Consider the following 57,671-nt stretch of genomic DNA (forward strand, 5'->3'; position numbering starts at 1 on the left):
CTTCATAGGTACGATCATTGAGCAGCCCTCTCCATTCCCCGTTTGGCTATTTTACCCCGGACCACCGCAGAGGTCTGCTGGTCGCCCAGGTACACCTGTATTTTCTTGATATTTCCCTTGGTCTCGGGGATCTTTATCTTTTCAAAAAGATTTACCCGCTGGGTGGTAATCCGCAGCTCGTGGTCCAGACGTTTCCGCTGTTCCTCCAGGGTCTGGGCTTCCAGATCGAGGAGAAGAACCTGCTTCATCCGGTCAATGGCGGTATCAACCCAGAGGGGAATCCGGGCAAGATCATAGGAAGCGAGCTCGAAGTCAGCGCCTTCGAATACGGGAATTTCCACACCGGCGATATTTCCCCTGCCGGCCCTGAGTTCGGTGATCCGGAGCATGTCCGGCGTAAACACACCGGTTTCCCCGAAAACCCCGATCCAGGATTTAAACCCTTCATCAACCCGGTCTTTTTCCTGCATAAGCTCCTTGATCCGGAGCTCAATGGTACGGATTTCGGCCTGGAGCTGCTGCTTTTTAAGCATCAGGGTGGGAAGATAACGCTGATACATTTTGAGCTCATCTTTCTGTTTTTTGAGCTCGTTTTTGGTCAGCTTGATCTTAGCCATGGTTTCTCCGAATTAATCCTTCTTGGGCCAGAACTGATCGATAAGCTCCGTACGCAGTCCCGTTTCCTCAGGGCTGAAGCAATCCGACAGGATTTCCCAGCCCAGATCCAGCGCCTGTTCCAGGGGAATATTCACCGACAGATCCATCATCTGTTTTTCGAACATCTCGCCGTATTTAAGGAGTTTTTCGTCCCAGGCAGTCATAATAAAGCCCATGGATTTCTTTTCCAGGGTATCCTTGTAGGCGGAATACAGCTTGATCATTCCGTCCATGAGCGCCCGGTGGTCCGCCCGGGTTTTTCCGTTAACCTGCTGCTTAAGCCGGGACAAAGAACCAAAGGGTTCGATACGGCCGTTCTTGAGGTAGTACTGGCCTTCGGTGATGTACCCGGTATTGTCCGGAACCGGATGGGTAACATCGTCACCGGGCATGGTGGTTACCCCGAGGATGGTAATCGAGCCGGCGGTATCAAAGTCTACGGCCTTTTCGTACCGGGACGCGAGCTGACTGTAAAGATCCCCGGGATACCCGCGGTTCGACGGAACCTGTTCCTGGGTAATGGAGATTTCCTTCATGGAGTCGGCGAAGTTGGTCATATCCGTGAGCAGGACCAGTACGTCCTTTCCCTGGAGGGCGAAGTTTTCCGCCACCGCCAGGGACAGATCCGGGATCATGATACATTCAACCGTCGGGTCCGCGGAGGTATGGACAAACATAACCGTCCGTGACAGGGCGCCGCCGTCCTCAAGGGTTTCCTTGAAGGAAAGGTAGTCATCGTATTTGAGTCCCATACCGCCGAGGATGATGATATCAACTTCGGCCTGCATGGCGATCCGGGCAAGGAGTTCGTTATAGGGTTCCCCGGAAACGGAGAAGATCGGCAGCTTCTGGGAAACCACCAGGGTGTTGAACAGGTCGATCATGGGAATACCGGTCCGGATCATGCGCCGGGGAATGATCCGCTGGGCGGGGTTTACCGAAGGTCCGCCGATGGTAATCATGTTTTCGTGGAGTTCAGGGCCCTTATCCCGGGGACTTCCGGAGCCGTTAAACACCCGGCCGAGGAGATTCTCGGAAAAGGAAACTTCCATGGGGTGTCCCAGGAAGCGTACCGTATCACCGGTGGAAATACCCCGGCCTCCGGCGAATACCTGGAGGGATACGATCTCATTTTCGATTCGGTTGACCTCCGCCAGGGAGGTGCCGAAGGATGTATCCACTTCCGCGAGGTCGCCGTAGCGGACATTATCGGCCCGGACGGTGATGACGCTTCCGGTGATGGATTCAATCTTGCTATATATCTTTTTCATAGTCTCTGCTCCGTCCTATGCCAATAATTTTTCAGCCGTTTTATCCAGTCCCTGGGCTTTTTCGTCCACCGCGGAAGTGACTTCCTTTTCCAGAACTTCGAAGCGTTCGCTCTTCCACTCGGACCCGTTGTAGTCCAGGAATTTCTGGCGGAGCCGGTTGAACCAGCTTCTCGCTTCGTTTTTATCCTTGAAATCAAACTTTGACCCCAGGATCCTGAGCATCTTGGCAAACAGGTTTTTCTGGCGTTCGGGGCTCACCGATGAGTCTACCGCGTCAAAGGAGTTCTGCTGGAAATATACCGCATCCAGGAAGTCGCCCTTGAGGTAGATAATGTAATCCTCAAGGCTGGTTCCTTCCTCACCGACGACTTTCATCATCTGTTCGACTTCGCTCCCCCGGAACATGAAGGAATGAGCGTAGCTGACTTTTTCACCGTCGATGATACCTTTGTATTTTGACCAGGAATCCAGGGGGTGAATGGCGGGATACTTGCGGGCATCCGAGCGTTCCCGGGAAAGCCCGTGGAAGGCGCCGACGACTTTGAGGGTCGCCTGGGTCACGGGTTCCTCGAAGTTACCCCCGGCGGGACTGACGGTTCCGCCGATGGTGACGGACCCGAAGTTTCCGTCCTTGAGCCGGACGAGGCCGGCCCGCTCATAGAAACTGGCGATGGTCGATTCCAGGTACGCCGGGAAGGCTTCCTCACCGGGAATTTCCTCCAGGCGGCCGGACATTTCGCGCATAGCCTGGGCCCACCGGCTGGTGGAGTCCGCCAGAAGCAGAACGTTGAGCCCCATCTGGCGGTAGTATTCCGCCAGAGTTACCGCGGTGTATACCGAAGCTTCCCGGGCCGCTACGGGCATGGAGGATGTATTACAGATGATAACGGTCCGTTCCATGAGGGAACGGCCGGTCCGGGGATCGAGAAGTTCAGGGAATTCCTTGAGGGTTTCCACGACCTCACCGGCCCGCTCACCGCAGGCCGCGAAGATTACGATATCCACGTCCGCGTGGCGGCTGGTAATCTGCTGGAGCACCGTCTTGCCCGCGCCGAAGGGGCCGGGAATACAGTAGGTCCCGCCCCGGGCAACCGGGAAAAAGGTATCGATAAGCCGCACCCGGGTAACCATGGGATCCTTCGGCTTGAGCCGTTCCTCATAGCAGTCCACCGGCCGTTTTACGGGCCAGCGGAAACTCATGGTCAGGGGAATGGTATTGCCTTTTTCATCCTTTACCTCGGCGATGGTATCGGCGATGGTATAGGAACCGGCGGGTTTTACGGACACCACCGTATAGGTCCCGTACATGTTGAAGGGGACCATAATGCGGTGGGTGAAGGAGCCTTCGGGCACCGTGCCGAGGGTGTCTCCCCGTTCGACGGTATCGCCTTCTTTGGCCGCAGGGGTAAATTCCCACTTCGTATCCTTGGGCAGCGGATCGAGATAGACCCCCCGCTCAAGGAAGTAACCGGCTTCCTCCGCCAGTTTCGGCAGTGGATTCTGGAGGCCGTCGAAGACCTGTCCCAGGAGCCCCGGTCCTACTTCAACCGCGAGCATGTCCCCGGTAAATTCCACCGGGTCCCCCACGGCAATGCCCCGGGTCATTTCGAAAACCTGGAGCTGACAAACATCACCCCTGATACGGATGACTTCACTCTTTAATTCTTTATCGCCTACTTTGACATAGCCAACTTCGTTCATGGATACCGCGCCGTCAAAATTGACGCTTACCATGTTGCCGTTGACGGCGACCACTGTTCCTTTGGTTCCGGTCATGTCGCTTCTCCCGATTCAATGCTGTTTTCAGACCGAGGTCTGTCGGACTGAGGTCCGTCGGACATTTGTCCGCCCGGACCGGTGTCCGAACCCGCTTCACTGTAGCGGGCTTCCAAAATGGAAGCGTATAATGCCTTGTATTCAGAAAAACCTTCCTCCGCCGTAAAGAGGGACCGCCGTTCCATGAGGAACAGCTTCAGAAGGTATGCGTAGACTGTATTGCGGCCGAAATGATCCAGGCCTTCCAGGGTTTCGATGGCGTCCCACCGGGCTTTGTCCAGGTACTGTTCAGCTTCCAGGGGGGATTCCATAGCCATGGCGGCCTTTGCCACGGAACCGGCTTCCAGAGGATTTTCCGGAGGGTCCACGGGGGCGCCGTTATCGCGTTTTATTTTCTGCGCCCGGTACCGGGCCAGATGGAGCCGGAGCGCCCGTTCCCATTCTCGCCACCGGTTGAGAAAGGAGGACGGCGTCGGCGCCGGCATCCCGGCGTAGGAGGGAGACTGGGAATCCCCGTCAGCCGCTTCCGGATCCAGAGAGCAGAGCTCCAGGAGCGCCGCGTCGGCGGGATCAAGCATATCCTTTGCCAGGGCGGCAAACTGGTCCGAAGACATTGGTGCAGCCTGCCCGTACATGAGATACGGAAGCTGGGCTACCAGATAATAATAGGAACTCACTTCCTTATATTCCTTTCGCCGCTTCTTTCAGAATTTCCGCGAGCCGGGGGTTTACATAAGCCGAAAGCAGTTCGCTTACGGATTCCGCGGAAAAATCGTAATACGCGGCTCCGTCTTTTTCGGCAATACGGAAGCCGGCGCCCAGATTGCGGTCGGATTTCAGCTCCACACCCTTCTTAAGTTCGGAAGAGAGCTTGTCCATAAAAAACGATTCCAGTTTCTTGAGCTCTCCCTCGGGAAGGATGAAATCCAGATTATCCCCGCCCTTTGCGGCCCAGCCTTTGAGCACTTCGGGCAGCGCGGTTTTAAGTACATCATCTCCGTAGGAGGCGGTGATTTCCCTGTTGATAATTTTATCCAGGAGGGTCTGAATTTCACCCTTAAAGGCCAGCACCAGGTTCCGTGAGGCCTGTTCCACCGCGGCGATGCTCGCCTTTTCAGAACGTTCCGCGTCCGATTTGCCCTGGGCAACGATGGAATCCGCTTCCTTCCGGGCGGCTTCAACGATACGCTTTGCTTCGGATTCGGCCTGGGATTTAAGCCGCGCGGCTTCCTCCGAAGCGGACTCGATCCCATCCTTCTTTATTTTATCAATCAGTTCTTGAAGTTGGATGTCCATGGTCTCCTCTTTATAGTTAGCAATAATATGGACCGCTGGCTGCGGCTAACCCGGCTGCCGGGCGCTGAATCTCTTTCTGAGGATATTCCGCAAAAAAGACCCGTACATTCGATACTAACCACCCCTCAACAGGATGATTCATTAATATATTTAAGCACCTTTTTAATTTTTCTGTCTATTATCTCATAGACAGCCTGATGATTATCCAGCTCTTTTACCTTATTTCTGAGGGTTTCCTCGAAAAAAGCGGCAATATCGGCGGCGCTTTCATAATCATCCGGCGAAACCGACTGCAGAAAAGCAATCAGTTTCTTCAGCCCCGAAGCCTCACGGGCAAGCAGGGCTTCATTTTCACTGTACACGTAATTAGTAACTTCATTGTTCCGGAAACGGCGCTCGATCTCCGCTGAGACGAATTCCACATCCTCAAGGCTGTCTTCCACTTCCGCGCATATCATTGCGAGAAACAGTTTTCTCCGGCCTGGCATACTGTACCTCCTTAACGGTACTGCGCACCAAGAAAAAATCAGCCCCACGGAACCGAAACTACTCGTTCATTTTAATTTTTTACCCCCACATTATCAAGTAAAAACAAAGGTAATTCTTAAATTAATTCCTAATAATAATGAATATAACAAAAAATTCAGTATTCGAATAAATATAACAGAAATTTTACCATTCGAAAGAAAAGAGCGACTTCTCATGGAAATTCCGGCTGGGTCCGAATATACATGACGGGAATTCCGGCTGGTTGGGGGAATCCGGGAAGTACTGGGTCTCCAGGCAGAACCCGGCGTGCCTGCCGTAAACCGATCCGGGTTTGCCAGCCACATCATCCAGAAAGTTTCCCGTGTAAAACTGAACCCCGGGATTGGTGCAGAGGAGTTTCATGGTTCTGCCGGATTTCGGATCGTGGACCTCCGCGCAGGGCCGGAGGGTTCCCTCTTCGCCGTCCACCGCAAAACAATGGTCGTAGCCGCCGCCGGCCGCTTCTATATCACGGCTGACCGGTTTGGCGGCGGTAAAATCGAAGGGGCCGCCCTGGACGGGAAGCAGGTCGCCGGTGGGTATCAGTTTGCTGTTGACTCCGATATACCGGGAAGCATGGAGCGTTACTTCGTGGGAGAGGATATCCCCATTGCCTTCGCCGGCAAGGTTAAAATACGCGTGGTTGGTGAGGTTAACCGGGCAGAGGGTATCGACCTTCGCATGGTAGTCGGCGATAAGTTCATTGGATTTGGTCAGTCCGTAACTGACCACCGCCTTAAGGTTCCCGGGGAAGCCCTCGTTTCCGTCGGGGCTTTCCAGTTCGAACCGGACGTAGATGCCGTCCTTTTCCTCATAGGATTCGGCCTTCCAGGGAAGTTTATCAAACCCCCGCCGGCCGCCGTGGAGGGTATTTTCACCGTTGTTTTTATACAGATTATAGACATTGCCGTTTAACGAAAAACTGCCCCCGGCTATGCGGTTTGCGAAGCGGCCGACGGTGGCACCCATATAGGGGATATTCCGGGTTGTGTAGCCCTCCAGGGTCGCGTATCCGAGGAGGACATCCTCCCGGGGCCGGCGGCGGGACGGGACGAACAGCGATACCAGGTGGGCTCCGAAATCCGTAACCGTCAGCTGCAGATCCCCGGCTTTAAGGGTGTACAGGTGGACCTTCCGTCCCGAGGCAAGCATGCCAAATGTCTTTTTGCTTATTTTCATGAAAAAATCCTTGGAATTTGGAATAACGTTCGAAACTGCTTTCAGTGTATGTCAAAAACAAAAACCCGTCTATGTTAAAAATACAGCGTAGCATGGGAAATGGGTCCGGGGGTCCTGCCTGGCCGTTGAGGATATGGTTCCTCGTCGGCCTAACGGCCTCGGAAGTCGCCCATATCCTCAGCGGCCAGGCACCCCGCGTTACCATTGCCGCACCATGCTTCGCTGCCTTTTGGGGTACTGTAACAACCACAGCTATGGTGGAAGCATCACCTGCAATTGACCGCCCTATTATCCCAAAGAGTTCACCCCCACCCAGCCCCCGGTGAAGCCAGGGCACCTGCATATCCGGAGAGGCGGCAAAGAAACATGGGCGGAACAGTAGCACGGGGTGCCTGGGAAGTATGGGGTATGAGCGACTTTCGAGGCCAGAGGCCGCTGAGGAGCCATACCCCATACTTCCCAGGCAGGACCCCTCGATAAACTTACACCATGTTTCTTTGCCGGCAATCCCCATATTGCAGGTGCCTTTGGGCGACTGCATTGATTAGAGGGTCCCATTGCGGGTATAGTTATACCATGGGAAGCATATTCGACCGCCTCGGGAATGTCATAAAAAGTTACCTTAACGATGAGGATGAACGCCTGTTCGGCTCGGGATCGCGCCGGCAGCATCAGTCCCAGGGGGACCCGGATCTTGACGCGGCGTATGAAGAACTGGACGATTTCCTAAAAGGAGAATCTCCTAAGCATTCCTTCTGGCGGGATGATTTTTCGGATGATCCCGGAAAAAATACCGGGGCCGGAAAAACCGGCGGAGCGGCCCAGGGAAACCGGGCGAAACCGGCGGTGCCGGAAGCGCTCAGACAGGATTTCGCCGAACTGGGGGTTTCCTTCGGAGCCGGCGCTGCGGAATGCAAGGCCGCGTATAAAAAACTGCTGAAAATTCACCATCCTGACCGCCACGCGGGCCATCCGGGCAACATGAAAAAAGCCACGGAAAAATCTGCCCGGATAAACGCGTCCTACCGGCGCATCGAAATCTGGCGGGAAACCGGAAAAATCGAATAGCCGCCGCCGGCTAAGTCTCATCGGCCGGAACAGATTCCTCCGTATCTCCGGCTTCTTCTCCCCATTCGGCCAGCTTGCGGTGAAGAGTCTTTCTGCCGATGTCGAGAATCTCGGCGGTTTTGCTTTTATTGCCCTTCTGGGCCGTAAGGGTATCCCTGATAATTATCCGTTCGGCATCTTCCATGGTGCTTCCCATGGGGATCCGGATCCAGCCGGCTTCGGAGGCCGTGTGGAGCGTGGGGGGCAGATCCGCCATGGTAATAATCGGCCCCTTTGCCATGACCAAGGCGCTTTCGATACAGTTGCGCAGTTCCCGGACATTCCCCGGCCAGTCATAGGCGTACAGCGCCGCCCGGGCCCGGTCGTCGATCCCTTCCACGGCTTTTCCGTTTTCTTCGGCGAATTCCTTAAGGAACGCGGTGATCAGCAGGGGCAGATCGTCCTTGCGTTCCCGGAGGGGCGGAACATGGACATTTACCACATTGAGCCGGTAATACAGATCCTCCCGGAAGGTTCCTTTTTCAATCTCTTCCTTCAGATCCTTATTTGTGGCGGTCACGATCCGGACATCCACCTCGATGGTTTCCTCGCCCCCTACCCGCTCAAACTTTTTTTCCTGGAGCACCCGGAGCAGTTTTATCTGAATGTTCTGGTCTATTTCGCCGATTTCGTCGAGGAAAAGGGTCCCCTCGTTGGCCAGCTCAAAGCGGCCCCGCTTGCGGCCGACCGCTCCGGTAAAGGCCCCCTTCTCATGGCCGAAGAGTTCGCTTTCCAGGAGGCTGGCCGCCAGGGCGGCGCAGTGGACTTTAATAAGCGGTTTGTCCTTCCTGGGTGAAAGTTCATGGATGGCGTCCGCCACCAGTTCCTTACCGACTCCGGATTCACCGGTAATGAGGATGGAAGCCTTGGTCGGAGCGGCGCGGCTTATGGTATCGAAAACCCGGCGCATGGGCGCGCTGGTTCCGATCATGGTCGTAAACTGCCGTTTCTGCTCCAGTTCCTCCTCGAGCCGGCGGTGGCGCAGAACCAGTTCGCGGTTCTGGAGCGCCCGCTTTACCAGGAGGCTGAGCCGGTCAAGGTTAACCGGCTTTGTCAGGAAGTCGTAGGCCCCGTTGCGCATGGCCTCAACGGCGTTTTCCACGGTTCCGTGTCCGGTAAGGACTATCACCGGGACCCCCGGTGATTCCGAACCGATACGCTGGAGCAGGTCCTCGCCGCTGAGCCCCGGCATTCTGAGGTCCGTAATGACCAGGTCAATATCGCCCTTCTGGAACCGCTTTAAACCGGCATCGCCGTCGGGAGAGGTTTCCACATCGTGGCCGTCCATCCGGAGTGCGGCGGCGAGGCCTTCCCGGATATTTTTTTCATCATCCACAACGAGAAGTTTAAATTTCATGTTCAGCCTCTTCTGTGTATGGTATGAGCCGGGTATCACCCTGGGGCCGCGGCAGGGAAATAAGGAAGCAGCTCCCCTCCCCGTCCCTGGAAGTAACGGATATCTCTCCCTGGTGTTCCTTGATTATCTTAAAGACCATGGTCAGCCCCAGGCCGGAACCGGTTTCCTTTGTGGTAAAATAGGGCTCGAAAATCTTGGAAAGATTTTCTTCAGGGATCCCGATGCCGGTATCGCAGATATGGATAAAAATATCCGTATCGTCGTAGTCGGTTTTAATGGTCAGGGTGCCGCCGCCGGGCATGGCCGCCATGGCATTTTTAATGAGGTTGAGCAGCGCCTGCTTCATGTACCGTTCGTCAAATTCCACAATGGGAAGATCCCTGGAAAGGTTGAGCTCAGGGGTAATCTCCCAGGCGTCGAGCTCGTACTGCACGAATTCAAGGAGTTCCTGGATCAGGGTGTTTATATCGCCCTCACGGGGCTCTATATTCATAGGCCGTACGGCGAAAAGGAAATCCACCACGATGTGGTTGAGCCGATCAATTTCCTCGTTTACCACATCCAGGTATTTGTCCAGAAGGTTGAAATATTCCATGGGCCCTTCTTTGGTTTCCCCCTGCTGCGCCAGCAGCGCCTCGGTATAGATATCCCGGTTCGCGTCGATGGCTTTCTGGATAAGCTGTATGTGAATCGAGATTGACCCCAGGGGGTTTTTTATCTCATGGGCGACCCCGGCTGCCAGGGTCGTGAGACTCGCCAGGTTTTCCGCCCGGCGGAGCCGTGCTTCTTTGGCCCGCTTTTCGGTGATTTCATCCACCAGTATGAGGGATCCCGTAACCTGGTGTTCCTTAACCAGGGGAAGCACGCTTATTGAAAGGAGCCGCTGGATTCCCTTGGCTTCGACATTGAATTCCCGGTCATGGACCCGGTCTCCGTTGAGCAGGGTGACCTGGAGAAAGTCCGCCACCTTGTCGTCCCGGATGACGTGCCAGATGGCCTGTATTCCCGGCTCATAAAGCCCGATGGGCAGAAACCGTTCGGCGAATTTATTGATGAGGATGAGATTGTGGTTTTTATCACAGACCAGGACCCCTTCGTTGAGGGAATCCAGAACCGATTCGAGGCGGTCGATTTCTTCAGCGGCGTATACCAGCAGGGCCTCAATCTGGTCGCTGGTCATTTTCGGGAGTTTTTTCAAAGCCCGCTCAATGAAATTCCTCATTTCCGCGCCGCTCCTAATTCCAAAAACGAAAGCCCGTCCCGCAGTTCCACAAAGAGCCGTTCCGACACCAGGGCCGGGTTCTGGTTGTAAGTGGAAACCGCGGTTTCGGCGGAACGGATCCTGCCGTTCCACAGGTCACGGACAGGAATTCCCTCGGGACCGCCGCCGGACAACCGGAGGCATTCGGACACGATGCGCTGGAGCTGTCCGAGAAACTGGGAAAAGAGGCTGCGGACTTCGAAGCCGGAAGTCCGTTTGAGCAGTTCCTGAAGGGCTCCTTTGGTTTCGGTGCTGGGCCGGCCCAGGCCGGCGGCTTCCGCCAGGGGAGCCGCGTATTTTCCCAGGGCCACAATTACTTCCGGAACCCCGGTCTTTCCCCGTTCCCGGATACCGTGGATCGCCGCGGCGGCCGCTGAGGCGGTAAAAAACGCCGCCAGGGGGTACAGTTCTTCCCCGGGGACGGGCATAAAGGATTCAAGGTATTTCAGAACCCCTTCTCCGGGAACGGCGGCGGCAAGGTTTTTTTCCGCCCCCCCGGGATCGCGGAACACCCGGCGGATCACGTCGGTTTCCACGGCCTGGTCCCGCCGGTAAAACCGGTAGGGCCGGAGCCGGGACCGGATGGTGGGAAGCAGCGCTCCGGGGTTCGTGCTGGTCAAAAGAATATTTACCCGATCGGGGGGTTCTTCCAGTATTTTAAGCAGTGAGTTCCGGGCCCCGTCCTGCATCCGGTCGGCATTCTCGATGATAACGAGCTTCCGCCGGCCCGAGGGAGCCAGCCGGCTCCAGTAGGATGCCCGCCGGATATGGCCGATGGGGATTGAGTCGGATATCCCGTCGCTTTCCAGTTTGAACGCCAGCTTTGCCAGGGACAGGCTCAGTTTTTCGGCCTTTTCGTCCGGAACGCTGCCGGCAGCCTGGAGCGGCAGGGCGGTAAATTCCTCAAGTTCCTCATGAAGGGACCCCAGGGTTCCGTTAATTTTGCTGAGTTTCGGATCATCTTCCCAGAGCACCGGAGAAAACCGAACCGCGAGCTTGCGGACCGCCCGTATATAGAGCAGCTTCGCCGAAGGCGCATTCGGTTCCCGGAGAAAAGCTTCCCGGGACGCCGTGATTTCAGCGGAAAAATTCCGGGGACCCAGGAGAAGCATATCTGTATGGGAAAGCGTCCGGTGAAGGGAACATGCCGGACAGGGACAGTTCCACGGAGCGCCGGGGGATTCGCAGGACAGAATCCGTCCCAGTTCAAGGGCGGTGCTCCCCTTTCCGGTCCCCGCCGGGCCGGAAAAAAGCATCGAGGGAGCCAGGGCCGTTTCCCGGATATCCCTGGCAAGCTGCTCCACCGACTGCTGTCCCAGAATATTTTCAAACATGGGCTTTATTCCTGTTCATACGGCAGCCAGAACGGTAAAAACCGACCGCTGGACCACCCCGATAAGCGGCAAGAGAAGCCGGGCAAAAAAACTGTGTTCCAGGAGCGGAAGCGGATCGAAAAGCGGCTGGATCGATATGATCAGCAGGACAAGAGAAACGAGCACTACCCCTTCCAGCAGTCCGAACACAACCCCCAGTATCCGGTCTATTCCGGTAAGGTTTATTCTGTTTACAATATCCCGGAGAAGGTATTCGACGAATTTAACCACAATAAACACAATAAGAAACAGCGCGATAAAGGCGATGAGTTCAGGGATTACCTGTATCTCCATCCCGAATTTGCTCCGTATGAACTGTCCGCCGTTTTTGTAAAAAAAGACCGCCGCGAGAATGCCCAGCACCACCGAAGCCATGGACATAAATTCCTCGACAAATCCCTTGAGGGCGCATCGTATGATCAGTATAAGAATCAGGGCCGCGAAAATAATATCAATAACCGTAATACTCATTTTTTTGTACTCCTTAGAAAATCCGCAATGGCGTCCGAAACAATCCGGGCCGCGTCGGTCCGGCCCATGGCCGCAGAAGCCGCCGCCATGGAATGCAGCTTTTCCGTATCTCTGCCCAGATTAAGGAGCAGACTTTCCAGTTTTTTCTCATTGATATCGCCGCCGTCAAGGACCAGAGCGGCTCCGGCCTTCCTGAATACCTCGGCGTTTTCCACCTGATCGCCCCGGGTGCCGCTTCCCCGCAGGGGAATTAAAACCATGGGCTTTCCTTCGGTGGCGCATTCCCAGACCGTCCCGGCGCCGCTCCGGCCCAGAACCAGGTCGGCGGCGGCAAGCACGTCGGGCATCTCTTCGCCGATATAGGCGTGGGGTTTATACCATTCACTTCCCCCCGGGGCCCCGTCCCAGCTGCTGCCGGTCTGATGCACCACGGTGAAGGTTTCCGTAAGCGAAGGAAGGCACTTCTTAACGAGCTCATTTATTTCAAGCGCCCCCTGGCTGCCTCCCAGCACCAGCAGAACCGGCCGGTCTCCGCCGATTCCCAGGAAGGCCCTGCCGCGGCCGGCGTCGGCGGTCCGGAATTCCCGGCGGACGGGATTGCCCGCTACTACAGCTTTGTCCCGGTAAGCTGGCGCTATCATGGGAATGGTTTCGGCGTAGGCGGTAAATATGGTATGCGCGAAACGGCAGTTTATCCGGGTTGCCAGGCCGGGGCTGAAATCCGATTCATGGGTAAACACGGGAATACCCAGGGAATACGCCGCCGCGCAGGGCGGCACGCTCACGAATCCGCCCTTTGAGAACAGGAGATCCGGTTTTTCCCGTTTCAGTATCCGCCGGGCCGCCAGGAATCCGGCGGCCACCTTGAACAGATCGGCCATATTCCGCAGGGAAAAATACCGCCGGAGTTTTCCCGCGGGGATACCCATAAAAGGAATACCGGCTTTCTCGATTATTGACCGGTCCATACCGGTTTTCGCCCCTATCCAGAATATCTGCGGCGAGATGATTTCCTTGAGGCAGGATACGACGGCAAGACCGGGGTAGATATGGCCTCCGGTACCGCCGCCGGTACAGGCGATTTTTACCATACTGTAAAACTACAGGATTTTTAATATTTCCGCAATCAATACGGGGGGAGCACCGGGTCTTTCAATCCAAAAAGCACTCGGGGAGGACTGATTCTGCGGGGCCCGCCGTACAAAATGGTGAACGGCTTCTGTCTCGGCCTTCGGCCTCCAAAATCGCTCATTCCCTATTTTGTACGGCACCCGGCGCTACCAGTGCGGTCCGGGTACTTTTTGGATTACCCGGCTCGGTTCTGCCTTTCCCTAGAGGGCTGCTCCCCCTCGCTCCAGCCTTGCCGCGTTATATGTGGAGTTTTGCAGAGCAAAACTCCTAAAAGACTTGACGCCCCAGGCGGCAAGTCTTACGCTTCCCCCACTTCTGGTCACTGGGCGGTGAAGATCAATCCTGGGTAAATATTGGTACGTAACAAAACCGTCCCGCAGAGGGATTGGTCAGCCTTATCCAAGGTTCCGCGGAGGCATTTAAGCGGTAGTGGTACGTTTCGGGTACGTATAGGGTACGGAGCGCGGGTATGCCGGTCATGTGCAGTTTGAGGGGCGGGATGCTGCTAAGAATCCGTATATTTTTCGAAAAGAGCAACAATGGACGGCTTATTGAACAGCTTTGCGTATGTAAGGGCGCTGGCGCCGAGGCTGTCGGGAGTACGGGGATCCGCCCCTGCCTTAAGGAGCATCTCCACGGTAACTTCATCATTGAGGCCCACCGCCAGAATCAGCGCCGACTGCCCGTCCTTGCTTTTTACATTGACATCAGCACCGGCTTTGATGAGCTCCGCAATTATCCCGCTGTGCCGTCCAAGGGCGGCATCCACGAGAGCCGTTGCTCCCCGGTCTTCGGCGGGCTGGTCAACCGCAGCGCCTGCCTTGAGCAGCTGTTTAATACTGTGGATATCCCCGGCCCGGGCCGCGAGACACAGGAGGGGAACCCCTTCCTTGCTCCGCGCGTCGGGAGAAAAGCCCGCCCGGATAAACAGTTCAATGGCCTGCCGGTTTCCTTCGATAACACAGGTTTCAAAGGACTCTTCATTGACCGGGACACCGAGTTCCAGAAGTTCTTCCCGGGCCTGCCGCATGGCGTCATCCCGGATCCACTGATGGAATTCGCCGGCAAGAAAATCGTTGAACCCGGTTTCGGAAGAAACAAAAGCGGCATGATCAAAGGCGTCCCCGTCTACGCAGGAAAGTTCCCCGCCGAAAACCAGCAGCGGCTTTCGGCTTCCCAGAGAAAACGCCGCGGCGAATACGGCCCAGGGTTCACCGGCGCCATCCTCCGGCGGAGTGACAAGAATAACATGGGAAGCATCCCGCAGATGCTCTCCCAGGGAGGGATTGATCCGGTCCCAGGCTGAATCCAGGGCAAGCGCGGCCGCCCCGCAGCCCTTGGGCAGCGCTTTTTCCAGATTTTTCATCAATACTTTTGGAGAAATGTTTTTTTCGGCGGCATCATGCAAAAGAAGTATTTTCACAGTGTTTTTCCGTATTATAACCATCGGCGGGGATGAAAAATATAGTGAGTATTTTATTCCCGGGTCCTGTCTGCCGCCGGCAGCGTTCTTTTAAGGTACGTTCCGAGATCCGCTTTATAAAGCCGGTACTTTCAGTTTTGCCATGCAGTTATCAAGGTAAAATATCGAGGCGCCGTCTTCGGGGAGGATTTCCAGCACCTTCCTGAAGCTACCCAGCGCTTCCGGGAAATTTTTCTGGTAATACCGGATCATACCTTCTTCAAAATGTGTACTTGCCTGCATCTTCCGGTCCAGAGCCGACGGATCGATGCCGTCAAATATCTCAAAAACAGACACCGGATCGACCTTTCCCTTCACCCTGACCTTTCCGATAAACCGGTACATGTACGAACCGGGATCTTCCAGCTTTTTAAAAGTTTCCTCGCTTATGGCAAGGGAAATATTGAATACCTTGGTAATGCTTTCCAGCCGGCTGGTAAGGTTTACCGCGTCGGAAATCACGGTATTCTGCATGCGGTCCTCAACCCCGACGACCCCAAGCATCAGCGTGCCGGTGTGCAGGCCGATACCCATGGAGAGAGCCCGGTACCCGCATTTGGACCGGTGGTAATTGTATTCCACCAGTTTTTTCTGAATCTCAATGGCGCTGCGGACCGCAGAGTCGGCGCCGTTATCCTGGGGATACAGGGCAAGAATAGCGTCGCCGATATACTTGTCAATAAAACCACCCTGTTCCGTAATAACCGGCACGATCCTCGACAGATAGGAGTTGATGAATTTAAAACTTTCCTCCGGGGTCAGCTGTTCCGACAGATCCGTAAACTGCCGGATATCCGAAAAGAAAATAGTCATTTCCTGTTTGGTGTGGTCCCCGAGCTGGAGGTCCATCACGGAGGTCTTGTTGAGGATTGTGAGAAATTCCTTGGGAATAAAGGGGTTTATCGCGCTGGAGACCTGGGACATACCCTGAGGGTATCCGCTGTCCGGGAGAGCCTGTTCATCGGCCGCGGCCAGAATCTCAGGTATGCTGCTGTCCGCCGGGTCCTGATCACCGGGAGACGTTTCGCCGGATGCTGCCGGGGCGGCTTCCGCGGGGCCCGGGACCTTCCCCGCCAAAAAATTTGGTCCCGCGATATTCCAGGCCGCCAGAGCCAGGGCCCAGAGGAATATCGGCAGGGGAAAAAACGAATCAAGGTAAAAAGAGGCCCCCAGGAGAACCAGAACCACACAGAAAAAGCCAAAACCCCGCAGGTTACGGCTCCTGGCTGCCGTTACCAGTGAAAGAATAACACAAACCCCCAGTACCGGAGGAAGAAACGCTTCTGTACTCCGGGAAAGGACCGGCGGAAGGAAAAGCGCGGCGGCGAAAACCCCTATCATCAGCGCGGCCAGCCACCGGGGAAAAGGCCTGTTCAAACTGATCCGGAACATGGCCGAATAACCGCCGAATACAAAACAGAACAACCCCGCGGCGCCAATCAGGAAACCCGCTGCTGGAGTAATAATACCGAAATATGACAGAAAGAACCCCACGGCAGCTGCCAGGGAAGCTCCGGCGGAAACGGCTGTTCCCGCCGATCCCTCCGGGAGATGGCCGGATTTCCGCAGATGGCCTATGCGGTACAGCGCCCGGAGGGCCGAAAATACCACCAGCGCTACGGCGCAGCCCAGGAGAAAGGTAAACATAGGAATCTGCGGTCCCTGGAGTGCCCCGTCGGTGCGGAAAATCCATGCCGCAGGGTATATTGTAGTATCCTGCATGGTATCGGCCAATGAAATCACCTAATAATAAAGCATAGTCCGCAAAAAATGAAGCTAAAAACAGTATAATCCGAGGATAAACCGCCTTTTTTTGGCAATTATATCGGTAAAAAAGTATTTTCTTCTGAAATATCAGGACAATCAGGCAAAAAAAAGACTGTTCGGAGAAAGAATCCGAAACAACGGACATTTTCTCCGAACAGTCTTCCGTGCCGCCAAAGGGGATCGAACCCTTGACACAAGGATTTTCAGTCCTTTGCTCTACCTACTGAGCTACAGCGGCCTGATTAATGTCTTTATACCCGGGGGATAAAAAAAAGTCAATAGGGAATATGGGGTATAGACCATACATTCCATCAAGGAACAAAAAACCGGAACAGCGGTGTTATATTATTTATATTTTAGGAGGTATCTTTTGTTATTTCCATATATTGGGTTATAATTATATTAGTAATCTTTTGATATATATAGCGTGATAGATACATGCTGTTTTCAAATGATGAGGAGGATGTTTTAATGAAAACACAGACAAAAATTACTGCGCTTATGCTTATCATGGGACTCGCGGTGGCGGTTTCGTCATTTGCGAGCCCTCTGGATGGCCTGCAGAAACAGGTGGATAAATTTGCCGATTCCATGGCGGAGTCGCTGCCGATGAATTCCACCATCGGATTGAACTGGTCCGATGCTTATATCGGCCAGCTCATCAGCGCGCCGCCCCATTTAGGTGTCGGCGTTTTCGCCGGTGTCACAACGTTCGATATGGATATCATCGACGAACTCGCTGCCGCTATGGGCGCTACGGTGGATCTTGATCTCAATAAGTTTCCCATGCCCGCCTTCGGCGGAGATCTACGGATCGGCGGGTTTTTCCTGCCCTTCGATGTGGGTATAAAATTCGGTATGCTGAGCGATCTTGACCTCGGGGATATCAACATCAACTACATGCTTGTAGGCGGCGATATACGGTACGCCCTTCTCAAGGGCAACGCCGTCCTCCCGAAAATATCCATCGGTGTCGGGGTTAATTATCTCAAAGGCGGGGTTGGTGCGACCCTCAACAAAGGACACAGATTCGAAATCGGTCCCGATTATATTGAAGTGACCGATCCCAGCGCCAATTTTGAGTGGGAAACCACCACCCTGGATTTCAAGGCCCAGATTTCAAAGTCCTTTGCCATAATCACCCCCTACCTCGGCCTCGGGGTCACCCACGGCTGGTCCAAAGCGGGATACGAAATCGAATCGGATATTCTCTACAATGGATACCCGATGACCGATACCCAGGCGAAACAAATCAACAACGCCCTGTCCGCCCAGGGAGTGCCGACCATCGACTTTGACGGATCCAAGGGGTTTTCCTCAATCCAGAGTGTCAACGGATGGGGTTTCCGGGCTTTCGGCGGATTTTCCATCAACATAGTGGTTATTAAGATTGATCTTTCGGGGATGTACAACTTCCTCGACGGAAACTACGGCGGAACCCTGGGAATACGGTTCCAGTTATAGCGGAAGAATTATTCAGTAAAAAGCCCGTGTTAAACACGGGCTTTTTTTATGTCCGGGCGGGAGGTATCAAAGCTCATTCATCCTGGAGTCCCGCGGCATTACCGGAGAGGGCTATTACAAGGTCAACTTCCGCCACGGTTGCGCCGAGACGGTTTGCTATGAGATCCGAGGAAAAACCCGCCCGGGCCAGTTCGTTGACCCGTTCGGCAAATGACGGCGGTTTCGGTTCTATCTGCACCGATGAACGGATGAACCGCGGCTTCAGTCCCGGCCCGGCGGGAGTTTCCGGAGAACCGCCGGCGGCGGCAGGTCCGGGGGCAATTCCATCCGGCGCGGCCTCCGTTCCGGGTGCGGCGGTACCGGCGCCGAAGCCGAGTTCCGACTGCGCCCCCGCGCCGTTATCCGCGGGCTCAGAAACGTCCGCAAAGGCGCCGGCATGACCGGTCTTCACCGGAGGGGCATCGTTTTTTACGATATAGCGGCGGCCCAATTCCGCATAGGCTGATTCCTGGGAATTGCGCCGTTCCAGTTCGGTTTTGTACACCGCGATCCGTTTATCCGCGTCTTCCAGAAGTTTCCGGAGCGCTTTTACCCGCTCTTCTACCAAAGTGATATCCCGGTCCGTGGCCGCGTCGATGTCGGCGATCATTTTATCCACTTCATCCCGGAAGTCACTGAGAATACGTTCCTGGCCTGTCCGGCGTTTTATATATGAACGGAGATATAAAAAGGCGAATCCCCAGAGGATGATTCCGGCAACGGAAAGCAGAAGCGCCAGGGACATACTAACCGCTCACGTCGATATTTTTCCCCAGATCGGGGTCCCGGACAACCTGCAGACGGCTTTCTTCCGGCCCGGAAGATTCGGGGTCTTTTTTCTTTTCCTCGGATTCCTCATCGGCGTTTTTTTTGGGATCCCTGTCTTTAATCCGTTCGGTTCCGTCTCCCGTATCCTGGGTTTCATTGACCGACTTGATGCGTTCTTCGGTCTTTTTCTGGATCTGCGCGCCCTGAAGCGCCTGCTGGATCTGGGTTCCTTCTTTCTGTTCGGCCTGGGTCTTGCCGACCTTGTCCAGCTGGGAAAAGAGCGCCTGCAGATCAATCGGCTGTATAGCCATCGGGGCCCCGCTTTACATCCTCATCCGGTTCTTCATATTTCGTAACCCTGATAAGGCTGTCCTCAAGGATAAACGTAACCGCTTTGTAATCGTTACGGACATCTTCTTTGACATCCCGGATAACGATTTTAACACCGGGATACACCCGCGAAGAGGCGGATACCTTGCCCCGGGTCTTGAGACTGTTGAGATATTCCTGGGTCACCTCAAGGTCCTTGGCGATTTTTGTCATATCCCCCATGATCTGCTCACGCTTGTCCATGAGTTCGTGCATGTAGGCTTCTTTATCTTCCGGAAGGGATTTGCGCTGCTTTTTTATATTTATCAGAGTCTGAAGGTTAAGCTGGATCTCTTCGAGCTGTTTTTCGGCGGCGGCCTTGGCTTCGCCGAGTTTGTCCAGTTTTTCCTTTTCCTTCGGATCGTATCCGACTTCACAGATTGTTTCGGTGCCGCTCATGGGGCTGCCGATAACCTTCGCGTTTATTTCCTCGGAAGCCCGGAGCCGTCCGCCGACGATATTTGCCCGCTTGCCCTGGCAGATAATCCGTTTATTGGCATCCACCTGGGAATTGACGATTCCGTCGGAAACAACAACCATGTTTCCCGCCTCGACAATGCCGTTCTCAATGAACCGCGCCCAGATGGAACGGCCGGCCCGTACCATACCGCCGCTTTTTCCGGTTATGCCCTGGTGGACAATAATGTCCCCTTCGGCGTCGAGTTCGGCCTTTTCCACGGTTCCGTGCACTTCGATGTTTCCGGCGGCCTTTACGGAAAAACCGTCTTCCACGTTTCCGGTGATGAGAACCGTTCCCAGGAAGATGATATTGCCGGTTTTAAGGTTAACATCGCCCTGGACAGTGTACACCGGTTCAACATTGATCTTGCCGCCGATGATCACCACCTGGCCGTTCATGTCCGCGATGATGGTATTCTGGTCGTCCGAAACATGGACATTCTTCCCCAGGGGCAGAGCGATATCCCGGCCGTTTTTCGCGGGGATTATCTTGCCGGTCACCGTTCGTCCCGGGGTTCCCCGTTCGGCCTCGACCTTGCGGGCCAGGGGCTGGCCTTCCACCACATTCTGGATAATATTCAGTTCTTTGAAATCAACTTTTCCGTTGGCCCCTTCCCTGAGTTTAACCTTGGTCTGATCGGTCTCGAAGTTGTACTGCATGTAGGCGTCCCGTCCGTTGACCGGACGGGAACCTTCGGCCACAGCGACCATTTCCTTGTATGTGGGCCGGTCCGCGAAGGTTCTGAGGAATTCTTCGTTTACTCCGTAAATAACCCGGTTGTTCCGCAGCAGGCTGAGGTAGGTCTCCGCGGACAGGTCGCTCCCGCCAAATCCCGGAGGCGTAACGTATATGTACGCCTTCATATCCTGTTCGGAAATATCCACCGAAACCACGGTATCGTTCATGGGATTTACCTTGAAGGTTCCCACTTTTACGTATTCCCCCGAAGCCTTCTGGACCACTTCCTTGACAAGCTTCGGATCGATGTCCTTTACACCCCGGGCGCTGAGGGCGTCCGTCGCCTGGGATTCGCGGGCGTTTTTCCCGGAACCCACCGGCGGAATTACCTTGAGGAAGGCGCCCTCGGGGCTCAGGTGGACAAAGACATCACCGTCCCGGTCCTCAATAACCGGAGAAACTATTTCGATATCGCCGTCGTCGGATTCAACGGATCCCGCCTGTTTCTTTTCCGCCGTCCGTTCATAGGCCCGGATTTTCCAAGCCTTCTTCCCGGAGCCCATAAAACCGGGGGAGCCTTTTTCGGTTATTTCATATTCAATCCGGCGGACCGGCACACCGAGAAGAGTCGCCGCTTCGGCGACAGCATCCTCCAGGGTCGCGCCTTCCGCATCCACGGTCCGGATGCCGCGGTCCCGCTCCAAGTGTTCCTTCATTATTTCCTGAAGCCGGACAAAATCGACCATACCAGGATCCCCTTATACAATGCCCTTGCGGATATTGGTGAGTTTTGCGCGGAGACGCAGTATGGCCTTGGTATGCAGCTGGGAAACCCGTGATTCGGTAACCTGCAGAACCTGTCCTATTTCTTTGAGGGTGAGGTCTTCGTAATAGTACAGAACGAGTATCTTTTTTTCCTTGTCCGGGAGCTCATTGATGGAATCAATGATGACCCGGCGGATTTCTTCTTTTTCGACAATTACATCGGGATTGAGGCTCGAAGGTGATTCGATACTGTCCCCGATGGAGACTTTGTCGTTTTCATCCCCGGAGAACCATACATCGCTCAGGGAAAGCACCGAGGTCCCGGATATTTTCATCATGGTTTTGAGGAATTCATCCTCATTCATTCCCATGGAATGGGCGATTTCCTGATCCGTGGCGGTACGGCCAAGCTGGGCTTCCAGAGAGCCGATGGCCTCTTCCACTTCCTTGGTTTTCTGCCGGACCGACCGGGGAACCCAGTCGATCGAACGGAGCTCATCGAAAATAGCTCCCCGTATTCTGGTAACCGCGTAGGTTTTGAATTTTACGTTTTTATTGGGATCGAATTTATCAATGGCATCGAGAAGCCCGAAAACTCCGAATCCCACAAGATCATCGAATTCAACATTGTGGGGCATACCGACCGCGACTTTTCCCGCGACGTATTTTACCAAAGGAGCGTATTGTTTTATAAAAGCTTCACGTATTTTGGGATCCCGGTCCTTATGATATAGTATCCAAAGTTCCTCTTCTGTTTTCTGTTCCAGGAGGACATTCCCCATAATCTATCCTTTCTGATCTCTTCTTAATATGGTTTGTATGGCGGAGGCCATCTCTTTTACATTAAAATCCCCGGAGGAGGACGCCTTGCCGGAGGAGGATCCGCTGACCGGCGGGAATCCATCATCAGGAAGGAAGGTTCCCGCGTCGTCGGAGCCTTCGTCCCCGTCGCCTTCCGGAGCGAACGCATCGGACATCAGCTCCAGATCCGGAAGGGTATCCACCGAATCCGCAGTTCCCGGCCCAGGTACCGCCGCAGGGGCATCCTGCGGTACGGACGCAGCCCGTTGTTCGGTTTTTCCCTCAATATTATTATATCCCGCTTCCGTCGTCTGGTCCAGACCTGGGGTAAATTCCAGTGTTTTATCGTCATTTTTTCCGTTTTCTTCACCGGAATTCAGGTAATTTTCCTCTTCGTCCCCGGTTTCCATCCCAAATCCGCCGGCATCCCCGGGTTTTTCCGCCCGGGCGGGAGGAGAATCGCCGCCGGAGATGGTTTCTCCCGCCGGAGTATCGTCACCGCTGTCAACGGAAATATCGATACGCGAGCCCGGTGACGGCAACCCGTCGGAATCCTCAAGATCCGGCTCATCCGGTGCTTTTGTTTCAAGCAGTTCCGGAATAAACTGGTTCACCGCCCAGTACGCGGCGGCGGCGAGGATAAAAAAGAGCGCGGCGAATATAAAGGCCCGCAGCACAATAAACCCGAAGCTGCTTCCGCTGAAAAACCCTACCAGGAGAGACAGAATAAACGCAGCCCCCGCCGCTACAGCGCTGATTTTAAGATTAAACACTTAAAAATTCCCTTCCCCTTATAAAACTATGCCATCCCCGGCCCGCAGTCAAGAAAAGCTTCACCGAAGTTACGTCCTGCCGAAGAGCCGCCGTATCATGTTGCCGAAGCCGCCGCTATCCCGGAGATCGCTTTTTTCCATACGGCCCACAATATGCTGAATGCACTGGGAAGCCTTGCACTTGGGGTCAACCACCATAAACGGCCGCTGGCGCAGCACCGCCTGGGATACCGCGGGATCATCGTAAATAAAACCAAGGTAATCCACCTTGAGGTTGAGGAACTGGCCGGCGATGGTGGTCATCCGGTCGGCGACTTTTTTTGCTTCCATCACGGTTTTTACCCGGTTAACCACAAGCTTCAGCCCCATGTTGAGGCTGTCGATTTCGGTGGCGATTATTTTTATGATGCCGTAGGCATCGGTGATGGCCGTGGGTTCCGGGGTGGTTACGATAACCGCGTCATCCGCGGCGGCGATGAAATCAAGGACATTGCTTGAAACCCCGGCGCTGGTATCAATGATGATGATATCCGCGTCCGACAGGGTGTTGAGTTCCTCAATAAAATTCTGCCGTTCCTCTTCGGTGAGGTTCGCTATTTTGGAAAACCCCGAAGCGCCCGCCACGATCCTGATTCCGTATTCGGTCTGCTGGATAATCTCCTGCATGGTCTTCTGGTTGCGGATAACATGGTACAGGTTGAATTTGGGAATCATATTCAGCATGACATTGACGTTTGCCAGGCCCAGGTCGGCGTCCATGACCACCACCTTTTTGCCCAGCCGGGCGTAGGCCAGGGCCATGTTTACGGAAATATTGGTTTTTCCCACACCGCCTTTTCCGCTGGTCACGGTAATGATCCGGGTCTGCCGGGAATTTTTATCGGTATTTTTCTTCGCGGGGGAACCATCCTGCTGGTCGTTTTTCTGCCGCATCATCTCCCGCAGTTTTTCTGCCTGATCTGCCATGGTTATCTCCAATTAATTTTTTCTAATTCGCCGCCCGGAAAACGGCTTTCGATGCTTTGCCGGTTAATGCGGAAGCCCTCAAGGTTCACCAGGAACTTAACGATACTGGCCCGCTGGATATCCATGGGCACCCGCTGTCCGTCGGTAATATACGATACGGATTTTCCTTTGTCGGAAAGGGCGCTCACCACGTTTCCGACCCGGATGGTCTCGTCCAGTTTGGTCACGATCACCGACCGGTACCCGAAGGGTTCAAACTGCTGGAGAACTTCCTTTATATCACTGGATTTTGTGCTTGCCGCCACCGCCAGATGGACCTCCGCGGAGGAGCCGCACACCGAGAGGAGCTGCTTCATTTCCGCGAGTTTTATGGTATCCCGGGGACTTTTACCGATGGTGTCGATAAGGATCAGGTCGACGTCGTTGGAATACAGGGCTATGGTCTTCCTGAGGTCGTCGTAGTTTTCGACGCATGAAACCGGAATGCCCATGATGTTCCCGTAGGTTTCAATCTGCTGTTTCGCGGCGATGCGGTAATTGTCGATGGTGATCATCCGTACCGAGAGCGGATGGGCGCCGGTGCTGCCGATCCCGTAAATGGCGGCAAGTTTTGCGATGGTGGTGGTTTTGCCCACCCCGGTGGGTCCTACCAGGACCAGGATCCTGGGCCGGGTGTGGAAGGTATCTTCCGCGTAAATCGTAATGCTTTCGCCGATCCATTCCACCACGGTACTCTGGACCAAATCGTAATCATCCAGGGCATCCAGGGAAAATTCCTTTTTTATGCGGTCCAGGATTTCCCGGGTATAGGACGGGGTAAAATCGTTGAGGGCGAGAATTTCCGCGATACGGCTGATGGTCTGGTGGTCCTCGCCGGAGTTCGCCGTATGGGATACCGACTCCATCCGTTCCTTCAGGTCCCGGACCTCACTGAGAACGAGCTGAAGGGTCGGGTCGCTTTTGCTCTGGGCAAGGATCTTCTGCTTTTCCTCTTCAAAGTCCAGGGGCTTTTTGACCGTTGTTTCGGTTTCGAATCCGTACTTGGGATAGGCATTGGACAGTATTCCCGTAACTTCAACTCCCTCACGGGTAAACATCCCCAAAAACCCGCCGATGCGGATTTTTTCCTGGGTCATGACTTTGACTTTTTTGCCGTATTTTTCATACTTTTCGCGCATCTTTCTGAGGCAGTCTTCATAGGATTCGCCCTGTTCCTTGATTATTTCCATATCCGGTTCCTTTTATTTTCGTCTTTTTTACATACATTCCGGCGCAACGGTAATAGTCCGCAGCGGGAGCCGGCCCCGCGCCTCACGGTATTCATACCGTTCACGATTCCAACCGTATTTCGCCCACCGCTTCCACGGCGATATCCGGCACTATTTCCGGGACCGAAAGCACCACCAGGTCGGGAATTTCCCGTTCCGTGGATGATTTTACCAGGAAGCGGGCGGCCTCGGAACACAGGATTACCGGCAGCCATCCCTGTTCCTGCACCGCCGCCACCGAACGGGAGAGGGCTTTTATCCAGGCGTTGTGCAGCGCCGGTTCCATGGCGGACATAACCCCGGAGGACGTTTCTACCCGGCTTTCGACAATTTTCTGTTCCAGGGACTGGTCGATGGTGAGAACCCGGAGAACCCGGTCCTCATCGGAATACTGGAGACAGATCTGCCGGGCCAGGGCCTGCCTCGCCTTCTCGGTAAGAAACTGGATATCCTTGGTAACCGGGCCGTAATCCGCCAGGGCTTCCAGGATGGCAACCATGTTGCGGATGGAAACCTGCTCCTGCAGCAGGGCCTGGAGAACCTTCTGGACTTCCCCGAGGCTCAGGGACTTCTGGGCCTCATCAACCACCGCGGGATATTCCTTCCTGAGGGTATCCAGTATGGCCTGGGTTTCCTGGCGGCCCAGGATTTCCGAGGCGTGGCGTTTGATAATTTCCGTCAGATGGGTGGCGATTATCGAGGGCGGATCGACCACGGTATACCCTGCCCGTTCCGCCTGATCGCGCTTGTCCTCGCTTACCCAGAGCGCGGGAAGACCGAAAGCGGGGTCCCGGGTTTTCTCCCCGGGAATTTCCTCTTTTACCCCGCCGGGGTTGATGCAGAGATAATAGCCCATCCGGATCTTGCCGCGGCCGACATCGACTCCTTTTATTTTGAAACAGTATTCCGACGGTTCCAGGCGCATGTTGTCGATGATCCGGATCCGGGGAATTACAAGCCCCAGATCCAGGGCCGATTCCCGGCGGATCCGGTGGACCCGTTCCAGGAGTTCCGCCCCTTTATCCCGGTCAACCAGGGGTATGAGTCCGTACCCCAGTTCCAGGGAGAGAGGATCCAGGGGAACCACCGGGGACATTTCCCCGGTATCCTCCTTAGGTTTCTTGGCCTCCGCCGCGGCCTTGGCGGCGTCTTCATCCTTCCGGAGTTTGTTCCGGCCCAGCCGGTACGCCAGAAATCCCATGAGAACAGCCATGGGGATCAGTACGTACCAGGGGAATCCCGGCAGCAGGGCGAAACCCGCCAGGACAAAGGCACCGATCCAGTAGATCCGGGCGTCCCGGGAAAACTGGGTCGAAACATCGTCCCCGAAGGTTCCGTTGGAAACCGAACGGGTTACGATAATACCCGTGGCGGTCGATACCAGCAGAGCCGGGAACTGCGATAAAAGTCCGTCACCAATAGAAAAGGATATATACGTACTCAGCGCGGCGGATATGGGTTCCCCGTGGATGGCCACACCGATAATGATACCGCCCAGGATATTGATTACGGTTATAAGTATACCAATCTTAACGTTGCCGGAAACGAATTTGCTGGCGCCGTCCATGGCTCCGTAAAAGTCGACCTCCTGCTGGAGTTCGTTTTTCCGTTTGAAGGATTCCTCTTCGGAGATGGCGCCGGAATTATATTCCGCTTCGATGGCCATCTGTTTGCCCGGAAGGGCGTCCAGGGCGAACCGGGCCGCGACTTCCGCGATACGGGTTGATCCTTTGGTTATGACCACCGCCTGGACCGCGATGATAACGATAAAGATGATAAAGCCGACGACGAGACCTTCGGTCCCCCCGGATCCGACAACAAAGGTGGCAAAAGCCCGGACCATACGTCCGTCGAATTCCGCGCCCTTGTTCAGGATCTGCCGGGTGGATGAAACGTTCAGAGCCAGGCCGAAGACGGTGATCACCAGCAGTATGGTGGGGAATACGCTGAAGTCGGTGGCTTTTTTCGTGTACAGCACGATCAGGAGGATCAGCAGCGAGAGGACCAAGTTCAGCGCCATTAAGGCGTCCAGGAGCACCGTGGGGATGGGAATGATGAGCATCATCACCACCGCCACTACCCCCAGGGCAATGAACAGATCGGTGCGGTCCTTAAATAAGCTGCTTGATAAAACCCTGCGTGCGTCGGACATTTTACGGGTTCAGCTCCTTATTACGCGCCAACGCCGGCGGTTTTGCGGCGTTCTTCGTTAATTTTATATACCTGGGCCAGCACCGTGGCTATGGCCTGGTAATACGTTTCCGGTATGATGTCGCCGATTTCGGTTTCGGCAAACAGCGCCCGGGCCAGGGGTTTGTTTTCCACTGTGGGAACCCCGCTTTCCTCGGCGATGCGGCGGATTCTGAAGGCAACCTCATCGGCGCCCTTGGCGGTAACCATGGGCGCCGGCATGGTCCCCTGGTTCCATTCCAGGGCAACCGCGAAGTGGGTCGGGTTTGTGATGACCACATCAGCCTTTGGTACGTTGGCTACCATGTTCCGGGTCATGAGTTCCCGCATCCGCTGCCTGAGCCGGGATTTGATGAGCGGGTCCCCTTCGTACATTTTCCGTTCTTCCTTAACTTCCTGCTTGGTCATTTTGAGGGATTCCCGGTACTGCCATCGCTGGAAAAGAATATCCGGAATGGAAAGCGCCAGCAGCAGCAGGGCGACAATCAGGAGCAGCCGTATCGCCAGACCCGCCACCAGGGTTAACCCATTCCAGACCCCGGCGGTCTGGAGATTCGCCAGATCCTTGATTTTTGAGCGGATTATTACATAAGCCACAACACCGATAATGATCATCTTGATAATGGATTTGGCCAGGTTAAAGAGCGCTTCCATGGAAAAGAGGGTCCGCTTGAAGTACTGGCCGAACTTCGGGACTATCTTGGAGAAATTCGGTACCAGGGGTTTTGTGGTGAATAAAAAACCGGTCTGCACAAGGTTCGAGAATATCGCCGTCACCATGGCCACAATGGCGATGGGCAGGGCGAGTTTCGCCAGGTAAGTAAAAAACACCCGGGCGATAATACGGTCTTTGACGGGGTCCAGTTCCGTTGCCCGGAGGAAAAAGAACCGTATCATCTCGACAAAGGTCCGCAGCATATAGGGTGACAGAAACAGGATGGCCAGCGCGGGCAGCAGCAGCATCAGGGCGCCCACCAGTTCCTGGCTTTTGGCGACCCGTCCCTCTTCCCGGGCCTTGCGGATTTTATATTCCGACGGCTCCTCGGTCCGGCCTTCGTCCTCGGCGGCAAACCACTGGAGATCCATGGTAAGAGCCCTGATAAATTCCGGAGATCCGGCGTTGGAGTGCGGATCGCCGTCTCGTGGCGCGGGACAGCCTTCTTCAGCCTCCCGCCGGAACGGCAAGGCCGCATACGGTTCCAGACCCGAAAGCCGGATCATGCGGCACCTCCGATCTGATCACCGATCCGTATAAAGAGGGTTTCAAGACTTCTGAATCCGTCGTCAATGACCCGGCTGAAAGCCTCCACCATAAAAGGCATGGTGGCAAGGATCAGAACGAACGCCACGGTAATGGAAATGGGGAATCCTTCGGTAAGGATGTTTATCTGGGGAGCGGCCTTTGAAATGAGCCCCGTGGAAAGGGAGGTCAGAAACAGGGTCCCCAGGATCGGCATGGATATAATCATGGCGTCCAGAAAGAGCCGCGACAGTCCCCCCACCAGCATGGACACCACAGGCTCCCGCCCGTCGATGAGGCTGTACACACTGATGGTCTGCAGCGACCGCCAGAACCCGCCCAGAAAAAGCTCCCTGAAACCGCCCAGGGTTATGAATGTGAGCATTGCCACGAGGTTGAGGTACTGGCCCATGAGGGGGTTTTCGATCTGGGCCAGGGGATCAAAGGTTTCCGACGCCCCGAATCCCATCTGCAGGGAAAAGAACTGGCCGGCGGTGGAAAACGCCGAAAAGATTATGGTCATAAAAAAACCGATTATGATGCCGATTATCGCTTCCCCGATGACCAGCAGCACAAAAGTCAGCCCGTAGGGTTCAATATTCCAGCCGCTTACCAGGGCCGTGGGGAACGCGGCGTAGGCGGCGAATCCCGCCAGGGAAATCTTCGCCACCTGTGGAATAGCGTCCGATGAGAGAAGAGGCGCTGTTTCTACCATAGCCAATGCCCTGACCGCGATGAGGAGAAAGGCCGGGGCATAGGACAGAATTTCATCCAGCACGGTTACCTCGCCATCTGGGGAATCATTCTGAACAGCTGTACCGTATAATCTCCCAGGGATGTAAACATCCAGCCCCCCAGAAGTCCGAGAACCAGGAGTATGGCAAGAACCTTGGGAACAAAGGTCAGAGTCTGCTCCTGGATCGATGTGGTTGCCTGAATTATGGCAATCACCAGGCCCACAATAAGGGCCGTCAGGAGAAGCGGCGCCGCCAGCAGGATTACCTGCAGTATTCCGCCGCGGAGAAGGCTAACTACCTCACCGATACTCATGGCTCACCCCCTACACGAAGGAACGGACAATCTGTTCCGTCAGAAGCCCCCAGCCGTCAACAAGAATAAACAGTATGAGTTTAAAGGGCATCGAAATCATTACCGGCGGCAGCATTATCATACCCATGGACATAAGCGCGCTGGCAACCACCATATCTATTACAATAAAGGGAATATACAGCAGTATTCCTATTTTGAACGCCACCGTCAGTTCGTTCAGGATAAAGGCCGGGATCAGAACGTAGGTCGGAACATCCGCCAGGGTCTCCGGGCGGTCAAGGCCGCGCATGGCCATAAAAAGCCTGATATTGCCGGTGTTGCCCTGCATCTGGCGGTACATAAACAGGCGCACCGGAGCCTCGCCCTGGCGGTAGGCCTCTTCGGCCGTAACGGTTCCTTCCGAAAGGGGACGGAGGGAATTGGTATAGATATCCTCAAAGGTAGGCCACATAATAAAGATCGTTAAAAAGAGTGAAATTCCCAGAAGCACCTGGTTAGGGGGAACCTGCTGAAGGGAAAGCGCCCGTTTGATAAAATCCAGGACAATGGAAATCCGCAGGAAACTCGTCATCAGTATGATGATGCTCGGAGCCAGGGACAGAACCGTCAGGAGCAGTAAAAGCTGAACCGAAAAGGCTACTTCCTGCCCCGACTCAGGGCTGCGGATACTGAGATCGATAAAGGGGATTACCGGATCCGGAATCTCCATGGTACCGTCGGTGGACAATGCCGGAAACGGCTGGGATTGGGCGGAAACAGCCCCGGGAGCGATCACGGAAAACAGCAGAAGAGCGGCTAATGCAGCGGCAATACGTTTCATACCTACAGCCCTTTAAAGCGTTCCCGCCGCTTTTTGATGGTATCCGAAGAAGGCAGCTCCTCCTGGGAAACACCGGTCCCGCCGGTAAGCCTCCGGAATATGCTTTTGAAATCGAGGAACCGGGCGGCCCCGGCTTCGGCGTTTTTCCGGGACTCATCCAGGAGCATGGTATCGACGGTTTCTTTATCCTCAATTTCCGCGATCAGCGAAACACCGCCCTCCGCCGATCCCACAAGATAGGCTTTATCAGCGAGTGAGATAACATGGACATAGCGGTTGGAACCGAGGTGGGTGCTGGCCAGTATTTTTATCCGGCCGTCCTGCTGGGTTGGGGTCTTGTTAATTTTTTTGAGTAAGTAAACGATGCCGTAAATCGCCACGGCCACCAGGGCCAGCACGAGGATCATCCTGAGGACCGCCATAAAGGACGAAGTCCCTCCCTCTGCGGCGGGACCTTCCGCCGGGGTGTCGTCAAGAAGGAGCAGCGTCTCGTCGGGTCTGGCCGGGTCGGGGGATATTTCCGTCTGACCGGCAGATTGGTCCGTAACGGATTCCCCTGCGGGATCCTGAATTTGTGCGGATAGGCTTACACTGAACCATGCGGCGATAAAAACCGCAATCAAAAAGGTGCGAAGACGTCTCAGTTTTTCCCCTCCCAAGTACAAACTGAATTATTCTAAGCTCTATAATAAATTACTTTATCTTACTATTCTACCCCATTTCGGTCATTCTTTCCATAGGGGAAACGATTTCCGTTACGCGGACCCCGAAGTTTTCATCGATGACCACGACTTCCCCTTTGGCGATGAGCTTATGGTTGACCAGAATATCCACCGGTTCACCGGCCAGTTTATCGAGCTCGATAATAGTACCCTCGCCCATACCGAGGATTTCCTTGATCAGCTTTTTGGTCCGCCCCAGCTCTACGGTCATCTCCATGAAAACATCCATGATGAGACCGATATTTCCCTGTTCCTGGGGTGTTGCCTGCTGCTGGGTCAGGCCGGGGAACTGGACCGACTGGACGTTGGAGGGCTGGCCGCCCATGATAGGCATTCCTCCCATGTTCATGCCGCCCATGGCGGGCATACCGCCCATATTCATGGATCCCATGTTCATGCCGCCCATATCCATGCCGCCGAAGGAGGAACCCATATCCGGCATGGCCGCGGCCTGAGCGCCGCCGCCCAGGGCGGAGGCGATATCGGAAGCCACCGATGATCCGTATATTTCCCAGAGCGGCACCGTGCCGCCGTCCCCCAGATCCATCTGGTAGGTCGCGGCCATAAAGCTTCCGCCGGGCAGCGCCGCGACGGCTTTAGGGACATTTGCCGCTTCCGGGGACATGGCGGCGATATTTTTATTGCCCGTTTTGTCCGTCAGCGAAGTGATCTGGGTTCCGGTTATCTGGGAAACGACTTCTCCGATAACGGATAAGGCCATTTCATCGAGCTCAATGTTTTCTTCTTTGTTCATCAGGGCGGCGATTTTTTTCGCCGTTTCTTCGCCCATGATAAACATATGATCACCGGGAAAACCGGAGGTAAAATCGGCTTTAACCACGGTGACCGTATCCGGCAGTTTCTGGAGAAACGATTCCCGGTCGGCGGAATCCACCGAGGGACCGCTCAGGGAAACCTGCGCGCCGGTCATCATAGCCAAATTCGACGACAGGACATTAACCGTGGAAGAAAGGAATTCCTCCAGCCTGTTTTTATCCGCGCCGCCCTGGGGGGACGCCGGAGCCGCTCCGGGGCTTCCCCCGAGGCTTGAAGAATCTACCCCTGCCAGCAGAGCATCAATTTCATCTTGAGAAAGAGCGCCGTCGCTCATAATGCTTCCTCCCCTTCGGATGTGAGCTCTTCGAATTCTTCCTGCTCAAGCTCAGCAATTTTCTTAATAATCTGTATAGCCATTTTTTTTCCGATAACCCCTGGTCTGCAAAGGAACTTTTTCTTGTTCCCGATATTAAGGGAAAAGGGATCCCCTACCCGTACATTGTACAGCCGGACCACATCTCCGATCCTGAGGGACAGAACATCCCGTACCGGAACATTTATTTTTCCGATTTCGGCTACTACATTAACATCGACGTTTGAGAGCTTATCCTTGAGAATGTTTAGATTTTCCGTGGTTGTTCCCCGGCGGACCGAAGAATACCAGTACTGGGCCGACAGTTTCCCGATGATAGGCTCAATGGTAATATAGGGGATGCAGAAATTCATCATCCCCTCCACATCGCCGACCTTGGTTTCCAGGGTAACGAGGACCACCATTTCCGTGGGAGGGACAATCGAGGCGAACTGCGGGTTGGTATCGATCTGGCCGAGCCGGGGCCTGAGGTCAATCACCTGGGCCCAGGCTTCCCGCATGTTGCCGAGGATACGGACAATGATGCCCTCCATAACGGAGGTCTCGATATCCGTCAGTTCGTGCTGTGCCTTTGTCCCCTCTCCGGTCCCGCCGAAAAGGCGGTCAATAATTGAAAAAGTAACCGCCGGGTCGATTTCCAGGATGGCGTTGCCCTTAAGGGGGTCCATGTTTATTATGGCCAGGGTGGTAGGCGTCGGAATGGAACGGATAAATTCCTCATAGGTCAGCTGGTCCACCGACGCGACGTGGACATGGACAAGACTCCGCAGGGTCGCCGAAAGGCTCGTGGTCGTAAGGCGGGCAAAGGTTTCGTGCATGATCGAAACCGTACGGATCTGTTCTTTGGAAAATTTGTCCGGCCGCTTGAAGTCGTATATTTTTATCTTGCGGGTATCCGCGGCGGGCCTGAAATCCTCGGGCTCCGTATCGCCGGCGTTTATCGCGGTGAGCAGCTGATCAATTTCTTCCTGGGACAGGACTTCCGTCATATTCCCCAATCCGCCTCATAAAATTTTAGGCATCTATTCCCAATGCCATCCCCATATACAGGTATGGAGAATCACCCCGCGGGATGATTCTCTCAAGACTGAGCCTCACAAGTAAGTTCGGAGTTTTTAACCTGGTAAAAAACTCCGGGACGAAAACCGCCGGCGGTTATTTTCGTCACATTTCCATGATATCCAGCTGCGTAAATACCACCATGCGGATCTTGGCTTTTTCCAGGATCCTGGTATTCAGAGCCTCCATGATCTCCTGCTTGAGCCGCGCCTCGTTCTCCGGCTGGAGATCCGCGGCGCTTTTTGAGTTAAAGAAACTCCGGGTAAAATCCCTCAGCTCATACAGGCGGTTGGTCAGTTCCGTCTGGGCGTTTTTATCGTTCATATCGTAGCCCAAAACCATGTTGACCACCACCGAATACGGCGTGGGGTCATTGGTACGGGTCCGCACCACCCCAACGGCGGTAAACATGGAATACTGGGGACGGCGGCCCACGTAGGGGTCGGTTTCGGAAACCACCGTCTGGGACCGGCCGCCGCGGTTCAAAATATTGAACGTTATTACCGCCACGGTTACGATAAAAATAAGCGCCCCCAATCCAATGGCAACAAACTTAAGAATATTGGGAAGCAGAGAACCTAAACCGGAAGATTTTTTCGGTGAGCTGTCTAATCCTACGGAGTCACCGCCATCGAGATCAAGCTCATCATCATCAGACATGATTACAATACCTCCGATTTTATTTTTATAGTATATGATATCTTAATTATATGCAAATCTTTATCTTTTTTTTGTGTTATGCTCACTAGAGGTGTCCTTCGTCCAGAATGATAATATCCACCCGCCGGTTGTAGGCGCGGCCTTCCGCGGTCGCGTTGGAGGCGATGGGTACGGTATCGGCGAATCCCGCAACCTGGAACCGGTTTTCGTCCACACCGAGGTCGGTCAGGTATTTGAGTACGCTGAGGGACCGCTGCACGGAAAGATTCCAGTTTGTGCCCCAGGGACCGTTCGGGTCGGTGGGTTCCGAGTCCGTATGCCCCTCTATCCTGAATTTCCGCCCCCGCAGATCATCGGAAACGAGCAGCGTCCCGAGTCTGAGCAGGATATCCCTGGTTTCCTCAATGTTTATCTGGGCGCTGGCGGGATTAAAAAACGCATCCGACGCGAGGCTTATAATCAGTCCCCGCTCATCGGAACTGACCCTGACTTTGTTGGACCGTATCTCCGGGTTGAACAGACTTATGGCTTTGGTTTTTGCCGTGGACAGGGACCGACCCCGTTCCATTGACGGAAGCTGCATTATGGTATTGCCGAGATCGGCGTTCCGGCCGCTGGAAAGGGTATTTCCCCCTTCGGACGCGCCCATACCGATATTGTTCAGCGAGGAAATCATCTGCTGGAGCTGTACTTCGTCAATTTCCGAAACATTAAACAGCGCGGCAAAGAAGCACAGCAGCAGGGTAACCATGTCGGAGTACGTGACGATCCAGTCGCCGCCCGCTTTTTCCTCTTCCCGTTTCTTCCTCGCCATAATTATTAATCCTTGAGTATCTCGGATTCAACCGATTTGCGGTCCGTGGGGCTGAGGTAGGTAAGCAGCTTCATACCGAGAATCCGGGGATTGTCGCCGGCCTGTATGGAGAGAACCCCCTCGATAACCATTTCCTTGACCTGCGCTTCCATGGCGTCATGGGTTCTCAGTTTTCCCGCCATAGGAATAAACAGAACGTTGGCCATGATTGCGCCGTACAGGGTGGTGATAAGGGCGACCGCCATGTTGGGGCCGATGGCGCTTTTGTCTTCCAGGTTTTTCATCATGGCTATAAGACCGACGACGGTCCCGATCATACCGAGACCGGGAGCCAGGGTGGCCCAGGCGTTGACGATGCCGATTTTCGCGGCGTGGCGGCCCTGGATCTGGTTGAGTTCCGTTTCCATGAGCACCCGGATAATTTCCGCGTCGGTGCCGTCCACCACCAGGCGCAGGCCTTTTTTCATAAACTCGTCGTCAAGGTCCTCCAGTTCTTCTTCCAGGGCCAGAAGACCTTCACGGCGGGCTTTGTCGGAGAAAGCCATCAGCTTGGTGATAATATCTTTTTCTTTATAATCCTGAATTCTGAACACCCGGCCCAGGGTTTTGAAGATGCCCAAAGCCTCCGAAAGGGAGGCGTTCAGCATGAGGGCAAAATACGAACCGAGAACGGTCATTAAGAATGAGGGAATGTCAACGTAGGTTAATAACGATCCACCAGAAGTTACGATGGCCATGAATATCATGGCCATTGCGCCAATAATACCTATTAGGCTCGCTATATCCATAGCCGGCTACTCCTCATTTTTAAAACCGCCGATACGGCCGCGGTATTCAAGTATTCTGTCAATAATAACGGGTATTTTCTCCCGGACAATGATATGCTTCCCGGAAAGCATAAGCAGGGTCGTATCGGGACACATCTCAATGGACTCGATCTGGTGGGGATTTATGTAATATTCCATTCCGTCCAAACGGGTCACTTTTATCATTATAACACCGGAACCTGCAACAACTCCATACCAGGATGGAATTTAATAATTCCATACCGGCAATTTAACGGTTTTTTCCGAAAAACCGCTGTCAAACCGGCATGGAACTAAACTTTATCATACTTACCGCTTAAGGGTTAAGAGTTCCTGCAGCAGCTGATCCGCGGTCTGTATGGTCTTTGAGTTGGCCTGGAACCCCCGCTGGGTGATGATCATGTCGGTAAACTGCTCGGCCATGTCCACGTTGGACATTTCCAAGGTACCGGCGATGATCTTGCCTTTCCCCGCGATCCGGGCCGGGCCGATATTGGCCATCCCCGAGTTGGTGGATACCACGTAGTTGTTTTCACCGGATTTCTCAAGCCCGCCCTGGTTGGTAAAGCTCGCCAGAGCGACCTGGCCGATGGTCCGGTTGGTCCCGTTGGAGTACACCCCGGTGATGGTACCGTTCTGGTCGATCTTGAAGTTTTCAAGATATCCCATGGTATAGCCGTCCTGGATGATAGCCTTGGTGGAACTGGCTTCCGCGTACTGGGTGATGGTGTTAACCAGACCGCCCACGGTTCCGAGGTTCAGGGCGAATTCCTGGCGGACCAGTTCGCCGTCTTCCCCGGGGGTCGCCGACTGCACGTCAAAGGCCACCATCATGGTCACATCACCTTCGAGGGGTGATGTATTGCCGGCGGCGTCCACGACGCCCGCCAGGGTCCCCATGTTGGAAAAGTTCACCGTAAAGGTATTGCCTTCCCCCACCGCGGGAGCCGCGTCACCGAGACCCACTGACGTGTTGGTGGGATCCGCGAATTCCGGGTCCACCGTGACCGTGGCGGTCCAGCTGTTGTTTTCCCCGGGAACCCGGGTGAATTCCACTGACATGATATGTTCCTGGCCGAAGCTGTCGTACACCTTGATCTCGGTACCCCAGGTTCCGCGGATAGCATCCGCCTGGCTGGCGCCTTCGAGAATTTCCGGGGTCCGCTTGTCCAGGTTACAGGCAAAGTTGACCATGGTGGTTGCCCGGGCGGGATCCTTTGACCCAACAGGAATAATGAGATCCTCCACTTCCCGGGAAACATCCATGGAGACCACTCCGTCGATTTCCCGGGCCATCCAGCCCTGGACCCGCATACCGTTGGCGGGATTCACCAGGGTGCCGTTCTGGTCGAGCCCGAAAGCGCCCGCCCTGGTAAACATGGTCTGACTGCCGCTTTTCAGCACGAAAAATCCCGTTCCCTGGATAGCCAGGTCCGTTCCCACACCGGTGGTCTGGAGGGACCCCTGGGTGTGGATCGTATCGATGGAAGCGACCTGCATACCGAGACCGACTTCCTTGGGGTTCACACCGCCCACATCCTCGGTGGGACGGGCGGCTCCGGACAGCTGCTGGTACAGCAGATCCTGGAAGTTGACCCGGTTCTTTTTAAAACCCGTGGTATTGATATTGGCGATATTATTGCCGATCACATCCATTCGGGTCTGATGATTCTGAAGCCCGGCTACGCCGGAAAACATTGACCGCATCATACCGCATTACTCCTCAAAAACCTTGGTAACCTGTTCCCAATGGTAATACGTACCATTCACGAGAATCTGGGGCTCCGCGTCCCGGGTAACCGCCCGCACGGAACCCTGTATAACCTGGTCACCCTGCACGAGTTCAACTGATTTGCCCAGGGCGGCGGTAGCTTCGCTGCCGGAAATCATATCCGCCAGCCGGGAAAAATCCCGGGCCATGTTGGTCATCTGTTCCAGGGAGGAAAACTGGGCCATCTGGGCGATAAATTCCTTGTCTTCCATGGGAGCCGTCGGGTCCTGGTGGGTAAGCTGGGTAATAAGGATTTTCATGAATTCATCCTTTCCCAGGGCCTGGCTCTGCACTTTTCCCTGATTTATTGTTTTATTGAAAGTGTCCACATCCCGGGCAATGGCTGCCTGCTCCTGCGGACTCAGTACCGAACTAAGTTCCATTTTTGTACTCCTCTAAACCAGCATGTTTACCGAACGGTCGCTTCCGACGGCAATCTCAAATCCGTTCCCCGGCCGTCCTTCGTAGTCAACCAGGGCATCGTAACTCGTAGCGGCCAGCCTCTCTGAAAAGAAGGGTCTCGCCTCCTCTCCTTTCCATTGCCGGCCGTCCCCGCCGCTTTCCGAAGAAAGAGCCATTTCCAGGGAGGCTCCGTCGAAACCGGAGTCCCGGAAGGCCTGTTCCAGGGAACGGATTTCCCGTTCAAACGCCTTGAGCGCTTCATCACTTTCAACAATGATACGCCCCGTTATCTTGTTTTCGGCCATTTCCAGGCGTATCTTAACAGTTCCCAGGGATTCCGGCCGCAGGGAAAGCTTGATAAGGCCTTCGCCGCTGTCCTTGAGCACCAGGGACGCGTGGCGGACGATATCGCTGCCGAGCCCTGTCCGGAGTTCCTGAGCCAGGGCATCCCGGAAGGTCTGGCCGGCCCGGACGTCCCGGGAATCCGAGGCTGACTCGCTCCTGGGCTGGCTGTTTTTGAGCTCCACCACTATTTCAGCGTCACTCTGGGAAGAAAAAGACGCGTCCGCAGGGGTATCACCGGAAGGTCCCGGCTGGGTGTTCGCCGGTCCGCCGGTCCTGAGATCCTGGACCTCCAGACTTAAGCGGTCCCTGCGGCGGTCCTTTCCCTTTGCCTCATTGACGGAACCTTCTTCCGGGGAAGCCTCGGCGGTCTCCGTATCAACGATGCCTTTATGGGAAAAATCCCGGGGCTCATCCCTGAGTCCCATATCTCGGGCTGTTTTGGGGAGAAGATCCACGATTCCCTGTTTTTCGGGAGCGGCCATCTCATCTCCGGTAAAAATATCCCCGGAAATTTCTTCCGCCGCCGCCATATCCGGCGCCGGGATATTTTCGGAAAGGGAAATTTCACCGGATGGAGCTTCCTCTTCGGCGCCGCTGCGCAGGGAGAAAATCCCTTCCCCGGCATCTCCGTCCATGACGGGTTCCGTTTCGGTCAGCGCCACGGCCCCGGCCGCCGCATCCGCAGAAAGGGTTTCCCCTTCCTGCTGCATGCCCGGGAGACTGTCCCCGAGCAGGGCAGCCGGGGTTTGGCCCGGATCGGTATGGGAAATGAGTTTTAAAGCCGCTGTTTCGGCATGTTCCGGTTCTTCCGAGCCTTCCCGGAGAGCTGTTGCATCTCCTTCCTGGGGGGCGCCGGATTCACCTTTGATGGATTTTAGAATTCCCTGGAGCAGTTTGGCGAAGCCGCCCTGCTTTTCAGTTTTTTCCGCGGTATTAGTCACACCGCCGTTATCAGGGGCTTCTGCTGTATGGGGGTGCGCCGCCGGTTCCGAAACCGGCATCTGCTGCACCTGGGGGGATAGCTGAATCACCGCCCGACCTCCTCGTCATTCGTACATGATTCCGGAGGACCGGCGGGGTCAGTTAAGTGATCGGGGTTTACCGGCCATCTTTCGCTGCAGTTCCGCCGCACGTTCGGGAGGCAGCAGGGAAAGCCAATACGACACCAGTGATGTCGTGCCCTCCTGCTGGGCAATCTCCTCGGTCATCCGGAATACGTCGATGGCGTCCTGATCGTCCATTGCGGTAATAATGCCCACCGCTCGCTCCGGAGGCATACCCGTCAAATAACGCGCATTTTGCTCGACGTTTACCCTTCTATTTTCGAACTCTTGGACCATAACATTGAAGGAATTCTCCCGTTCATCGAGAACTTTCTGCCGTTCTTCCAATTCCTGGGCCATCTGCTCGATTTCTCCCAGGGAAGTCTGGATCGACTGTTCCCGGCGGTCCAGCTCGAGGCTGCGCAGGTCCAGGGCTTCCAGGCGGACGGCGAGGCGTTCGGCATCCAGGGAAAGAGCCGTATCATCGGTAAGCTCCGGCTGGGTCCGCGGCTCGAGGCCGATCAGGCGGTATACCGGGGAAAGCAGGGTTTTTGCGTCAATAACATTGAGGTAATCGAACCAGACGATACCTCCGGCGGCGAGCACAAAAATGAGCAGCAGTAAAACGATGACCCTTCCGAGTATTCGCGGCTGTCCGTAACCGGCCATCAGCATCTCCTTACCGGGGAAATTCGGCACAGAGACCGTCCCTCTTATGTTAATAATTGTCCCTTCCGGGTCCATCCGTCAAGTCATGTGGGGCAGCGCAGTATAACCGGTACCGGCCCCTGAAGCATGGAGATAACGGGTCCGGGGGGCCTGCCGCATGAAAACAATGCCCGCAAAGCGGGATTGCTTTTCATGCGGCACCCCGCGTTACCGGTTTGAACCATGCTTCAGGGCCTGTTCTCCATCGCTTCCTGCGCTGCCCCGCCTTGGAAAGGTTGCTGGGTTTGCAGCATACCCTCCCGGAAGCGGCACAGCAGCATGGCGGAAACAAAGCAGCGCCGGGTGTCACATGAAAAGAAATACCGCCCTGTGGGATTTTTTTTCATGTGACGGGCTCCGCAGATTTGGCCTCTCTATGCTGCTGTGCTGAATATGCCGGTATACTGCGGTTACCCCGGGAATTGACATGAAGCGGTTTATGGCTCTTAATTAATTTATAAGCCGTACATTAACCGGCAGGCCGGGCCGGAGGCTGCGTTACCGGCAGTGGTGCATCGACGGATTAATAACCACTTCTCCGAGTTAAAAATCGGTTAATCCGGAAGGTTTCTTTAGGAGAGACACTATGAAAATCAAAGTACTGGTATTATCGGCGGTTATCGCCGTGGTTTCCGCCGCCGGGGCATTTGCCTTCGGACTTGGGGTTCAATTCAACGGAAACGTTTCGGACTCGGACTTTTCCCCGGGACTTTCCCTGGCAATCAGCTCAAGCCGGCACTCCCATTACGCGCTTAACTGGAATTTCAGCGGTTCCACAAACATGATCGGCCTCACCGCTGATTACTGGATCCTCAATCCGAAAATCGCGGGACCCCTCAATTTCCTGCTGGGAGGCGGCCTGTACGCGAATTTCCTTTTTTCCTCCGACGATTTTGATTTCAACGCGGGCATCAGGGTACCCATCGGCGTAAACCTGCTCCTGGCGCGGAATTTCTTTGAGGTGTACGGGTATGTGGCGCCGTCCTGCGGGGTCCGGTTCTATCCGGATTTCGGATTCGACGACTTTTTCTTCCCCGTGGCTCTGGGAGTACGGTTCTGGATCGGATAAAAAAGGCACGGTAATTTATGAACTACCTCATAACCAATGTCCATATTCTTACTATGGATACTGCCATGACCGAATATCCCCGGGGATCCATTGCCGTCCGGGACGGCCGCATAGCGGCGGTGGGGAATTTCGAAATCACTCCGGAATACATGGATTACACGGTGATTGACGGGGACGGCGCCATGGCGGTCCCCGGCTTTATCAACGCCCATACCCATTCGGGCATGATTCCCTTCCGGTCTCTGGGGGACGACTGTCCGGACCGGCTCCGGCGGTTCCTTTTTCCCCTGGAAAACGAAGCCATGACCCCGGAACTGGCTTCCTTAAGCGCGCGGTACGCCTGTGCGGAGATGCTCCTGGCGGGAACCACCTGTTTCGTGGACATGTACTATTTTGAAGACCACATTGCCCGGGCGGTACAGCAGATGGGCATGCGGGCGTTCCTGGGTGAAACCGTCATCGGGCAGCCCTGCTGCGACAGTCCGGAACCCCACGGCGGGCTGGAATACGGGGAACGGTTTATCCGGGAATGGGCCGGGGACCCGCTGATTACTCCCATTATCGCCCCCCACGCGACAAACACCAACAGCCCGGAAAAAATACGGGAGTCCTTCGAACTGTCCCAAAAATACAATGTTCCCATGTCCATGCATGTCAGCGAAATGGACTATGAGGTCACTTACTTTAAGGAAAAATTCGGCAAGACACCCATTGCGTTCCTTGAATCCCTGGGAGTGCTTTCGCCGCAGTTTATCGCGGCCCACTGCATTCTCGCGGAAGAAGGGGACATTGAAATCCTTGCCCGGACCGGTACGGCGGTGGCCCACTGTATCGGCGCCAATACGAAGAGCGGCAAAGGGGTGGCCCCGGTCAAGGCCATGCTGGCAAGCGGCGTTCCCGTGGCCCTGGGCACGGACGGTCCTTCCAGCGGAAACACACTGGACACGTTTACCCAATTCGATCTTTTCGCGAAATTCCATAAAACCGCGAACCGTGACCGGGCGCTGTTCCCGGCGTCCGAAATCGTCCGGCTGGCCACATCCGGCGCGGCCAAGGCCCTGGGCATCCATGACTCAGTGGGCTCCCTGGAGCCCGGGAAAAAAGCCGATATCACCCTGGTGGAAACCAAGTCGGCAAACATGTTTCCGGTGTTTGATCCCTATGCCGTACTGGTGTACAGCGCCAAATCCGCGAATGTGGATACGGTTTTTGTCGACGGGCGGCTCCTGGTGCGCGGAAAAATCCTGACCGGGACACCCCTGGAAATAATCCGGGAGGATCTTTCCCTGGGAATGGCGGATTTTTCAGGAAAAGCGAAAATCCTGGCGGAACAGATTTAGGGCGGCTCAAAAAACCGGCAGGCCTTTATAGAAAAACCTGCAAAAAACTCAGGTTTTGAGAAGTTCCTTTTAGGTTTTTGTTGCATTTTCTGCGGGTAATGCTGCACAATACAGTATTCTGTAAGTTTCATTAAAATTTTGAATTCTTCTGGAGGTTTTATGGAAGCGGTACACGTGGGGATACTATCGATTATTCCGCCGGTTATTGCCATTGCCCTTGCCCTCATAACCAAAGAGGTTGTCTTTTCCCTGCTCCTGGGAATCATGTCGGGAACCATCATATACAGCATTGCCGCAGGGATGGGTTTCGTGGGAATATTCAGCGTGACCGCTGACCTCATGATTTCCAAAGTCAGCGACAATGCCTCCATGGTCATCTTCCTGGCCATGCTGGGCGCTTTGGTGGCGGTTATTACCCGGGCGGGAGGCTCCAGGGCATACGGCAACTGGGCGTCACGGAAACTGAAAACCCGCCGGAGCGCCGCAGCGGCCACGGGGCTTCTGGGAATTCTTATCTTTGTGGATGATTACTTCAACTGTCTCACCGTGGGAACGGTCATGAAACCCGTTACGGACCGCCACCATCTGTCCCGGGAAAAACTGGCTTTTATCATTGACGCCACCGCGGCGCCGGTCTGTATTATCGCCCCCATTTCTTCCTGGGCCGCCTCGGTTATCTCCTATTATCCCGGGGAAGGAACCATGGGCGGAATGCAGGCATTTATCAGCTCAATTCCCATGAACCTCTACGCGGTGCTGATGATTTTTATGGTTTTCTGGATGGCCCTGCGGAAGAACGGCGACTTTGGTCCCATGGCCCGGGCGCAGCGGCTGGCCGAGGAACGGGGCGACGCCCATTTTGAAGACAGCAATACCATTGATAATGAACTGACGAAGCTGAAGGTTGCGGAAAAAGGTAAGGTCTGGGATCTCGTAGTCCCGGTGGTGTTCCTGGTTATCTTCGCGGTCCTCTCCATGCTGTACTACGGCGGGTACTGGGACGGGGAAGGAAAATCCCTCTTCGACGCGTTTGGTGATACCGACGCGGGGTACGCCCTTTCCCTGGGCGGGTTCGGAGCGCTGTTCGTGGCGTTCTTCCTTTTTGTCCCCCGGAAACTGATGACCTTCAGGGAATTCTTCGCCACCGTAACAGCGGGGGTAAAATCCATGGTACCCGCATTAATTATCCTTGCCCTGGCCTGGACCATCAGCGGCGTCTGCCGGGATCTCCTCTCCACCGGCCCCTATGTGGCGGGAGTGGTTGAACGGTCGAACCTGCCGGTGGCATTTATACCGGCGATTATGTTCGTCATCGCGGCGTTTCTGTCCTTTGCCACGGGTACGTCCTGGGGAACCTTCGGGATTCTGATACCGATAACCGTGGCTGTCTGCGAAATCGTGGCGCCCCACCTCTCGGTGATCACCCTTTCGTCGGTCCTGGCGGGATCGGTATTCGGCGACCATTGTTCGCCCATTTCTGATACCACTATCCTGTCGTCCACCGGCGCCGGCTGCGATCATATTGCCCATGTTGAAACCCAGATCCCCTACGCGCTTACCGTCGCGGCGGTCTGTTTCGTCGGTTACATCATAGCCGGGTTTACGGCGGTACTCGGATTCGGTGTCAGTGTGGCGATCACAACCCCCGTTTCCCTGGCGATGCTGATTGCGGCGCTTCTGGTACTGCCCAAAATCATGCCGGGAAAACCAAAGACGGCATAAGTTGCCGGATTGTTTCGAATAAAAAAGGCTGCCCCAGGGCAGCCTTTTTGTTGTATCCGGAAAATCCTCAGTGTTTTCCCAGAAGTTCTATCTTTGCCTTAACGTATTCAAGCTTATCGGTGTTCAGAACTACCTTACGCCGCTCGGTACCGCGGATCCGCTCGGATTTGTATCCGCCCCGGCTGACAAATTTCTTGCCCTCCCCCTGGGTGAACCAATACACCAGGGAAATCTGATCGCCGTCCAGCTCAAGGGCATTGATGCCCTTTTTTCCGATGGAACTCCCGGAATTGAACAGACAGGGGACGGGAAATTCATCACCGTACAGACTCTGGCGCAGGACCGTCCGGCGCTCCGAGCGTTTCAGTTTTCCCAGTTCGACCTGCAGAGCCTTGACCTCGTCGGCAATACGCCGGCGGGCTTCTCCCACCGCCGACGGATACGCCCGGCACAGCGTTTCAATTTCAAATTTGATGTAATCGAAACGGCCCAGAGACTCAAAGAGGGGCCGGTGGGTATGGCCGATGATGGAGATGCAGTTGTTTTTTATCGAAAACGCATAGGCCTGGCGTTCCACGGAAAACCGTTTATGGGGACTCCGGGCGGAGGAAATGTTCCTGATACCGAAGGGTTTGAGGAGATACCGGATGCTCATGCGGATCAGGTTTTTGTGGTTCGTGTACATTTTTGAGGATTGGTGCCCGTGGTATACGAAAATCGGAATAATCCCCGTTTCTATCCGTATGGCGTTGTACAGCTGATAGGGATAGGTCTTTTCGAAAATCAGATCCTCATCGTGGTTCCCGATGGTTTTGAACAGCCGCCCTTCGGCGTTGAACCGGTCGAGGATATCGTACATCGGCTTCCAGTGTTTCTGGACCGCCGGAAGGCTGAAGCGCTGCAGTTCCTCAATATCCCCGTTAAGGATGAGGGTCCAGCCCTTGGGGTAATAGTAATGCTCCAGCATATCCTTGAGGAGCGGTCCGTTTCGGGTGAGGTCATCCCCCCGACTTCCGTTGCCCATATGGAAATCACTGATTACGAGCACCTTCTTTCCCTCACTCAGATCAAGCACCGCCGCGGGATTAAACCGGGGACTGATTATGTCGGCAAAGAAGGATGTGACCGGTGCCATCAGACGCTTTGAACGGGATTGACGAGATCCGCGTAGGCGGCGGCCAGCTTCGCGCCCAGCCGGGCGTTGTTTTTAACGAGATTGATATTGGCCTCCAGGCTCTTTCCCCCGGAAAGTTCAACAATATGGGCAAGCAGGAAGGGCGTTATGGCTTTGCCTTTGACACCCTGGTCCGCCGCGGTCTTAAGGGCCGTTTCTATAACCACGTCAATATCCGACTTCGCCATGGAATCCTTCTCCGGAATGGGATTGGCCACCAGAATCCCGCCGTGGATGCCGAGGTTCCATTTCGCGAACAGGGCTTTGGCCAGTTCCTCCGGGGTATCAACCCGCCAGTCCACGGGGAGTCCCGATTCCCGGGTAAAAAAGGCCGGAAGTTCCCCGGTACCGTATCCCACCACGGGAACCCCCTGGGTCTCCAGATATTCCAGGGTCAGGGGAATATCGAGAATACTCTTCGGACCGGCGCAGACCACGGCCACATCGGTCCTGGCCAGTTCCTGGAGATCCGCGGAAATATCGAAACTCTCCTGGGCGAACCGGTGCACACCGCCGATTCCGCCGGTAACGAATATTTTGATGCCCGCCAGATCGGCAATGATCATGGTCGCCGATACCGTGGTGGCCCCATCCAGGCCTTTGGCGACAATAAAAGGAATATCCCTCCGGCTGGATTTGATTACCCGTTCTCCGGTTTTTCCCAAATAATCGATCTCAGTCTCCGACAGGCCCGCCTTGAGCCGGCCTCCCAGTACGGCGATTGTGGCGGGGACCGCTCCGGTTTTCCGGATCAGGGCCTCAACCTCCAGGGCGGTTTCCGCGTTTTTGGGATAGGGCATCCCGTGGCTGATAATGGTGGACTCCAGGGCGACCACGGGCATTCCGCTGCCCAGGGCCTCCTGAACTTCCGGTGAAACATCGAGGTATTCTTTAAATATATCTCCGTCGTACATTGACTGCTCCTTACTGCACAGTATCCTGCCCTCAGCAGGATTCCGGATTATTCCGAATCCGGGAAAGCACCATTTTTTCAATCCCCGGCGTATCGGTGTATTCCGGTACCGCTCCGGACGACTCCAGAGCCCGGGAAGCGCAGGCCATTCCGGTAAGAACATCCCATGGGTGGGTATCCCCCCTGACGAGACGGCTCCACAGCGCTCCCGCGGTAAACGCGTCTCCGGCGCCGGTGGCGGAGACCACCGCAGCCGGATAAGGACCGCAGCAGTTCACCAGGCTTTTCTCCGATTTAATAACCCCCCGGGCGCCGAGGCTGATAAAAACCAGGGGGACACTATTTAAATGTAACGGTCCGTGAAGCGGAAGTACAGAATAATCGTCCTTGGTCCCGCATTGGGCAAGGACATCCCCGGTGTCCCGGTTAAAAATGACCGCCGCTTCCAGAAGGTTCGGCTTGACGCAGTCCAGCGTTTTCAGGAGCCGGGCTCCGCGGTACGCCGCGATACGTTCTGCCTTTGCCACGGACACGGGATCGAGCCACGCCGGAATTCCGGGGACCTGCTCCCGGATAAAGAGCGCTGTGGCGGGCAGAAGGTTACCGTCCAGCACCAGCGCGGAAAAGGGAAGCTCCCCGGGAGCGCGGGCGGATTTTTCCGCAGCTGATACGGTTGCCCGTTCCAGGGCTTTTCCGGCCTCGGAAGATTTGAGTTTATCGAAAATCCCCATCCCCGACAATGCCAGGGCCATATCGCCGGATTTATCCAGAATTGAAAGGTATACCGAAGTTGTTTCTCCTTCCAGGGAAATGAGCCCCGATGAGCCGATTCCTGATGATTCCAGGGATGTCCGCAGCTGCTGTCCGAAGGGGTCATTTCCCACGGCGCTGACAAACTCCACGTCCGCCCCCAGCCGGCAGAGGTTTTCCGCTATGTTCCGGCCCGTTCCGCCGGGGAAAAAGGAGACCCGGCCGGGGTTTGAGTCCCGGGGGTTAAGCCCGCCCGCGGGCCGTCCCTCAATATCAATATTGGCGCCCCCGGCCACAAGAACCGGAAGAGGCCGCCGGAGGACAGCCAGGGTGCCGTCCAGCGTTTCCAGGGAAAGCGACGCCGACGCCGCCAGCAGGGTCAGGGCTTTTTCCGAATAAAACGCGATAGGGCCGGTATGTTCGGCGTCCCGCCGGCGGAGGAATTCATCGTCATCCTCTGGGGTAATGGAGGTACCGATGAAGGCCCGGGCGCCGGGCTTCAGCGCCGCCGCGAAGGCCGAAAAATTCTCCCGGGGATTTTTGAAGTACGCCGCGGTTCCCAGGCAGAGGCCAAAATCAAAGGATTTTCGGGGAAGGACTTTCCCGCCCGGAGAAAACGGGTCCCAGGAAAAAACCGTTATTCCCCGCTCCTCCAAAAGCCGCAGCCCGGCGGGATCGGCCCCCGGGCCCCAGTCAACGGCCCTGAGGCCGGCTCCAGGGAGCGGCAAAGTCCGGTCCATGATCCGGGCGGGGACTGAGGAAACATCAGGGGGTTCACCGCGTCTGGACGAGGCGTACAGCCCCGCAAGATCCCCGTCCCCGGGAATACCGCCGGGATCGGCCCAGGAAAAACCGCAGAAGCCGCAGCGCAAAAAATGCCGCCGGGACGAGGAAATCCGCCGGATGGTATCTGAAAAGCAAACCGGACACTCCATAAATCCGCCTGTACACGTACGAACGCCGGCGGTACCGCCAAGCGTAATTTCTCTTTATTCTATTTTGAATTGGTGGTATGATTTTTGCAACACCACCGCACGAGGAATCCATGAGCACCGGTACCGTACCGTTTCAAAAGATAATTCCCTCCCAGGAAGACGTCCATGACATGCTGGAAGCCGCCTGCGAATGGGCATTTATCACCGACAGTTCCTACCGTATAACCTACTGCCATAAGAGCCGGACCTCAAAGGACACTATCCTGCCCCATAATCTGGTGGGAAAACCCTTTGTGGTTTTTCTGCCGGAAAACCAGCGGAAAACGGTGATGGCCTTTCTGACCAGTCAAAGCCTGATCCGGGGCGGCCGCCAGTCCATGGTGTACCATGATAATTACACCGGAGCATTCCTTATAGAAAACTACGCATCCTTTGATGAATCCGGCTTTACGGGCTGTAAAATCCTTATCAGTAAATTCAGCAGGGAAGAATACCCGACCTTTACCGCCGGCCCCCGGAACGGGTCCGCCCGGGACCGGGAAATCAGAACGGCGGAACGGCAGGAAATAATAACCGAGCTGTCACTCTGGGCCGCTGGGGACAGGGATATCCATACCATGCTTACCTATACGGTGCAGAAACTCGGGGACTTTCTGGACGCGGACCGCTGTTCGGTTTTTATCCACGACAGCCCCAGCAAAACCTACCGCTGCAAATACCAGTGGTGCGCTCCGGGGATCGACAATATCCAGGATATCATGGGGAATATTCCCTATAACGCCGCCGATGACGAATACCTGAACCTGACCACCCGCCCCTACATTGCGGTGGGTGATACCTCGGGGGTTTCCGGTGAAACCTTCAAGGTTCAGCGGGAACTGGGGATCGGCGCTTTTCTGTATCTGCCAGTCACGGTGGGAGAGGATTTCTGGGGATTTATCGGAGCCGAGACAGCGGTTCCGCGAAACTGGGACAGCGATGAAATCCGTCTGTTCCAGACCATCGGGAACATACTTTCAGTATCCATAGAAAAACGCCGCATGCGGGAAGACCTCTACGAGGCATTTACCAAGCTTGATCAGATCGTCAAGGGATATCCCGGTATTATCTGGTCCCTGGACACGGACCGCACCGTAACCCTCTGCGAAGGCCTGGCTCTAAAAAATATAATTCCCCCGGAATTCGAGCCGGTGGGCAAGAACATCCGGGAACTCTTTCTCAGCACCGCGCCGGAACCCGTCCGGGAGGGAATCGAAAACACCTTCTCCCGGGGGCCCCAGAGCTACGTCATGAATATGGGGAACCGGGATTTTACCGTGGGAACCGGGGTACTCCGCTCCAGGGACGGCGAAGTCACCGGGATGGTGGGTGTTGCCCTGGACATCACGGAAATGAAAGCCATGCAGCGGGAACTGGAAGCCGCCATGGCCGAAGCCCAGCGGGCCAACAGCGCAAAAAGCGAATTCCTTTCCCGGATGAGCCATGAGATCAGAACGCCCATGAACGCCATAATCGGTATGGCGGATATCGCCCGGGCCACCGGGGATATGGAAAGAATCCGGTATTGTCTGGACAGCATCGGAACCGCTTCCCGGCAGCTTCTGCAGCTCATCAACGATATTCTCGATATTTCCAAGATTGAATCGGGGAAACTCGAGATTGCCAGTACCGAGTTTGATTTTGATTCCATGCTGCAGAATATCCTCAGTGTCATCCGGGGGAAAATCGACGAGAAAAATCAGACCCTCAAGATTGTTTCCGGCGCGGTTTTTTCCCGCCGGGTTATCAGCGATGACCTGCGCCTGTCCCAGGTACTGCTCAACCTGTTGAGCAACGCGGTAAAATTCACCCCCGAAGGCGGCACCATCACCCTCACCATGGATCTGCGCAGTCTCCGGAAAGACACGGCACTGCTGCACGCTGAAGTCAGGGATACGGGCATCGGCATACGCGGCGAAGACCAGGCAAAGCTCTTTACGGTATTTGAGCAGGCGGACGGCAGCATCACCCGGAAATACGGCGGGACCGGACTCGGCCTGGCCATCTGCCGGAAAATAATGGATCTCATGGGCGGAACCATCCGGGTAGAAAGCGAACCGGGAAAGGGCGCGGCCTTTATCTTTGAGGTGCCCATCGCCTTCGGGGAAACTATTACCGCCTCACGGCCGGAAAAACCGGCGCGGGACCCCGGCCGAAGCGCCGCCGGCCCGGCGGAATGGAAAGGAAAGACCCTGCTTCTGGCGGAAGATATCGAAATCAACAAGGAAATTATTACCGGAATTCTGGAGTATACGGGGGTAACCATTGACTGGGCCCGGAACGGAGAGGAAGCGGTCCGGTTTTTTGCTGCGGATACTGAAAAATACGACCTCATATTAATGGACATACAGATGCCGGTCATGGACGGCCTGTCCGCCGCCGAACGGATACGGGCCATTGAATCCATAGAACCGGAAATCAGGAAAACACCCATTGTTGCCATGACCGCCAACGCGTTCACCGAGGACGTGGATAAATGCCTGGCCGCGGGTATGGACGGACACCTGGCTAAACCGGTTGATGTGGGAGATCTTATGGAAAAACTCAAAACCTACCTTTAGGTAGCTTTCCCCTAATCCTATGGATATTGTATTAGTACTGGCCATTACAGCCCTTATTGTCTCGGTATATAAACAGGTCAATGATTTTGCGGAACGCAGAGAATCAAAAATACGGTTCCGGAAAAAACTTCTGGCCCTCGATACACGCCGAAGAACCATTACCGAGGAAGAAGCTGCGGCCATGAAGGAACTGTACGGCCGGCAGGACTTCCATGCGGGCATGTCCGCGTATCCGCGAAGCGGAGCATTTTCAAAAGCCGACCCAGACCCGATGGACGATTCCGGCGGAACCGCATACTTCCTGCGGGATCTTGAGATTGCCCCTTTCCCGGATATGGAAAGGCATTTCAGGGAAGATGATAATTTCAGCGAAGTCGTGATCCTTCCGGATATGCGGGGATATATCCTGTCACTTAACGGTACCTTCAGTGTGCTGGAAGAACCGGCCGCGGCGGCTAGACCGGAGAAGCTTAAAAAAGCCATCCCGCTGTCCCGGGACGCGAACACGGTATTTCTCGATGAGGATCCGGATCAGAGTCTGAGCACCAGCGAACGGTACATACTGCCGGACTATGGAATCATCCCCGCCGCGGTTGTGGCGTTGATGGCAGTGGCGGTTCCCAAGCTGGATAGAGGTATACTTTATTATACGGCTATACCGCTGATGGCAGTCATAGTACTGCTGCTTTTATCAGGTGTTTACCCCAGAATAAAACTGTCGGAAAAAATATATATCCTCTCCGGAGTGGTATACAAAAACTATAACGATGAGCTTGTTCTTGGAAAATTCATCCTGAGATTTCCCCTGAATGATTTAAACAGCCTCCCCCTGGGAGAACCCCTGACTATCCGGGGCTTTTTTCCCCATGGCCGGGATGAACCGTACTTTACGATCCTGGCGGTGTACCGTGACGGCTTGCCGCTCTATTCACTTTCCGCGGAACTCCGGAACAGACCTCCCCGGTACCGGCGGAACTGCATTCCCGTTGTGGTTATCCTGACCGCTGCGGCAATTGTGCAGGGTGCGGTGTACCATCCATTCAGCCATATAAAACGGATTATTACCTATGAACGGAATAAAACCAAACCGGTGGTTTTTGAAAATTTTTCCGATTTTTATGCTGAAGATTTTTCGCCCGGCCGGGAGGTTTACCTGGAACAGGTACGGCTGGTTCCCATCCTGGAGCTGAGCCCCGAGGGTCGCTACAGGGGGTTCCGTTACCTGGACTGCAGCATTGCCATGGTCCCCGAGGATTTTTCCGGAAGTCTCGATTTCTCCGAATCCCGGACACTGGCAGCCAAAACCGCGGATTTTCTTTTCTGTAAAGAATTCCGATATATCCGGGCCATGGATGCGGTACAGCGGCGGAATTTTGATGCCATACCAGCGATTCTTTCCGGTGAGTATGTAAACACCATCGAGAATTTTAACGAAGCCTTTCCCGAATCCGAATACTTCCACAACCTCTGCGATTCCATACGGACGGTCCTGGACAGGGCCGCCCCCTATCTGGAGGACCGGTATTTTTACAACATATACCAAATCTGGGAAGAAGGACTCACGGATATAACAATCCGCAATGGTCTGCACCTGCCGGAATACCATGATACGTACCTGGAATCCCCCGAATCCCTGCCGGAAAATATCCGGGATTTTTACACTGCGGCAAAGACCTACCGGAGCAGCCTCTCCTTTGGACTAACCGATACGTTCCATTCCAGAATTGATTTGTTCCTTTCTGACATCCAGCTTGCCATTATGAACGATGTTGTGTACCAGATAAAAACTGCCGTTGAGCCCTATGGGTACATTAATCTGGTATACCGGTGGGGAGTTCCCCAGTAATTTTTCCAGAATCAGGGATTACAGCGAATCCATCCTGACCCATTGTCCCGATTCATTCAGCCCGGGAAAACTGACCCCCTACCAGGTACCGAGTTTTTCCTATTCCCTGCCTTCCCGGAGATACAGTTCCTCCGGGACCATCCCGGAAGGGCCGGGACTATCACCGGCTTTTTCCGATCTGGAAAAACTGGAGGAAATTTTTGGGGAAAAACCGGTCACCACTGAACTCCAGGGAATTATAACGGAAACCAGTACATGGAAACCCCGGCGGACATACACAATCCAGTATAAAGGGAACTACCAGGACCTGCCGGACCGGGTCCCCGGAATCGTGTATTTTTTCTGCCTCTGTATCCTTGCCGGACTGTGCCTCATTCCCGTGTTCCGGAAAAAACCGTAGAATCCCCGGCGGTTCCGCGCCGGATCGTTCAGCCCTGGGTTTTCTTCGCCTTTCCCTGGTTCGCCACACTGTCCATCTTGGCCTTCACCGCCGCTTCGTCCCCGAGGTAAAACTTCTTTTTTACGGCGAAGGAATTGTCGAATTCATACACCAGGGGAATTCCCGTGGGTATATTCACATCCACGATATCGGTTTCCGACAGGTTTTCCAGGTATTTAACCAGGGCACGGAGGGAATTTCCGTGGGCGGCCACCACCACCCGTTTACCCTCATCCATGGTCTTCTTTATTTCCGACTCGAAATACGGAACCACCCGGTCAATGGTATCCGCCAGGCTTTCGGCCAGGGGCAGTTCCCACTTTTCCTCCGCCCGGTACTGCTCCTGTGTCCGGGGGTTCCGGGGGTCATTTTCCTCCAGGGCCGGCGGCTGCACCGCAAAGGAGCGGCGCCAGATCTTCACCTGATCCTCGCCGTATTTTTCCGCCGTTTCCGCCTTGTTGAGCCCCTGGAGAGCGCCGTAGTGGCGTTCGTTGAGTTTCCAGGTCTTGATGACCGGAAGCCACTCCCGGTCGAGCTGCTCCAGAACGGCGTTCAGCGTATGGATCGCCCGCTTGAGGTAGGATGTATAGGCCACATCAAAGTCATAGCCCTGGTCCTTCAGGAGTTTTCCCGCGGCGGCGGCCTCCTTTCTCCCGGTTTCGGACAAATCCACGTCGGTCCATCCGGTAAACAGGTTTTCCTTATTCCAGACACTTTCGCCGTGCCGGATGAGTACTAATTTCATCATAAACCCCTTTTTTACATTGTGTTCCCCTTTTTCCGCCGGACCCGAGGCCGCATCTGGCGGCCCGATACCGGAAAGGGGCTACTGTTAAGTATATGAAAAAACAAGGGGGCATGCAAAACGGAAGCAGAAGGTTCAGCGGCCGGACCAGGCTTTGATGAGTTCTATAAAAACATCGCCGTATTTTTCGGTTTTTACCGCCCCCGCTCCGGAAACTTCCAGAAACATTTCCCTGGTTACCGGGAGTTTCCGGCACATGTCCCGCAGGGCAGCGTCGGAGAAAACAATATACGCCGGAACCCGGGCATCCCTGGCCAGCCGGGTCCGCAGAGCCTTGAGTTCCGCGAAAAGGTCCTGGTCGATCACCGCCGGTTCCTGCGCCGCCGCCGCGGAAGATTTTTCCGGGGTTTCCGCCGGAAATTCCATTTCGATCCGTTCGGTGCCCGAGAGGATTTTCCCCGAAAGTTCCGTGGGAATTATTACCGGATATTCTCCGCCGTCCACCGCGAGGTACCGTGACTCAACGAGGAAGTCCATAATCGCCCTTATTTTGCGGCTGTCCGTATCGGCCATGATGCCGTAGGTGCTGATCCGGTCCATGCCGGACTGGCGTATTTTTTCGGTTTTCCCGCCGCGGAGTATATCCGTGATCATGGCTTTTCCGTACCGCCGCCCCTGCTGCGCGGCGCGGTACACGCAGGAAACAATCTTCTGCGCTTCCAGGGAAACATCCTTGGTCTCGGTTTCCCTGAGGCAGTTTGAACAGGCGCCGCAGCGGTCCGGCGCGGCTTCCCCGAAATAGGCAAGGATAAACCCCCGGAGACAGCCCGCGGTGGTGGCGTAGAAGGTCATGTATTTCAGCAGTTCCAGGTTATGGGCAATGCGGTCTTCATCACCGCCGTCCTCGCCGCTGTTCTGTATGAGGAAGGTGTTTATCCGCACATCCTGGCCGCTGTACAGGAGAATGCAGTCCGCCTGGCTGCCGTCCCGGCCGGCCCTGCCCGCTTCCTGGTAATAGCTTTCAATATTTTTCGGCATGTTGTAATGGATGACAAAGGAAACATTGGATTTGTCGATACCCATGCCAAAAGCGTTGGTGGCCACCATAACCGGTTTCCGGTCAAAGATAAAATCATCCTGGTACGCGTGCCGTTCCCGGTCGTCCATGCCCGCGTGGTATTTGGCCGCCGGGAAGCCCTGCTGGTTTAGTTTTTCGGAGATTTCTTCCACGTTTTTTCTGGTGGCGCAGTACACAATTCCGCTGGCGCCCCGGTGGTTCCGGAGGTACTCCAGGAGGGCCGCGGTTTTATCCTTCGGTTTTTGGACGGCGAAGTACAGGTTGCGGCGGTCAAAGCCGGTCACTAGGATGTACGGATCCCTGAGTTTAAGAATGGTCCCGATATCGGCCCGGACTTTCTTTGTGGCCGTGGCCGTAAAAGCCGCGGCGGGGGGGCGTTTTTTAAAACGCCCGATAAAATCGGCTATGGCAAGATACCCCGGCCGGAAGTCGTGGCCCCACTGGGATACGCAGTGGGCTTCATCGATGATAACCATGGATATGGGATTTGCTGCGGCAATATGATTGGTATCGTCCCGAGAGAGGCGCTCCGGGGCAATGTACAGGATCTTATAGGCCCCCGCGGCGGCATCGGCCACGGTTTCGGCGTATTCGCTGTACGAAAGGGAGCTGTTCAGATACGCAGCGGGAATACCCGCTTCCCTGAGGGCGTGGACCTGATCCTTCATAAGCGAAATCAGCGGCGAAATAACGAGAGCCAGGCCGCCGGACATCAGAGCGGGAATCTGGTAGCACAGGGACTTCCCGGCGCCAGTGGGCATGACCGCCAGCACATCCCTGCCGGCCAGCAGCGCGTCAATCGTATCCTCCTGGCCGGGACGGAACTGGGTATAGCCAAAATATTTTTTTAAAGCCGTCCGTTTATTCATGGTCTGTGCGGATTGTACCGTGTAACCGTCCAAAAGGAAAGAAGGGCAGAATCGCCGGATTCCGGGTCCGCAGGAGGGATCCCCGGGGCTGGTACTTCCATACTTCTGTGTTTAACACGTAATATAATGCGGTTACCCTGCCGGAAATCAAGAAAATTCTTTCCAGTATGGTATATTTGAGTGTATAATTCGTTTTTTCAGGAATAGATTTTTTGGAACAAAAGATGAGTAAAATATTTCTTTTCATGCTGCTGCTTCTGAGTCCGTGCATCGCCTTTTCACAGAGTGTTCCCTCCCTGGCAATAGTTCCTTTTGAGGTTTCCGGGCGGGGTCTTTCCCAGGAGGACGCGGAAGCCCTCACCTTCCGGTGCATGGAAGAAATCGCATCCTGGGGAGCCCTGCGGGTGGTCGGCGAAGACCAGGCGGATCAGGCCGATTACGTGATCCGGGGGAACCTTTCCAGAAACACCGCGGGAGTGGTTTTATCCGCCACGACCTTTGACGGAAAAACCGACAAAGCCCTGAACTCGGCCAAGGAAGAAGCGGCGGATATATCCGGACTCTCGGAGCTGATCTTTTCCTTCTGTGTCCAGGCGGTGGAACAGGTTCCGTTCCCCAATTTTCTTATCGGAAAATGGGAGGCTTCCATTCCCCTGCCGAACGGGACCCTTCTGTGCCGGATGGAATTCAAATCCAACCGAACCATCGTTGTGGAACAGTACGATACCTACGAAAACCGTCCGGGAAGTGTCCTGCAGTACCACGGATACGGCACCGGATCGTACACCTATATCGGCCATGTACGGAAAACCATGGCCCTGCGGGATTCCCGGGGCGCCGTGTACCGGGAGACCCCCGTGGATGGGTCGGTTAGTATTTCCCTGACCCTGGAGGACGCTCTCCCGGCGTACAGCTCCCTGAGCCGGAGCCGGCTCTACATCCTCTTTGATGATGCCAGAACAAATTTTGAACTGGTGAGCGCCGGGCTTCTCTGCGGCGAAAACAACGGCGGGACGGCGGTCTATCCCCAGAAGACCATGGCCTACACCCGTTTTACGAAAATTCAATAGCCGGGGGTTTCGGTGAAAAACAAACCTTTCCGTTTACGTGTACTGAGCCTCGTGCTTCCCGCGGTTTTTACCCTGATCCCTGCGGCTGTTTCTTCTGCCCAATCGGGGGCAAATGCCCGTGCTGAAATATCGGATGTCCCGGTAAGTACCGTTCCTGTCTGGGAGCAGGATCTCCAGGGGACCGTATCGGGGCAGCTTTTTCTCCAGGCGGAGTCCGCGGTGGCGGCCATCGACCACGGCAGTATCAAATCCTACAGCATGTACGGTACATTGCTGTGGGATTTCGATCCCCGGGGCAGTGTTGCCCCCTATCTGGCCCGCAACCCCGAAGGAACCACCTATGTGTGCAATACCGCCGGTTCCTTTATGGCTATAAACCGGGTCGGCCGGGAACTGTGGCGGACCAACCTGGGTACCCCTATTACCCATCCGGCGGTTATCGGATGGGACGGGAGGGTTTTTATTCCCGTGGGTTCTGAAATTGCCTGCCGGACTGGCTCGGGCAATCCCCTTTGGAAGCACGATCTGGGCAGTTCCATTGCCGTGGCCCCGGTGCTGGATAGGGCCGGCGGAATCGCCCTGGCCCTGGAAAATGGGGATTTTGTCCGCCTCGATGAATTCGGCGGCATGGAACGGGTACGGCTCGACAGGATACCGTCGATTATCGTGCCCCTTAAATCAGAACAGGACAACGGTTATTACCTTCTGTACCCCAACGGCGGCGCTGAAATGATCCGCATGGATACCGCCGCCGGGAAGGGTTCCCGGCTGTCCCGGTCATCCAGGCCAGCCCTTTCCGCGGCCCCGGTAGCGGCGGCGGGATACCAGGATCAGGTGGCGGTAACTTTCCGGGACGGGCGGATTCAGCTTCTGTCCTCCGGCGGCCAGATCCGGTGGACCGGGAACAGCCACGAAACCGCAGCGGAAAAAGGTTCCGGCAATGTGTCGGCCCAGACGGCCGCCATGGTCTTTGACGAACGGGGAGTATACCTCCTGTCCACCAGGGGCGCCTCGGCTTTTGCCGCCGGCGGCCGGCGGCGCTGGATGCTCCATATCGACGAAACCATGACCGTTCCCGGGTTAAGCAACGAAGGGCTGATCTACGCCTGCGGAAAAGACCGGATACTCCGGGCCTATAAAGCGGACAACAAACCCAAGGATGTTCCCCGGTCCATGTTCGGACCTTCTCCCGAGGGCAGCTACGGCCTGGGCAATCCGCCGCCGTCGCCCTGGGCGGATAGTACGTACCGCTACGAAGAACGGGAAATCAAGGCCATGTACGAACGTATCGACCAGGCAACCCAGAACGGCACCGTGGGAGAGATGGAAACCGCCTATGTGGGCTACCTCATGG

At 55.1% G+C, this 57,671-nt stretch carries 53 protein-coding genes and 1 tRNA gene (2 of these 54 only partly in view); 10 read left to right on the plus strand and 44 right to left on the minus strand.

The features are described from left to right. The 8 genes from JFL75_RS04655 to JFL75_RS04690 form a co-directional block, all read right to left on the minus strand. A protein-coding gene (locus JFL75_RS04655) for a V-type ATP synthase subunit I (RefSeq protein ID WP_215625525.1) crosses the window boundary here: on the minus strand, window positions 1-18 show its 5' end (the start). Its footprint begins 1,899 nt before the window's first position; 18 of the gene's 1,917 nt are visible here — the first part of the coding sequence; it begins with the start codon at window positions 16-18; the stop codon falls past the left edge of the window. Next, entirely contained in the window at window positions 15-617 is a 603-nt protein-coding gene (locus JFL75_RS04660; RefSeq protein ID WP_215625526.1) for a V-type ATP synthase subunit D, read from the minus strand. Before JFL75_RS04660 ends, JFL75_RS04655 begins: the two co-directional genes overlap by 4 nt. 12 nt (window positions 618-629) lie before the next feature. Next, a complete protein-coding gene (locus tag JFL75_RS04665; RefSeq protein WP_215625527.1) occupies window positions 630-1,928 on the minus strand; it encodes a V-type ATP synthase subunit B in 1,299 nt (432 codons plus the stop codon). Window positions 1,929-1,943: 15 nt separating this feature from the next. Then, window positions 1,944-3,704: a V-type ATP synthase subunit A gene (locus tag JFL75_RS04670; RefSeq protein ID WP_215625528.1), complete on the minus strand. Its 1,761-nt coding sequence runs from the start codon at window positions 3,702-3,704 to the stop codon at window positions 1,944-1,946. After that, complete coding sequence (locus JFL75_RS04675; RefSeq protein WP_215625529.1) at window positions 3,701-4,381, minus strand: DUF2764 domain-containing protein; 681 nt, start codon at window positions 4,379-4,381, stop codon at window positions 3,701-3,703. The genes JFL75_RS04670 and JFL75_RS04675 overlap by 4 nt, the downstream gene beginning before the upstream one ends. Before the next feature lie 4 nt (window positions 4,382-4,385). After that, on the minus strand, window positions 4,386-5,000 hold the full coding sequence (locus JFL75_RS04680; protein WP_215625530.1) for a V-type ATP synthase subunit E: 615 nt from the start codon (window positions 4,998-5,000) through the stop codon (window positions 4,386-4,388). A gap of 125 nt (window positions 5,001-5,125) precedes the next feature. Then, window positions 5,126-5,488 carry a hypothetical protein gene (locus JFL75_RS04685; protein WP_215625531.1) on the minus strand — a complete coding sequence of 121 codons (363 nt, stop codon included), beginning with the start codon at window positions 5,486-5,488 and terminating at the stop codon, window positions 5,126-5,128. Window positions 5,489-5,672: 184 nt separating this feature from the next. Beyond that, a complete protein-coding gene (locus JFL75_RS04690) occupies window positions 5,673-6,707 on the minus strand; it encodes an aldose epimerase family protein (protein ID WP_215625532.1) in 1,035 nt (344 codons plus the stop codon). Between the two features lie 576 nt (window positions 6,708-7,283). On the opposite strand from JFL75_RS04690, the gene JFL75_RS04695 reads away from it, so the two are divergent. Further along, a complete protein-coding gene (locus JFL75_RS04695) occupies window positions 7,284-7,775 on the plus strand; it encodes a J domain-containing protein (protein ID WP_215625533.1) in 492 nt (163 codons plus the stop codon). Between the two features lie 10 nt (window positions 7,776-7,785). Here JFL75_RS04695 and JFL75_RS04700 read toward each other — a convergent pair whose 3' ends face one another. The 8 genes from JFL75_RS04700 to JFL75_RS04735 form a co-directional block, all read right to left on the minus strand. Beyond that, a complete protein-coding gene (locus JFL75_RS04700; RefSeq protein WP_215625534.1) occupies window positions 7,786-9,171 on the minus strand; it encodes a sigma-54-dependent transcriptional regulator in 1,386 nt (461 codons plus the stop codon). Further along, on the minus strand, window positions 9,161-10,393 hold the full coding sequence (locus JFL75_RS04705) for a two-component system sensor histidine kinase NtrB (RefSeq protein WP_215625535.1): 1,233 nt from the start codon (window positions 10,391-10,393) through the stop codon (window positions 9,161-9,163). The genes JFL75_RS04700 and JFL75_RS04705 overlap by 11 nt, the downstream gene beginning before the upstream one ends. Then, a complete protein-coding gene (locus tag JFL75_RS04710; protein WP_215625536.1) occupies window positions 10,390-11,766 on the minus strand; it encodes a DNA polymerase III delta subunit-related protein in 1,377 nt (458 codons plus the stop codon). The genes JFL75_RS04705 and JFL75_RS04710 overlap by 4 nt, the downstream gene beginning before the upstream one ends. Before the next feature lie 15 nt (window positions 11,767-11,781). Further along, window positions 11,782-12,276, minus strand: a complete 495-nt coding sequence (locus tag JFL75_RS04715; protein WP_215625537.1) for a CvpA family protein — start codon at window positions 12,274-12,276, stop codon at window positions 11,782-11,784. Further along, window positions 12,273-13,367: an undecaprenyldiphospho-muramoylpentapeptide beta-N-acetylglucosaminyltransferase gene (gene murG / locus JFL75_RS04720; protein WP_215625538.1), complete on the minus strand. Its 1,095-nt coding sequence runs from the start codon at window positions 13,365-13,367 to the stop codon at window positions 12,273-12,275. The genes JFL75_RS04715 and murG overlap by 4 nt, the downstream gene beginning before the upstream one ends. Window positions 13,368-13,912: 545 nt before the next feature. Beyond that, the gene (locus JFL75_RS04725) at window positions 13,913-14,830 is read right to left on the minus strand and encodes an ankyrin repeat domain-containing protein (protein ID WP_215625539.1); all 918 of its coding nucleotides are present in this window, start codon (window positions 14,828-14,830) and stop codon (window positions 13,913-13,915) included. A gap of 114 nt (window positions 14,831-14,944) precedes the next feature. Then, the gene (locus tag JFL75_RS04730; RefSeq protein ID WP_215625540.1) at window positions 14,945-16,603 is read right to left on the minus strand and encodes an adenylate/guanylate cyclase domain-containing protein; all 1,659 of its coding nucleotides are present in this window, start codon (window positions 16,601-16,603) and stop codon (window positions 14,945-14,947) included. A gap of 198 nt (window positions 16,604-16,801) precedes the next feature. Beyond that, window positions 16,802-16,874, minus strand: a tRNA-Phe gene (locus JFL75_RS04735). Between the two features lie 233 nt (window positions 16,875-17,107). On the opposite strand from JFL75_RS04735, the gene JFL75_RS04740 reads away from it, so the two are divergent. After that, complete coding sequence (locus tag JFL75_RS04740) at window positions 17,108-18,100, plus strand: DUF6588 family protein (RefSeq protein WP_215625541.1); 993 nt, start codon at window positions 17,108-17,110, stop codon at window positions 18,098-18,100. A gap of 73 nt (window positions 18,101-18,173) precedes the next feature. Here JFL75_RS04740 and JFL75_RS04745 read toward each other — a convergent pair whose 3' ends face one another. From JFL75_RS04745 to JFL75_RS04855, 23 genes are all read right to left on the minus strand, one after another. Further along, window positions 18,174-18,884, minus strand: a complete 711-nt coding sequence (locus tag JFL75_RS04745; protein ID WP_215625542.1) for a hypothetical protein — start codon at window positions 18,882-18,884, stop codon at window positions 18,174-18,176. Window position 18,885: 1 nt separating this feature from the next. Next, window positions 18,886-19,218 carry a hypothetical protein gene (locus JFL75_RS04750; RefSeq protein WP_215625543.1) on the minus strand — a complete coding sequence of 111 codons (333 nt, stop codon included), beginning with the start codon at window positions 19,216-19,218 and terminating at the stop codon, window positions 18,886-18,888. After that, entirely contained in the window at window positions 19,199-21,160 is a 1,962-nt protein-coding gene (locus tag JFL75_RS04755) for a FapA family protein (protein WP_215625544.1), read from the minus strand. Before JFL75_RS04755 ends, JFL75_RS04750 begins: the two co-directional genes overlap by 20 nt. A 12-nt stretch (window positions 21,161-21,172) precedes the next feature. Further along, the gene (whiG, locus tag JFL75_RS04760) at window positions 21,173-21,961 is read right to left on the minus strand and encodes an RNA polymerase sigma factor WhiG (protein ID WP_215625545.1); all 789 of its coding nucleotides are present in this window, start codon (window positions 21,959-21,961) and stop codon (window positions 21,173-21,175) included. Between the two features lie 3 nt (window positions 21,962-21,964). Continuing rightward, window positions 21,965-22,753: a hypothetical protein gene (locus JFL75_RS04765; protein WP_215625546.1), complete on the minus strand. Its 789-nt coding sequence runs from the start codon at window positions 22,751-22,753 to the stop codon at window positions 21,965-21,967. Window positions 22,754-22,822: 69 nt separating this feature from the next. Beyond that, window positions 22,823-23,719 carry a MinD/ParA family protein gene (locus JFL75_RS04770; protein ID WP_215625547.1) on the minus strand — a complete coding sequence of 299 codons (897 nt, stop codon included), beginning with the start codon at window positions 23,717-23,719 and terminating at the stop codon, window positions 22,823-22,825. A 2-nt stretch (window positions 23,720-23,721) separates the two neighbouring features. Next, on the minus strand, window positions 23,722-24,948 hold the full coding sequence (gene flhF, locus JFL75_RS04775; protein WP_215625548.1) for a flagellar biosynthesis GTPase FlhF: 1,227 nt from the start codon (window positions 24,946-24,948) through the stop codon (window positions 23,722-23,724). A 100-nt stretch (window positions 24,949-25,048) separates the two neighbouring features. Further along, a complete protein-coding gene (gene flhA, locus JFL75_RS04780; RefSeq protein WP_215625549.1) occupies window positions 25,049-27,139 on the minus strand; it encodes a flagellar biosynthesis protein FlhA in 2,091 nt (696 codons plus the stop codon). A 20-nt stretch (window positions 27,140-27,159) separates the two neighbouring features. Further along, window positions 27,160-28,263: a flagellar biosynthesis protein FlhB gene (gene flhB / locus JFL75_RS04785; RefSeq protein ID WP_215628718.1), complete on the minus strand. Its 1,104-nt coding sequence runs from the start codon at window positions 28,261-28,263 to the stop codon at window positions 27,160-27,162. 131 nt (window positions 28,264-28,394) lie between these two features. Beyond that, window positions 28,395-29,195, minus strand: a complete 801-nt coding sequence (gene fliR / locus JFL75_RS04790) for a flagellar biosynthetic protein FliR (protein ID WP_215625550.1) — start codon at window positions 29,193-29,195, stop codon at window positions 28,395-28,397. Window positions 29,196-29,197: 2 nt separating this feature from the next. Next, the gene (fliQ, locus tag JFL75_RS04795) at window positions 29,198-29,467 is read right to left on the minus strand and encodes a flagellar biosynthesis protein FliQ (protein WP_215625551.1); all 270 of its coding nucleotides are present in this window, start codon (window positions 29,465-29,467) and stop codon (window positions 29,198-29,200) included. A gap of 10 nt (window positions 29,468-29,477) precedes the next feature. Then, a complete protein-coding gene (gene fliP / locus JFL75_RS04800; protein ID WP_215625552.1) occupies window positions 29,478-30,287 on the minus strand; it encodes a flagellar type III secretion system pore protein FliP in 810 nt (269 codons plus the stop codon). 2 nt (window positions 30,288-30,289) lie between these two features. Further along, entirely contained in the window at window positions 30,290-30,910 is a 621-nt protein-coding gene (gene fliO / locus JFL75_RS04805; RefSeq protein ID WP_215625553.1) for a flagellar biosynthetic protein FliO, read from the minus strand. Between the two features lie 88 nt (window positions 30,911-30,998). After that, on the minus strand, window positions 30,999-32,120 hold the full coding sequence (gene fliN, locus JFL75_RS04810; RefSeq protein WP_215625554.1) for a flagellar motor switch protein FliN: 1,122 nt from the start codon (window positions 32,118-32,120) through the stop codon (window positions 30,999-31,001). Further along, on the minus strand, window positions 32,117-33,148 hold the full coding sequence (gene fliM, locus JFL75_RS04815; RefSeq protein ID WP_215625555.1) for a flagellar motor switch protein FliM: 1,032 nt from the start codon (window positions 33,146-33,148) through the stop codon (window positions 32,117-32,119). The genes fliN and fliM overlap by 4 nt, the downstream gene beginning before the upstream one ends. A 175-nt stretch (window positions 33,149-33,323) precedes the next feature. Beyond that, complete coding sequence (locus JFL75_RS04820; RefSeq protein WP_215625556.1) at window positions 33,324-33,878, minus strand: flagellar basal body-associated FliL family protein; 555 nt, start codon at window positions 33,876-33,878, stop codon at window positions 33,324-33,326. A gap of 85 nt (window positions 33,879-33,963) precedes the next feature. Then, window positions 33,964-34,692, minus strand: a complete 729-nt coding sequence (gene motB, locus JFL75_RS04825; RefSeq protein WP_215625557.1) for a flagellar motor protein MotB — start codon at window positions 34,690-34,692, stop codon at window positions 33,964-33,966. A gap of 5 nt (window positions 34,693-34,697) precedes the next feature. Beyond that, on the minus strand, window positions 34,698-35,480 hold the full coding sequence (locus tag JFL75_RS04830; protein WP_215625558.1) for a motility protein A: 783 nt from the start codon (window positions 35,478-35,480) through the stop codon (window positions 34,698-34,700). 6 nt (window positions 35,481-35,486) lie between these two features. After that, complete coding sequence (locus JFL75_RS04835) at window positions 35,487-35,684, minus strand: flagellar FlbD family protein (protein WP_215625559.1); 198 nt, start codon at window positions 35,682-35,684, stop codon at window positions 35,487-35,489. Between the two features lie 123 nt (window positions 35,685-35,807). Next, on the minus strand, window positions 35,808-37,208 hold the full coding sequence (gene flgE / locus JFL75_RS04840) for a flagellar hook protein FlgE (protein WP_215625560.1): 1,401 nt from the start codon (window positions 37,206-37,208) through the stop codon (window positions 35,808-35,810). Between the two features lie 6 nt (window positions 37,209-37,214). Next, window positions 37,215-37,652, minus strand: a complete 438-nt coding sequence (gene flgD, locus JFL75_RS04845) for a flagellar hook assembly protein FlgD (protein WP_215625561.1) — start codon at window positions 37,650-37,652, stop codon at window positions 37,215-37,217. Between the two features lie 12 nt (window positions 37,653-37,664). Further along, entirely contained in the window at window positions 37,665-39,047 is a 1,383-nt protein-coding gene (locus JFL75_RS04850) for a flagellar hook-length control protein FliK (RefSeq protein WP_215625562.1), read from the minus strand. A gap of 48 nt (window positions 39,048-39,095) precedes the next feature. Next, the gene (locus tag JFL75_RS04855; RefSeq protein WP_215625563.1) at window positions 39,096-39,728 is read right to left on the minus strand and encodes a periplasmic-type flagellar collar protein FlbB; all 633 of its coding nucleotides are present in this window, start codon (window positions 39,726-39,728) and stop codon (window positions 39,096-39,098) included. A 625-nt stretch (window positions 39,729-40,353) separates the two neighbouring features. Between JFL75_RS04855 and JFL75_RS04860 the strand changes: the two genes are divergently transcribed. The 3 genes from JFL75_RS04860 to JFL75_RS04870 all read left to right on the plus strand — a co-directional run bounded on the left by JFL75_RS04860 (window position 40,354) and on the right by JFL75_RS04870 (window position 43,898). After that, a complete protein-coding gene (locus JFL75_RS04860; RefSeq protein ID WP_215625564.1) occupies window positions 40,354-40,836 on the plus strand; it encodes a hypothetical protein in 483 nt (160 codons plus the stop codon). Between the two features lie 17 nt (window positions 40,837-40,853). Continuing rightward, complete coding sequence (locus JFL75_RS04865) at window positions 40,854-42,176, plus strand: amidohydrolase (protein WP_215625565.1); 1,323 nt, start codon at window positions 40,854-40,856, stop codon at window positions 42,174-42,176. A gap of 159 nt (window positions 42,177-42,335) precedes the next feature. After that, window positions 42,336-43,898, plus strand: coding sequence for a Na+/H+ antiporter NhaC family protein (locus JFL75_RS04870; RefSeq protein ID WP_215625566.1), 1,563 nt, complete (start codon window positions 42,336-42,338; stop codon window positions 43,896-43,898). Window positions 43,899-43,965: 67 nt separating this feature from the next. Here JFL75_RS04870 and JFL75_RS04875 read toward each other — a convergent pair whose 3' ends face one another. Genes JFL75_RS04875 through JFL75_RS04885 form a run of 3 tightly spaced genes read right to left on the minus strand, consistent with a single transcriptional unit; the run spans window position 43,966 to window position 47,670 of the window. After that, window positions 43,966-45,033, minus strand: coding sequence for a metallophosphoesterase family protein (locus JFL75_RS04875; RefSeq protein ID WP_215625567.1), 1,068 nt, complete (start codon window positions 45,031-45,033; stop codon window positions 43,966-43,968). Then, window positions 45,033-45,986 carry a pseudouridine-5'-phosphate glycosidase gene (locus JFL75_RS04880; protein ID WP_215625568.1) on the minus strand — a complete coding sequence of 318 codons (954 nt, stop codon included), beginning with the start codon at window positions 45,984-45,986 and terminating at the stop codon, window positions 45,033-45,035. The genes JFL75_RS04875 and JFL75_RS04880 overlap by 1 nt, the downstream gene beginning before the upstream one ends. A gap of 31 nt (window positions 45,987-46,017) precedes the next feature. Next, window positions 46,018-47,670, minus strand: coding sequence for a PfkB family carbohydrate kinase (locus JFL75_RS04885; protein ID WP_215625569.1), 1,653 nt, complete (start codon window positions 47,668-47,670; stop codon window positions 46,018-46,020). A 110-nt stretch (window positions 47,671-47,780) separates the two neighbouring features. Between JFL75_RS04885 and JFL75_RS04890 the strand changes: the two genes are divergently transcribed. Genes JFL75_RS04890 through JFL75_RS04900 form a run of 3 tightly spaced genes read left to right on the plus strand, consistent with a single transcriptional unit; the run spans window position 47,781 to window position 52,516 of the window. Further along, complete coding sequence (locus JFL75_RS04890) at window positions 47,781-50,270, plus strand: GAF domain-containing hybrid sensor histidine kinase/response regulator (RefSeq protein ID WP_215625570.1); 2,490 nt, start codon at window positions 47,781-47,783, stop codon at window positions 50,268-50,270. A gap of 19 nt (window positions 50,271-50,289) precedes the next feature. Continuing rightward, window positions 50,290-52,116 carry a hypothetical protein gene (locus JFL75_RS04895; RefSeq protein ID WP_215625571.1) on the plus strand — a complete coding sequence of 609 codons (1,827 nt, stop codon included), beginning with the start codon at window positions 50,290-50,292 and terminating at the stop codon, window positions 52,114-52,116. After that, on the plus strand, window positions 52,073-52,516 hold the full coding sequence (locus JFL75_RS04900) for a hypothetical protein (RefSeq protein ID WP_215625572.1): 444 nt from the start codon (window positions 52,073-52,075) through the stop codon (window positions 52,514-52,516). Before JFL75_RS04895 ends, JFL75_RS04900 begins: the two co-directional genes overlap by 44 nt. A 28-nt stretch (window positions 52,517-52,544) precedes the next feature. Here JFL75_RS04900 and gpmA read toward each other — a convergent pair whose 3' ends face one another. Together gpmA and recQ are read right to left on the minus strand one after the other, a co-directional pair. Next, window positions 52,545-53,300, minus strand: coding sequence for a 2,3-diphosphoglycerate-dependent phosphoglycerate mutase (gene gpmA / locus JFL75_RS04905; protein ID WP_349629700.1), 756 nt, complete (start codon window positions 53,298-53,300; stop codon window positions 52,545-52,547). A gap of 135 nt (window positions 53,301-53,435) precedes the next feature. After that, window positions 53,436-55,247, minus strand: a complete 1,812-nt coding sequence (gene recQ, locus JFL75_RS04910) for a DNA helicase RecQ (protein WP_215625574.1) — start codon at window positions 55,245-55,247, stop codon at window positions 53,436-53,438. Window positions 55,248-55,471: 224 nt separating this feature from the next. On the opposite strand from recQ, the gene JFL75_RS04915 reads away from it, so the two are divergent. Beyond that, window positions 55,472-56,317, plus strand: a complete 846-nt coding sequence (locus JFL75_RS04915) for a hypothetical protein (RefSeq protein WP_215625575.1) — start codon at window positions 55,472-55,474, stop codon at window positions 56,315-56,317. 12 nt (window positions 56,318-56,329) lie between these two features. Next, a protein-coding gene (locus JFL75_RS04920; RefSeq protein WP_215625576.1) for an outer membrane protein assembly factor BamB family protein crosses the window boundary here: on the plus strand, window positions 56,330-57,671 show its 5' portion. 461 nt of this gene lie beyond the right edge of the window; only the first 1,342 of its 1,803 coding nucleotides appear in the window; it begins with the start codon at window positions 56,330-56,332; its stop codon lies off the right edge, out of view.

It is taken from the genome of Breznakiella homolactica, from assembly GCF_016616095.2.
GTDB lineage: Bacteria > Spirochaetota > Spirochaetia > Treponematales > Breznakiellaceae > Breznakiella > Breznakiella homolactica.

Bases quoted from the DNA above. Each gene is read 5' to 3' on its own strand.
- JFL75_RS04685 (WP_215625531.1), bottom strand. From the start codon at position 5,488: ATGCCAGGCCGGAGAAAACTGTTTCTCGCAATGATATGCGCGGAAGTG.
- murG (WP_215625538.1), bottom strand. From the start codon at position 13,367: ATGGTAAAAATCGCCTGTACCGGCGGCGGTACCGGAGGCCATATCTAC.
- fliM (WP_215625555.1), bottom strand. From the start codon at position 33,148: ATGACGGAAGTCCTGTCCCAGGAAGAAATTGATCAGCTGCTCACCGCG.
- JFL75_RS04665 (WP_215625527.1), bottom strand. From the start codon at position 1,928: ATGAAAAAGATATATAGCAAGATTGAATCCATCACCGGAAGCGTCATC.
- JFL75_RS04705 (WP_215625535.1), bottom strand. From the start codon at position 10,393: ATGAGGAATTTCATTGAGCGGGCTTTGAAAAAACTCCCGAAAATGACC.
- JFL75_RS04700 (WP_215625534.1), bottom strand. From the start codon at position 9,171: ATGAAATTTAAACTTCTCGTTGTGGATGATGAAAAAAATATCCGGGAA.
- fliQ (WP_215625551.1), bottom strand. From the start codon at position 29,467: ATGAGTATCGGTGAGGTAGTTAGCCTTCTCCGCGGCGGAATACTGCAG.
- flhB (WP_215628718.1), bottom strand. From the start codon at position 28,263: ATGGATCTCCAGTGGTTTGCCGCCGAGGACGAAGGCCGGACCGAGGAG.
- gpmA (WP_349629700.1), bottom strand. From the start codon at position 53,300: ATGAAATTAGTACTCATCCGGCACGGCGAAAGTGTCTGGAATAAGGAA.
- JFL75_RS04770 (WP_215625547.1), bottom strand. From the start codon at position 23,719: ATGGCAGATCAGGCAGAAAAACTGCGGGAGATGATGCGGCAGAAAAAC.
- JFL75_RS04745 (WP_215625542.1), bottom strand. From the start codon at position 18,884: ATGTCCCTGGCGCTTCTGCTTTCCGTTGCCGGAATCATCCTCTGGGGA.
- JFL75_RS04690 (WP_215625532.1), bottom strand. From the start codon at position 6,707: ATGAAAATAAGCAAAAAGACATTTGGCATGCTTGCCTCGGGACGGAAG.
- JFL75_RS04740 (WP_215625541.1), top strand. From the start codon at position 17,108: ATGAAAACACAGACAAAAATTACTGCGCTTATGCTTATCATGGGACTC.
- JFL75_RS04755 (WP_215625544.1), bottom strand. From the start codon at position 21,160: ATGGTCGATTTTGTCCGGCTTCAGGAAATAATGAAGGAACACTTGGAG.
- JFL75_RS04880 (WP_215625568.1), bottom strand. From the start codon at position 45,986: ATGTACGACGGAGATATATTTAAAGAATACCTCGATGTTTCACCGGAA.
- JFL75_RS04900 (WP_215625572.1), top strand. From the start codon at position 52,073: ATGGGTACATTAATCTGGTATACCGGTGGGGAGTTCCCCAGTAATTTT.
- whiG (WP_215625545.1), bottom strand. From the start codon at position 21,961: ATGGGGAATGTCCTCCTGGAACAGAAAACAGAAGAGGAACTTTGGATA.
- JFL75_RS04870 (WP_215625566.1), top strand. From the start codon at position 42,336: ATGGAAGCGGTACACGTGGGGATACTATCGATTATTCCGCCGGTTATT.
- fliN (WP_215625554.1), bottom strand. From the start codon at position 32,120: ATGAGCGACGGCGCTCTTTCTCAAGATGAAATTGATGCTCTGCTGGCA.
- flgD (WP_215625561.1), bottom strand. From the start codon at position 37,652: ATGGAACTTAGTTCGGTACTGAGTCCGCAGGAGCAGGCAGCCATTGCC.
- JFL75_RS04670 (WP_215625528.1), bottom strand. From the start codon at position 3,704: ATGACCGGAACCAAAGGAACAGTGGTCGCCGTCAACGGCAACATGGTA.
- JFL75_RS04855 (WP_215625563.1), bottom strand. From the start codon at position 39,728: ATGGCCGGTTACGGACAGCCGCGAATACTCGGAAGGGTCATCGTTTTA.
- JFL75_RS04695 (WP_215625533.1), top strand. From the start codon at position 7,284: ATGGGAAGCATATTCGACCGCCTCGGGAATGTCATAAAAAGTTACCTT.
- JFL75_RS04715 (WP_215625537.1), bottom strand. From the start codon at position 12,276: ATGAGTATTACGGTTATTGATATTATTTTCGCGGCCCTGATTCTTATA.
- JFL75_RS04750 (WP_215625543.1), bottom strand. From the start codon at position 19,218: ATGGCTATACAGCCGATTGATCTGCAGGCGCTCTTTTCCCAGCTGGAC.
- recQ (WP_215625574.1), bottom strand. From the start codon at position 55,247: ATGAATAAACGGACGGCTTTAAAAAAATATTTTGGCTATACCCAGTTC.
- JFL75_RS04885 (WP_215625569.1), bottom strand. From the start codon at position 47,670: ATGGAGTGTCCGGTTTGCTTTTCAGATACCATCCGGCGGATTTCCTCG.
- JFL75_RS04660 (WP_215625526.1), bottom strand. From the start codon at position 617: ATGGCTAAGATCAAGCTGACCAAAAACGAGCTCAAAAAACAGAAAGAT.
- JFL75_RS04680 (WP_215625530.1), bottom strand. From the start codon at position 5,000: ATGGACATCCAACTTCAAGAACTGATTGATAAAATAAAGAAGGATGGG.
- flgE (WP_215625560.1), bottom strand. From the start codon at position 37,208: ATGATGCGGTCAATGTTTTCCGGCGTAGCCGGGCTTCAGAATCATCAG.
- JFL75_RS04820 (WP_215625556.1), bottom strand. From the start codon at position 33,878: ATGTCTGATGATGATGAGCTTGATCTCGATGGCGGTGACTCCGTAGGA.
- JFL75_RS04865 (WP_215625565.1), top strand. From the start codon at position 40,854: ATGAACTACCTCATAACCAATGTCCATATTCTTACTATGGATACTGCC.
- JFL75_RS04860 (WP_215625564.1), top strand. From the start codon at position 40,354: ATGAAAATCAAAGTACTGGTATTATCGGCGGTTATCGCCGTGGTTTCC.
- JFL75_RS04890 (WP_215625570.1), top strand. From the start codon at position 47,781: ATGAGCACCGGTACCGTACCGTTTCAAAAGATAATTCCCTCCCAGGAA.
- JFL75_RS04830 (WP_215625558.1), bottom strand. From the start codon at position 35,480: ATGGATATAGCGAGCCTAATAGGTATTATTGGCGCAATGGCCATGATA.
- flhA (WP_215625549.1), bottom strand. From the start codon at position 27,139: ATGTCCGACGCACGCAGGGTTTTATCAAGCAGCTTATTTAAGGACCGC.
- JFL75_RS04875 (WP_215625567.1), bottom strand. From the start codon at position 45,033: ATGGCACCGGTCACATCCTTCTTTGCCGACATAATCAGTCCCCGGTTT.
- motB (WP_215625557.1), bottom strand. From the start codon at position 34,692: ATGGCGAGGAAGAAACGGGAAGAGGAAAAAGCGGGCGGCGACTGGATC.
- flhF (WP_215625548.1), bottom strand. From the start codon at position 24,948: ATGGAAATAATCAAGGAACAGGGCGAATCCTATGAAGACTGCCTCAGA.
- JFL75_RS04915 (WP_215625575.1), top strand. From the start codon at position 55,472: ATGAGTAAAATATTTCTTTTCATGCTGCTGCTTCTGAGTCCGTGCATC.
- JFL75_RS04835 (WP_215625559.1), bottom strand. From the start codon at position 35,684: ATGATAAAAGTGACCCGTTTGGACGGAATGGAATATTACATAAATCCC.
- JFL75_RS04710 (WP_215625536.1), bottom strand. From the start codon at position 11,766: ATGTTTGAAAATATTCTGGGACAGCAGTCGGTGGAGCAGCTTGCCAGG.
- JFL75_RS04895 (WP_215625571.1), top strand. From the start codon at position 50,290: ATGGATATTGTATTAGTACTGGCCATTACAGCCCTTATTGTCTCGGTA.
- fliP (WP_215625552.1), bottom strand. From the start codon at position 30,287: ATGAAACGTATTGCCGCTGCATTAGCCGCTCTTCTGCTGTTTTCCGTG.